Source organism: Pseudomonas sichuanensis (genome assembly GCF_003231305.1).
Lineage (GTDB): Bacteria > Pseudomonadota > Gammaproteobacteria > Pseudomonadales > Pseudomonadaceae > Aquipseudomonas > Aquipseudomonas sichuanensis.
Genome location: NZ_QKVM01000052.1, coordinates 1 through 46,011, shown reverse-complemented (window position 1 = coordinate 46,011; position 46,011 = coordinate 1). Strand labels below are relative to the sequence as shown.

The following is a 46,011-nucleotide window of genomic DNA, read 5'->3' as shown; positions in this document are numbered from 1 at the left end:
TTGGTGCCCGGCGCGCTGACCGCGATGCCTTCGGCCTGGGCCCACAGCGGCTGCCAGAACATGACGTTGGCCAGCAGCAAGGCCAGGGCACGCTTGGGCAGGCCGCAGAACTGCTCACGGGGCTGAATGGCGGCCGAGGGGCGGCCGCCCAGGAAGGCAAAGAGGCGAACGTCCATGTCAGGTCTCGTGAATCAGGGGTTCAGATGAACAAGTCGAGGCGGAAGAACACCGGGCGTTCTTTCTCGGTCAGCACGCCGGGGCGTTCCAGGGTGTGGGCAAAGGTCACGCTGGCGCCGAGGTGCTCGCCCCGGGCGAACAGTTCCAGCGCATGGCTGCTGGCGCGGCCGTGGAATTCGCCGTTGTAGCGGTCATTGCTGATCACCCCGACGTCGTAGCCCAGGCCCATCCCGTACTGGTTGAACGCTGCGCGCAGCGGCTGCCAGGCGACCGGCCGGGTCCAGCGCAGGTCGCTGCGCCAGTAGCCGCCGCTGTCGCCCGACAGCGACTGCTCGCGCAGGCCGCGGATCGAGCCCAGCCCCCCCAGGCTGATGCGCTGCGGGCTGAACAGCACGTCCTCGCTGTGCTGCCCGGTGGCCAGGCTGCTGAAACTCAACTGCTCGCCCCACAGTTCGAAGCCCTGGATGAAGCTGAGCGTGGCGCTGTACTTGCGGTAGCGCGCCACCGGCTCGCCCGGGCGCGGGTGGCCGTTGTCCTGGGCGTCGAAGGCGCCGGTGCCTTGCTGCAGGCCCAGGTCGAGGTTGACGAAAGCGTTACCCAGGCGCCGGCCATGGTTGATGCCGAACTGCGCTTCACTGAGGCGGTTGCTGCTGCCGCGCAGGCGGCTGTCTTCGATGTAGTTGTTGGTGCGCAGGTGGGACATGCCAGCGCTGAGCGAAGTCTTGCTGGTGGCGTCGCGGTGCACCACGCGCTCGGCGCGCAACTGGTGGCTCTGGCTGTCACCGCTCTGCTTGAAGGCAAAGCCCTGGGCGAAGATCGGCGAGCGGTATTCGCTCTCGCTGTAGCTGTAGCTGAAGTTCCACCAGCCCCAAGGCAGGTTGTACCAGAGCATGCCGTTCTTCGAACCCTGGGTGTGGTCGCTGACCACGTCATGGCCGCCACGCAGCACCAACTGGTCGGCCAGGCCCAGCGGGCTGTCCCACTCAAGGCCTAGGTTGAGCATCTGCTCGCCGGTGCTGGGCTGGCCTTCGTTGTTGCGCGACAACGAGGCGCGCCAGGGCTTTTGTGGCTGGTTGCGCACCAGCACCTCGGTGCCGCCGACCGCCTTGCCGGGGGCCAGCTCCATCTGCGCCTGGTTCGACGGCAGGCGGTTGAGCTGGTCGACCATCTGCTCGATCTCGCGCAGATTCAGCGACTCGCCGCGGCTGCCGGGGAAGGTCATGCCCAGCTCGCGGGTGGACAGGCCACTGCCCTCGGCCGGGCGCAGGCCTTCGAGCCGGCCTTCCACCACCAGTACCTGCAGGTGGCCGGCGGAAAGGTCCTGCTGCGGCAGGTAGGCACGGCTGGTGACCATGCCGCGCTCCAGGTACAGGTTGGTGATGGCCTTGAGCAGGTCGTTGAGCTGGCTGACGCCCAGGCACTGGCCGATGAAGGGCTTGAGTACCTGCGCACGGTCGGCCGCCGACAGGCTGTCGGCGCCCTTGAGGTCGATGCTGCGGATGTCGAAGCAGCGCTGCGCCGGCGCGCGCTCCTGGGGCGCAGGGCCTTCGGCCTTGCCGGGCAGGTTGCGCAACTCTTCGAGGCGCCGCTGCTGCTCTTCGAGCAGGCGGTTCTGCCGTTCGCGGATCAATTCCTGATCGCCGGGGGAAGCCCAGGCGTCAATGCTGAACAGGCTGCAGAACATGACGCACAGGGTAAACCTCTGTGCAAGGCGTTGATGGATCGCCATCTACCTTCCTTGGAAGCCGGTGGTAATTGAGAGGGGCGCGATATTATTTTGACATCATCCCTGCGTCAATTTAATACCGCGCATTCCCGATCAAATGCCACCCAGGCCCAACAGGCAGATCTCGCGCCTCAAAGTTTCCAGTCCAGGCTGACCATCATCGTCCGTGGCTCGCCGTGATACACCCCGTTGTAGAAGCCCAGGTTGTTGTAATAGTGCTCGTCGAACAGGTTCTTCACGTTCACCGAAGCCGACAGGTGTTCGTCGAACTGATACCGCGCCATCAGCCCCACCACCGAGAAGGCTTTCTGGCTGATCTCGTCGCGCACCGTAATGATCGAACCGTTCGCCGCCCGCCCCACTGGCCGGTTGGCCTGCTTGTGGGTATCGCTCTGCCAGTCCAGGGTGCCGCCCAGGGTCAACGCCGGTGTCAACTTGTAGGTGCTCGAGAAGCGCACCAGGTTCAGCGGCTGCTCGGGGTTCTTGCGCTGCTTGTCGGCGTTGGCCGCGTGGGTGTAGCTGTAGCCCAGGCTCATTTGCCAGTCGGGGCGCACCTCGCCGGCAATCTCGGCCTCGAAGCCTTCGACGACATTGCCCTTGCCGCCGGATTTGTAGAACACCTCGTTGCCGTTGGGCGGTACCGAATCGTCCTGCTCGGCGACGTTGTCCTGTTTGCTGCGGTACACCGCGCTGCTGAGGTTGAGTCGGTCGTCCATCAGGCTGCCTTTGACGCCCACTTCGTAGACCTTGCCGACGATGGGTTCGAGGTACTGGCGGTTTTTGTCGCGTACCGACTGCGGGTTGAAGATGTCGGTGTAGCTGGCATACACGGTGTACTGCTCGGTGAGGTCGTACAGCACCCCGGCATAAGGCGTCCACTGGTCGTTCTGGGTCTGCTTGCTGGGCGTCAGTTCGGTGCCATTCTGCGCCTCGTCGTACGCCCATTCGCGGCTCTCGGTCTGCCAGCTGCCATAGCGGCTGCCGAGCACGAAGTGCAGACGGTCGGTGGGGTTGAGCCGGGTGGCGATGTAGCCGGCCTTCTGTTTGGTGGAGTCACGCGATTCATCGAGCCCGGTATCGATGTCCTGGAACTTGGCGATGTTGCTCATGTACTTCCAGTCCGGGATCTTCTGGTAACCGTCGGGCAGTGGCCCTCTGATGAAGTAGGGCGACGTGTTGCGCCGCTCGGATTCACCATAGCCGACCATGAAGTCGTGGCTGCGCCCGAACAGCTGATAAGGGCCTGCCAGGTTGAAGTCGATGGCGTCCATCTGCTCTTCGCCGCTGAAATGCTGATACCAGGCATTCATGCCGCTGCGGTCGGCGGCGGGGAAACCGTTGCCGCCGTAGTACACCTTGCCATCGCTGTCGGACTCGCGATGGGTATAGGCGAGCTTGAGCAGCCAGTCGTTGGCCAGGCGTTGGTCGAGGGTGGCGAACAGGGTCTGGTCTTTCAGCGGCCAGGACGCCCAGGGCGCGGCCAGGTTGGTCGAGCGCGGCAGGTCGGCCTTGCCGCCAGTGGCGTTCCAGTACGGCACGGTGCCCCAGGAGGCCCCTTGTACGTGCTTGTTCTGGTAGTCGTAGCCCACTGCAAGCACGGTGCTGTCAGTCAGGTCGGCCTCGAGGATGCCGTAGGCCACCTCACGCTGGCTGGCGTATTTGTCCATGAACGACTGGCTGTCGCGGTAGGCCAGCACCGTGCGCCCGCGCAGGCGCCCTTCCAGGCCCAATGGGCCGCCAACGTCGAGGTAGCCGTGGTAGTTGTCGTAGCTGCCGGCACTGGCGCCAGTGCTGAGCGCAAGCTGCGAGGTCGGGCGCTTGCGCACCATGGCGATGGTCCCGGATGGGTCGCCCGCCCCGGTGGTCAAGCCGGTGGCGCCACGCACCACCTCGATACGGTCGTAGATGATGGTGTCCGAGTCGGACTTCAGGCTCGAGAAGGTATTGAGCATCCCATCGATCTGGAAGTTGTTGATCGAATAGCCCCGCGAATAATAAGTCGGCCGCTCGGAGTCGTTGCGCTGCACGGTCACGCCGGTGACATGGGCCATAGCCTCGGAAAGCGTGTCGAGCTGGAAGTCGTCGAGCTGCTGACGGGTCAGCACCGAGACCGATTGCGGGGTTTCCTTGATCGACAGGTTCAGGCGCGTCGCCGCGCTCATGCTGCCGGTGGTGTAGGAGCCGCTGTGCTCGGTGGTGCTGCCCAGGCCCTGGGCGAGAATCTCGGTGGTGCCGAGTTCCAGCACCTTGTCGTCGGACCGCGGTTCGGTCTCTTCTGCCTGCGCAAACGGGCTGACGGCGGTGGCACACAGGCCCAGGGTAAGGGCCATGGAACGGCTGATGGGCGCGAACATCGCTGCCTCTCTCCTTGTTCGTTTCGATGAAAGTCCTTGGCTGCCGACCGGGCGGCATTCACATGAAAACGAATCGCATATGCGAATCGTTATCGATACTTCATCGAAACGTAAAAAAGGGCGGTACATGACCGCCCTTCCCTGGCACTACCCGAGCCTTACGGCATCACGGGCGGCACGTACTGCAAGGTCGTACCCAGCGCCCACAGCAGCACCAGCACCAGCGGCACATGCACCAGCAGCTGGACGAACGAGAAGCCGATCAGGTCGCGGGCTTTCAGGCCCAGTACGCCCAGCAACGGCAGCATGTAGAACGGGTTGATCAGGTTCGGCAGCGCCTCGGCGGCGTTGTAGATCTGCACCGCCCAGCCCAGGTGGTACTGCAGGTCGTTGGCCACCAGCATCACGTAGGGCGCCTCGATGATCCACTTGCCACCACCGGACGGGATGAAGAAGCCCAGCACCGCCGAGTACACCCCCATCAACAGCGCGTAGGTGTCATGGGTGGCGATCTGGGTGAAGAACACCGAGATGTGGTGGGCCAGGGTCGCACCGTCGACACCCTTGACCTGGGTGAGGATGGCGGCGATCGAACCGTACAGCGGGAACTGGATCAGCACCCCGGTGGTGGTCGGCACCGCGCGGGCCACGGCATCGAGGAAGCTGCGCGGGCGCCAGTGCAGCAAGGCGCCGAGCATGATGAACAGCAGGTTGTAGGTGTTCAGCCCGGAGATCGCGGTGATCGCAGGCTTGGTGGCGAACTCCTGGTACAGCCAGCCGCCGGCCAGGGCCACCAGCAGCAGGATCAGGATCGGGCTGTACTCCAGCCACTCGCCCGGGCGCGTGCGCTGCGGCGCGGGCGGCGCGCTGAAGCTGGGGTCGACGCCGCAGTCTTGCGCACTGCGCGCACTGTTTGGCCCCGGTGCGGTGGCATAGGCGATCACCAGCGAGACGATCACCAGCGCCGCCAGCATCACCCCGGACTGCCAGAGGAAGATGGTTTCGGTGAACGGGATCACCCCGGTGATGGACAGGATCGACGGCGGCAGGCTGGCCGGGTTGGCCTGCAACTGCGCCGCCGACGACGACAAGCCCAGTGCCCAGACCGCGCCGAGCCCCAGGTAGGCAGCGGCACCGGCGGCGCGATAGTCCATCTTCAAGTCGGTGCGACGGGCCAGGGCACGCACCAGCAGGCCGCCGAACACCAGCGACAGGCCCCAGTTGAGCAACGAGGCGAGCATCGAAATCAGCGCCACCCAGCAAACGGCCGAACGGCCGTTTTTCGGCAGGCGCGCCAGGCGGTCGATCAGCCGCGCGGCGGGTGGCGAGCTGGCCACCACATAACCGCCGATGACCACGAAGGCCATCTGCATGGTGAACGGGATCAGGCTCCAGAAGCCATCGCCGAAGGCCTTGGCGGTGTCGGTGGGCTTGGCGCCCATCACCAGCGCGCCCAGGCACACCAGCATCACGGCCAGGGCGGCGAACACCCAGGAGTCGGGGAACCAGCGTTCGGCCCAGTTGGAGCAGCGCAGGGCAAAGCGGGCGGAGCGGCTGTCTTGGATATCAGCGGCCACGGGGTTTTCCTTTTATTTGTTTTTTTGATTTTCAACACTGAAGCAACGCAAAAGCCCTGTGGGAACGGAGTCGTGGGAGCGGGCTTGCCCCGCGATAGCGCCCCACCAGGCGATCGTGGCACCTGGTCTGACGCTATCGCGGGGCAAGCCCGCTCCCACGGGTCCGCACCCACAGGGCGGGTGATGCTTGATTAGAAAGTCATTTCCTTCACATCGTCCGGCACGATCAGCTTGCCGGCGGTTTTCTCGATGATCTCTTCGACGCTCACCCCCGGCGCAGTCTCGCGCAGGATGAAGGCACCGTTTTCGATTTCCAGGTAGGCCAGGTCGGTCAGCACCTTGCGGATGCAACCGGCGCCGGTCAGCGGCAGGCTGCACTTGGGCAGCAGCTTGGACTCGCCATCCTTGGAGGCGTGGGTCATGGTGACGATGATGTTGTCGGCACCGGCCACCAGGTCCATGGCGCCGCCCATGCCCTTGACCAGCTTGCCGGGGATCATCCACGAGGCGATGTTGCCCTCCACGTCCACTTCGAAGGCGCCGAGCACGGTAAGGTCGACGTGGCCGCCACGGATCATGGCGAAGGATTGCGCCGAGTCGAAGATCGACGCGCCACGGCGGGCGGTGACGGTCTGCTTGCCGGCGTTGATCATGTCGGCGTCGAGGGTGGCTTCGGTGGGGAATTCGCCCATGCCCAGCAGGCCGTTTTCCGACTGCAGCATCACGTCCATGTCGGCAGGCACGTAGTTGGCCACCAGGGTGGGGATGCCGATACCGAGGTTGACGTAGTAGCCGTCTTTGAGTTCACGGGCGACGCGTTGGGCCATTTGTTCGCGGGTCAGTGCCATGGTCAGGATCTCTTTGTTGTTCTTGAGGATGGCGCTCAGGCCTTGACGGTGCGCTTTTCGATGCGCTTCTCGAAGGTGCCGACGATGACCCGGTCGACGTAGATGCCCGGGGTGTGGATCTCGCTGGGCAGCAGCACGCCGGGCTCGACGATCTCTTCGACCTCGACCACGGTGATCTTGCCGGCGGTGGCGGCCAGCGGGTTGAAGTTCTGCGCGGTGTTGCGATACACCACGTTGCCGTAGTGGTCGGCTTTCCAGCCCTTGACGATGGCGAAGTCGCCGGTGATCGACTCTTCGAGGATGTACTTGCGGCCTTTGAACTCGCGGACTTCCTTGCCGTCGGCGACTGGGGTGCCGTAGCCGGTGGCCGTAAAGAAGGCTGGAATGCCGGCGCCGCCTGCGCGCATCTTCTCGGCCAGGGTGCCTTGCGGGGTGAGTTCCACTTCCAGTTCGCCGCTGAGCAGCTGGCGTTCGAATTCGGCGTTCTCGCCCACGTAGGAGGCGATCATCTTGCGGATCTGCCGGTCTTCCAGCAGTACACCCAGGCCGAAGCCATCGACGCCGCAGTTGTTGGAGACCACGGTCAGACCCTTGACGCCCAGGCGCTTGATCTGGGCAATCAGGTTTTCCGGGATGCCGCACAGGCCGAAGCCGCCGGCCAGTACCGTCATGTTGTCGGTCAGGCCTGCCAGGGCCTCTTCGTAGGTTGCTACACGCTTGTCCAGTCCGGCCATGCTCAGTCGCCTTTTGTAGTTGTTGGAACCGTATGGTCATCTTCACTGTAGCCGACTGATTTGTTAATTTTGTTTTCGTCATCGATTGATAACTTTTGCAAAACAAAGGGCAAGCCAGCCATGAACGTCAAGCAACTGCGCGCCTTCGTCACCGTGGCCAAGTACCAGAGCTTCGCCCAGGCCGGCGAGCACCTGCATGTGTCGCAACCGGCCTTGAGCCTGACCATCAAGGCGCTGGAGGACAACCTCGGCGGCGCCCTGCTCACCCGCACCACCCGCAGCGTCAGCCTTACCCCCGAGGGCGAGGTGCTGCTGCCCCTGGCCCGGCGCCTGCTGGCCGACTGGGACGACACCGAAGAGATGCTGCGCCAGCGCTTCACCCTGCAGCTGGGCAGGGTGTCGGTGGCGGCCATGCCCTCCTTCGCCGGCAACTTGCTGCCGCAGTCGCTGAAAGTGTTCCGCCAGCGCTACCCGAAAGTGAACGTCACGGTGCACGACGTGATCAACGAGCAGGTGCTGGAACTGGTGCGCCACCGCCGCGTCGAGCTGGGCATCGGTTTCGAGCCCGACGGCAGCGAGGCGCTACGCTTCCACCCGCTGTACATGGACCGTTTCGTCGCCGTGGTGCCCGCCGACTCGCCCCTCGCCCGCCAGCCCCAGGTGCGCTGGCACGAGCTGTTGGCAGAAGACTTCATCGCCCTGCAACGGCCGTCGGCAGTGCGCCTGTTACTCGAACAGCACCTGGTGGCCGGGCACGGCAAGCTGGCGGTGGCATTCGAGAGCCACCAGCTGTCGACCATCGGCCGCATGGTCGCCAGCGGCCTGGGCGTGAGCGCCGTGCCGGCCCTGTGCATCGGCCAGATGCAAGAGCTCGGCGCACGCTGCGTGCCGCTAGTCGAACCCACCGTGGAGCGGCGCATCGGCGTGATCGCCCTGGCCGACCACAAACTGTCGCGGGCCGCCGAAGCGCTGCTCGACGTGTTGCTGACCCATACCCATCCACAGGAGGTGACATGCGTTACGTGAATCTGGCAGGGACCCGCGTGCCGGCCATTGGCCAGGGCACCTGGTACATGGGCGAAAACCCAGGGAGCAAGGCGGCCGAAGTGGCAGCCCTGCAGCAAGGCATCGACCTGGGCCTGAGCCTGATCGATAGCGCCGAGATGTACGCCGAGGGCGGCGCCGAACAGGTGGTCGGCCAGGCCATCGCCGGGCGTCGCGACCAGGTGTTCCTGGTCAGCAAGGTCTACCCGCACAACGCCAGCCGGCGCGGCTTGCCGACGGCGTGCGAACGCAGCCTCAAGCGCCTGGGTACCGAGTGCATCGACCTGTACCTGCTGCATTGGCGCGGGCAGTATCCGCTCGAGGAAACCGTCGAGGCCTTCGAGCGCTTGATCGAGCAGGGCAAGATCCGCCGCTGGGGCGTATCCAACTTCGACCTGGATGACCTGCAGGAACTGGACAACCCGGCCTGCGCCACCAACCAGGTGCTGTACAACCCGGCCGAGCGTGGCATCGAGTTCGACCTGCTGCCCTGGAGCCGCCAGCAGCAGTTGCCGACCATGGCTTACTGCCCGTTGGCCCAGGCCGGGCGACTGCTGCATCACCCGGTGCTGGTTGACATTGCTGCGCGCCATGCTGCGACGCCGGCGCAGGTGAGCCTGGCATGGGTCACGCGTGGCGAAGGGGTGATTGCGATTCCCAAGGCCGTGAGCCCGGCGCATGTGCGCTTGAATGCAGCGGCGCAGGACCTGGTGCTGACCGAGGCGGACTTGCAGGCGATTGACCAGGCGTTTGTGCCACCGACGCGCAAACAGCGGTTGGCGATGGTGTAGGCCTTATCGCGGGGCAAGCCCGCTCCCACGAAGGACCATGCATCCCTCGTGGGGGCGGGCTTGCCCCGCGATTGCGGTCAATGAAAGTCGCGGCTACGCACATCCAGCCCCTGCAGCAGGGGGCTTATGTCTTCCAACCGCCGGGCGATCAGATGGCGCACACCCTTCTCCTGCTCCAGCCGCCCGCTCACCTTGAGCAACCGCGCCCCCACCAACGCCCTTCGCTGCCGTTCGGCCAGCTCTCGCCAGACCACCACATTGACCATGCCATGCTCGTCCTCGAGGGTGACGAAAGTCACCCCACTGGCCGTTTGCGGCCGCTGGCGGCCAACCACGATGCCGGCCACGGCAATGCTGTCGCCATGCTCGACTTCGGCCAGTTGCGCTGAACTGCGACAGCCCAAGGCGCGCAGGCGCGGGCGCAGCAAGGCCAGCGGATGCGGGCCGAGCGTGGTGCCGAGGGTGTCGTAATCGGCCACCAGGTCCTCGGCCACGCTGGGCACGGGCAGCTCGACCGGCGTTTCTGGTGCTGCCTCGACCTGGGCGAACAGCGGCAGTTGCGCCTGCACTGCCGCCACCTGCCAGCGCGCCTGGTGCCGGTCGCGGGCCAGCGCCCGCAGCGCACCGGCATCGGCGAGCCGGGCACAGGCGCGGCTGTCGAGCGCGGCGCGCAGGCACAGGTCCTCGACATCGCGCCAGGGCCGCTGTGCCCGCGCCTGCTCCAGGCGCCGGGCATCGCCTTCGGCAAAGCCGCGGATCTGCCGCAACCCCAGGCGAATGGCCAACGCGCCCTCGCCCACTGGCTCCAGGGTGCAGTCCCACTGGCTGTGCTCGACGTCCACCGGGCGTACCTCAATGCCCTGCCGACGCGCTTCCTGCAGCAGCTGGTCGGGGCTGTAGAAACCCATGGGCCAGCTATTGATCAAGGCACAGGTGAAGATCGCCGGCTCGTGGCATTTGAGCCAACTGCTGGCGTAGCACAGCAGGGCGAAACTGGCGGCGTGGGACTCGGGAAAACCATAGCTGCCAAAACCCTTGATCTGCTCGAAGATGCGCTCGGCAAAAGACAGCTCGTAGCCATTGCGCAGCATGCCCTCGATCAGCCTGACCCGGTGGGGTTCAAGGCCGCCGTGGCGCTTCCACGCTGCCATGCTGCGGCGCAACTGGTCGGCCTCGCCGGGGCTGTAGTCGGCAGCGACCATCGCCAGTTCCATCACCTGCTCCTGGAACAGGGGCACGCCCAAGGTACGGTGGAATACATCACGCAGTTTTTCCGAGGGGTAGCTGACCGGTTCCTGGCCCAGTCGGCGGCGCAGGTAGGGGTGGACCATATCGCCCTGGATCGGCCCCGGCCGCACGATCGCCACTTCGATCACCAGGTCGTAGAAGGTAGTGGGTTTGAGCCTGGGCAACATGGCCATCTGCGCCCGCGATTCGATCTGGAACACGCCCATGGTTTCGGCACGGCTGATCATGGCGTAGGTGGCCGGGTCCTCTCCGGGGATGCTGGCCAAGGTCAGCTCGCGCCCACGGTGCAGGGCAATCAGGTCGAAGCAGCGGCGCAGCGCGCTGAGCATGCCCAGCGCCAGCACATCGACCTTGAGCAGGCCGACCATGTCCAGGTCGTCCTTGTCCCACTGGATCACCGTGCGGTCTTCCATCGCTGCGTTTTCCACCGGCACCAGTTCGTGCAGGGGCTGCTGGGAAATGACGAAACCACCCGGATGCTGCGACAGGTGCCGGGGGAAACCGATCAGCTCGCCGGCCAGTACCAGGATGCGCCGCAGCGAGGGGCTCTGTGCATCGAAACCGGCCTCGGCCAGGCGTTCGGCATCGGGAATGCGGTCGCTCCAGCGCCCACAACACTTGGCCAGGGCGTCCACCTGATCGGCTGGCAACCCCAGCGCACGTGCCACATCGCGTACCGCCCCGGCGGCGTGGTAACTGCTGACCACTGCGGTGAGCGCGGCCCGGTGCCGGCCATAGCGGCGGAACACATACTGGATCACTTCTTCGCGGCGGTCGTGCTCGAAATCCACGTCGATGTCCGGTGGCTCGTTGCGCTCGCGTGACAGAAAGCGCTCGAACAACAGGCGGTGCACCGTGGGGTCGAGCTCGGTGATGCCCAGCACATAGCACACCACCGAGTTGGCCGCCGAACCGCGGCCCTGGCAGAGGATGTGCTGGCTGCGGGCGAAGGCGACGATGTCGTGCACGGTGAGGAAGTAACTCTCGTAGCCCAGTGCCTCGATCAGCGCGAGCTCCTTGTCCAGCAGGCCGCGCACCTTGTCGGTTACCCCGTTGGGCCAACGCCTGGGCAGGCCCTGCTCGCACAGATGGCGCAACCAGCTGGCGGGCGTATGAGCCTCAGGGACCAGTTCGCGCGGGTACTGATATTTCAGCGCCGAAAGATCGAAGCTGCAGTGCTCGGCGATGACCAGGGTTTCGGCCAGCAGGTGCGAGGGATAGAGTTCGTGCAATTGATCGAGCGGGCGCAGATGGCGCTCACCATTGGCGAACAGCAAACGCCTCGCCTCGGCCACCGGGCAATGGGCGCGGATCGCGGTGATGCAATCCTGCAGCGCGCGACGCCCCCGCACGTGCATGTGCACATCGCCGCAGGCCACCAGCGGCACGGCCAGCTGTGCGCTCAAGGCGTACAGCTGTGCCAGGCGTGCACCATCGTCGGCTGCGCGATGCAGATGCACGGCCAGCCACAGGCGCTCGCCGAACAGTGCATGCAGTTGCTGCCCGACACTGACAGGCGCATCGGCTTCAGGCACCCACAACGCCAGCAAGCCCTGATGATGGGCCGCAAGGTCCTGGGCCAGCAGCCGGTAGCTGCCCTTTGGCGCCCGGCGCCGAGCCCGGGTGATCAGCGCACACAGGTTCTGGTAACCGCCGAGGTCCTGCACCAGCAGCACCAGCTTCGGCCCCTGCTCCACCTGCACTTCACTGCCCACGATCAGCTTTAGGCCATGCTCACGGGCCGCCTGCCAGGCCCGGACGATGCCCGCCAAGCTGCACTCGTCAGTGATCGCCAGGGCTTGGTAGCCCAGTTCACGGGCACGGCGAAACAGTTCGTCGGCACTGGAGGCGCCGCGCTGGAAGCTGAAATTCGACAGGCAATGCAGCTCTGCGTAGCCCTGGCCGTTCACGCGAACCAGCCCTGCAACCAGAGCGGCCCGGGGGCCGCGAGGTCACGGAAGGCCCAGCCGCGCAGGCCATCGCGGGTTTCGATACGGTAGTAATCACGCCGCACATCACCGCCGTCCCACCAACCGGACTCGATGCGTTCAGCGTGCCCCAGCAGTTGTACGCCAGCCTCGGGCAACGCTTGGGGTTCAGGCAGCAGCCAGCCGGGGCGGCTGCCCGGCGCCATGACCAAAGGGCCTGGCGCGCCCTGCTCCGCACCCTGCCAGGCACATTCGGGACGATGATCGGCTTCGGCACGCAGGCCCTTGACGGCTTCATCGCCAAGGCGTGCACGCAGGCGTTCGCGCAGTTGCTCCCAGGGTTGTGCCTGCCGGGCGCGTGGGTCGAACAATGCCTGATGCTGGGGCACGAACGGCGGCAGATCGGCCGCCACCAGGCGCAGGTTGCGCACCGGCGCCGGAATGCGCAGCGGCTCCAGGCGCCCTCGCGCCAGTTCGAAGAGCATTGCGGCATCACGCTCGGCAGCCAGCAGGCCAACCTTGAGCACGGTATCCGGGCCCTCGACGTGCTCCAGGTACAGCTCGAACCGCTGCACGCCGCAATCACGCCCGGCAAGGAACGCCGCCAGGTCGTTGAGCAGCCGGCGCAAGGGAAACAACAGGGCCTGGTGCGACTCGACATCGAAGTTCAGCTCCAGCCGTGCTTCGAAGTACTCGGGCGGTTGGTAGAACGCCAGCCCCAGCGAGCGCTGGCCGAACAGTTGATCCAGGTGCAGTTGCACCTGGCTGCTGAAGCGCCGGGCCAGGGCATCACGGGGCAGCGCCAGGACCTGGCCCAGCCGGTGCAGGCCCATGCGTGCCAAGGCCACACTGGCCTCAGGTGGGAGGCCGGCCCGTTCGATGGGCAGGTCGAGCAGGGCTGCCCGGGTTTCGTCTGGGCTGGTCACGGCCAGCCCATCGTGGGCATTGGCGAGCATCCGCGCCGCCACCGGATTGCTGGCCAGCACAATGCGCTGGCGCAGGCCCAGCCCGGCCAGCTCTTCACGCAGGCGCGCCTCGAACAGCGGCCAGGGCCCGAACAGTTGCAGGCTCGAACCCACCTCCAGCAGCAGCGCACGCGGATAATGCAGGCTGACCTGGGCGCTGAACCGGTAGGCCCAGGCGGCCAGCAGCTGTTGCAACTGGTCGATGCACGCGGGCTCGACCTCAACGCAGGTGAAACCATCGGCCAGGGCGCGGGCAGCGGGCAGCGGCTGCCCGGCGCGCAACCCCAGCCTGGCGGCGGCCGGGCTGACCGCCTGCAGCACACGGCGCTGGCCAGGCCCTCCCAACAGCACCAGAGGGGTGTCAGGGTCGTCGCGTTGGCGCAGGACGCTGTCCAGCGCCAACTGCGGGAACAGGATGCAGGCCCAGAGCATGGTGCTTCAACCCCGGGCAATGGGGTTGGCGGGGGGCAGGCCACCCCGGCACTTGAGCACCCGCCACTGGGGCGGACGGGTGTCGATGGCGATCCGCAGCGCGGCGGGTGACGGGTTGAGCGCGGCCTGCTGCGAGCGGCAGGCGAACGCCAGTGCGTTGCCGGTTTCCGCCGCCACCTGCAGGCGACGCAAGGCCTTGTCATCGGCGCGTTCCGGCCAGCACAGCACCGCCGCGCAACTGCCCGAGCGCAGGCATTGCTCGGCGGCCCACAGGGCATCGTCGCGCTCGCTGTCGACCTGCACCAGCCAGCGCAGGTCGACACCCGCTGCCTGCCAGGCCGGGGCATAGGGAATAAAGGGTGGAGCCACCAGCACGACCCGCTCACTGGCGGCGGTCAGCCGTGCCAGCGTCGGCCAGAGCAACTGCAGCTCACCCACGCCTGGGCTGGCCAGTAACAACTCGCTCAATGCCGCCGCCGGCCAGCCGCCCTCTGGCAGCCGTGCATCGAGCGCAGCATGCCCGCTGGGCTGCAAGCCTGTCGGCCGGGCCTGGGCCTGCCGGCCGCGCCATACCTGGCGCTGGTCGAGCAGCCGGTCGAGGTCGACCACCGCGCCCATCAGTCACGCCTCAGCAAGCCGCAGAACACGCCTTCGATGAAGAACTCGTGCTCGGGGCCTACGTCGATGGGTTGGTAGTGCGGGTTGCGTGGCAACAGGCGGTAGCCGTCGCGGGTGTGCTGCAGACGCTTGATGGTGACCTCGCCGTCGAGCCGGGCGACCACGATCTGGCCGTCGCGCGCCTCGCCCTGCTGGCGGATGCCGACCAGGTCGCCATCGAAGATGCCGTCGTCGACCATCGAGTCGCCACGCACCTTGAGCAGGTAGTCGGGGGTACGGCGGAACAGGCTGGGGTCGAGCAGCAGTTGCTCGTGAATGTCGAGATCGGGGCCGATGGGCGCGCCTGCGGCGACCTGGCCGAGCACCGGCAGTTCGAGAATCTCCGGCCGGCGCAGCGGCTCGGCCAGGCGGATACCGCGCGCCTGGTTGGGGGTGACGTCGATGAAGCCGCCCTGGCACAGGGCGGTGATGTGTTTGCGCGCCACGCTGCGCGAGGCAAAACCGAAGCGCTCGGCGATATCGGCCAGCGAGGGCGGCTGGCCATGTTCGGTGATGCGCTCACGAATGAAATCGAGAATGGCGCGGCGTTTGGGAGTCAGATTGTCCATGGAGCACATTTGTACTCTTTTTGTGAAACACTGAACAGCCCCCTTCGTCGTCGGCTTTGGCTATGATGCTGCTGAATTGATTCTTCAACGCCAGGATGCCCGATGCTTACCGCCTTGCTGTTCGACCTCGATGGGACCCTCACCGACACCGATACCCTGCACCTGCAGGCCTTCCGCCAGCTCCTGCACGATTACGATGGCCGCGAACTGACCCAGGAGCAGTTCGACCTGCAGGTCAGCGGCCGCTCCAACGGTTTGCTGTTCGCCGATCTGTTCCCGCAGGCCGATGCGGCCCAGCGCCAGGCCCTGGCCGAGCGCAAGGAGGCGCTGTTCCGCGAACTGTCTCCGAGCCTCGAACCCCTGCCCGGCCTGCTGCGCCTGCTCGACCATGCCCGGCAGCATGCGGTGGGCGTGTGCGTAGTGACCAATGCGCCGCGCCTGAACGCCGAGCACATGCTCGCGGCCATGGGGCTGAGTGGGCGTTTCGAGCATGTGCTGGTGGCCGATGAGCTGGCCAGGCCCAAGCCGGACCCGCTGCCCTACCTGACCGGGCTGCAGCGTTTGCAGGCGCAAGCCAGGCAGGCGCTGGCTTTTGAGGATTCGTTGCCGGGGGTCAAGGCGGCCAGCGATGCCGGGATTTATACGGTGGGCTTGGCTACCACGCAGACGGCTGAGCGCTTGCATGAGGCTGGGGCGCGGCTGGTGATCGACGATTTCAATGACCCGCGGTTGTGGGCTTTGATTGAGCGGATGCAGGGAGAAGGTTGAGATTGGATGTGGGCTGACAGGTGTCCGGCTGGATATCTCCAGCGCCTATCAGATCGAGCGCCGCCCGCGCGGCGCATCGCGGGACAAGCCCGCTCCCACATTTGTTTCGGGCCAATTATGCCTGTGAGGGTACCGCTGCCCGCTTTGGTGCATGCCTCAAGTTGGGCGAGGCGCCAGCAGTGCCCACCTTGATACCGCGTCGTACCAACAAGGCGGACCAGGTGATGGCACAGGACAGACTGGCCCGAAACAGATGTGGGAGCGGCGGTGCGCCGATGCGACTTGTCCCGCGATGCGCCGCGCGGGCGGCGCTCGATCTCAAGGGCGCTGGAGATGTCCAGGCAGGCACCTGTCAGCCCACACACTTTCTCAAGCCATAAACAACCAACCCCACCCCACCACTCGTCGCCCCCGCCCGCTCCCCGTCGATTCCTCGAACGCCCATTCGACCACTCAATGAATCCCCCAGCGCGGAGCGCGCCTCATGAACACGCCCGACAACAATCACCCCGTGGTCACCCGCAGCCAATGGCTCGCCGCCCGCCGGCAACTCTGGCTGCATGAAAAAGCCCTCACCCACCAGCGTGACGAACTCGCCGCCGCCCGCCGTGCCCTGCCCTGGGTACAGGTTGAAGAAAACTACCGTTTCCACGGCCCCGACGGCGAGCTGGCCCTGGCCGACCTGTTCGCCGGGCGCAGCCAACTGCTGGTCTACCACTTCATGTTCGCGGATGGCTGGCACGAAGGCTGCCCGGGCTGCTCCTTCCTCGCCGACCATTTCGACGGCGCCAACCTGCACCTGGCTCACCACGACGTGTCGCTGGTGGCGGTATCACGGGCACCCTATGGCGAATTCCAGGCGTTCCGCCAGCGCATGGGCTGGCGCTTTCCCTGGTACTCCTCCCACGGCAGCCGTTTCAACCAGGACTTTGGCGTGAGCGTGGCCACCGATGGCAGCGCCGAGTACAACTACGCGCCCTACTCAGGCGACGAGGCGGAGCTTCCGGGCCTGAGCGCGTTCATTCGCGACCGCGACGGCAGCGTCTATCACACCTACTCCACCTACGCCCGCGGGCTGGACATCCTGGTCAATACCTACAACTTCCTCGACCTGGCCCCACTGGGGCGCAATGAGGGCGGGACGATGGACTGGGTGCGCCACCACGACCGCTATGAAGGCGCCCCTGGCAAACCGCACTGCTGCGGGGAATGACGGGCTCGGTTCATTCGCCCTGGTCGATCACCAGGGGTTCGCCGATGGCATAGAAGTGCCCGCCCGCCACGTAATGCAGGCTGCGCCAGTCGGGGTCGGCATGCTCGTAGGCCCAGTGCCCGTCGCGGAACACCCGGTCATCGGCCCAGGCCGCGACCACTTCGCCGATGAACAGGTCGTAGGTTTGCTGGTTGTGCGGCTCGTCGATCACCCGGCACCTCAGCCAGGCCGAGCAACCGTTGACCAGCGGCGCCTCGAACCCCTCGACGCGGGCCAGTTCGACACCGATACGCGCCAACTTGTCGGGCTGGTCGAACAGGCTCTGGTTGCCCACCTGGTGGGTGAGCCGTGCCTGGGCGGCATTGGGCACCTGCAGCACGAACCAGCCACTGCCCTCCACCAACTGGCGGGTACGGGCGCTCTTGTCGAGGACCACGGTCACCTTGGGCGGGTCGAAGTCCAGGGCACAGGCCCAGGCGGCCGCCATCACATTGTCGACCCCGGCATGGCTGGCCGAAACCAGCACGGTGGGGCCGTGGTTGAGCAGGCGATAGGCCTTGGTCAGGTCGACGGGCTGGAAGTGACTGTGCATGGCAAACCTCGGCGCTACGCAGGGGAACAGGTCGGCCATTGTGCCGCAGCGGGCATACCGGCGACAGCGATGATCCGGATCAAGGCAAGGCGCGGGGCACTCGCATAATTTATGACTCTTCCTACAGCTCAGTCGGAAGCAGCCCGCTTTCCGTCTTACGCCTGCAAAAACATGATCGGACCTGGATGTCGTCATGCCCGCCCTGCGCGGCCAGCCCACCCGACGAGGCCCCACCATGCCCAGCCACGCCCGCCACACCGAAGCCCTGCAACACACCCTGCGCCAGCTGCTGGCCCATGAGGTCAGCAACCCCGATGACAACCCGCACCTGTCCGGCGTGCGCTTTTTCTGCGCCACCGACGAGCACACCCGCCAACTGATCGAGCGCGTCGAACTGCTGGCCAGCGAAGCCTTCTTCGACCAACAGGGTCGCGCCATCCCGACGCACATGCAGGCCGCGGCCGTCGATGGCATCAGCATCCGGCAGAAACGCAAGGCACCGCAGGACGAGACGGTGATCCGCATCGCCCTGCCCGTCAAGGGCTATATCACCATCAGCACCGCCCGCCTTTGACGCGTTGAGCAAGGGCCGCCTGTTCGGCCCTCTTGCAGCTTGCCGCGCGAACCCCGAAGCTTTGACACCCCTGCGCTTCGGACACAGCCCCCGATGGAACTGCACATCCGCCTCGAAGGCCGCAAAGGCCTTGCCGACCAGCTCTACCAGCAATTGCGCGCCGGCATCGACAGCGGCCACCTGGCTGCCGGCACCCAGCTGCCGCCAACGCGCCTGTTGGCCGAGCAGCTGGGCGTATCACGCAAGACCGTGGCCGAAGCCTACTCGCGCCTGACCTACGACAACCTGCTCAGTGGCGTGGTCGGCCGCGGCACCTTCATCACCCCTCGCCAGCCCATACAAACCGACGCCGCCGAGGCCATCCCGCTGGCCGCTGCCGACGCTTTGGAGCGCTGGCGCCTGCGCGCTACGGTGCTGGGGCGCCGCGCGCTGGATGCCCCCTCGCGCTATGACTTCATCGGCGGCGCCTCGAGCAAGGCGCAGTTCCCTTACGACCAGTGGCGCAGCTGCCTGCAATACGCCCTGCGGCGCAGTCAGCGGCACACCGAGCGGCAGTTCTCGCCACAGGGGTTGCCTGAGTTGCGCGAAGCCATCGCCCACCACATCGCGTTCGCCCGGGGCGTGCACTGCAGCGCCGCCGATGTGCTGGTGTGCAATGGTGCCCAGCAGGCCCTGGACCTGATCGCCCGGGTGCTGGTCGAGCCGGGCTGCAAGGTGGCCATGGAGGACCCCGGCTACCCACCGGCCCGGCAACTGTTCCTGGCCCTCGGCGCACAGGTGCAGTCGGTGCCAGTGGACGATGAGGGGCTGTGCGTAGAACAGATCGAGGCCGGTACCCGGCTGATCTACGTCACCCCCTCGCACCAGTTCCCGCTGGGCATGCCCATGGGCGCACGGCGACGCCAGGCGTTGCTGGCACGGGCCGCCGCGCTGGGTGCGCTGATCATCGAGGACGACTACGACTGCGAGTTCCGCTACCAGGGGCCGGCCGCCGAGGCCTTGCAGCGCCTGGACCGCCACGGGCTGGTGGCCTATGTCGGCACGTTCTCCAAGACCTTGCTGCCCGAGTTGCGCCTGGGCTATGCGGTACTGCCGCCGGCGGTGCTGCAGGCCGCCTGCGTGGCCAAGCACCTGACCGACTGGCACAGCCCGAGCCTGCAGCAATGGGCCCTGGCGCGCTTCATTGGCGAAGGCCACCTGAGCAAGCACATCCGTCGCTGCCATGAGGTATACAGCGCCCGCCGCGAACGAATCCTGGCGCGCCTTGGCGGCGACCTGGCGCCCTGGTTCGAGGCCGTGCCGGCCAGTGCGGGGTTCCACCTGAGCGCCTTGGCCAAGCCGGGGGTCGATGTGGAGTTGCTGATCAACCTGGCGCGCAAGGTCGAGGTGGGGCTCTATTCGTTGGCGCCGTTCTTCAGCGAGGCCCCGGTACGCCCGGGGTTGCTGCTGGGCTTCGGCGCCATCGAACTGCTGGATATCGACCCGGCGCTGGATCGGGTCCGCGATACCCTGCAGCGCCTCAGTTGAGCGCTGCAGCGCCTGCCTGCCCAGGCCGAGCGATGGCCCGGGCATAGCCACCGGGGGCGAAGCGCGCGGTGACCAGCAGCATGGCCAGCACGGTGCAGGTCAGCAGGGCCCAGGACGCCTGGAAGTCGCCGCTGACATCGCGCAGCCAGCCGGTGATGTACGGCACGATGCCGGTGACGATGAACCCCACGCCCTGGACGAAGGCCGCCAGGCTGCCGGCTTCGGCCGGCGTGCGCAGGTGTTCGAGGGTCAGCGTCAGGCTGAGGCTGAAGCACGCGCCCAGGCCCAGGCCGATCATCGCCACCCACAGGCCCATGGCGCTGGCCGGCGCCAGCAGCAGGCCGAGGAAGCCGCCCAGCTGGATCAGCAGCGCCAACCACAAACCAGGCCGACGATCCGCCAGGCGGCGCAGCAAAAGCGGCAAGCCGAGGGCGCCGGTCACCTGGAAGATGGTCATCAACCCCACCAGCTCACCACCGCCCTGGGCCGTGCCGCCATGCTCCAGGTGATAGGCCGGCAGCCAGGCCACCATGCTGGTGTAGCCGCCATTGATCAGGCCGAAGTACAGCGCCAGCAGCCAGGCGCGGCGATTGCCAAACCAGTGCCCGCCACCCGTGCCGGCCAACCTGGGGGTGGCCTGGCGTGGCCGCAGGGCGATCCAGGCGGCCACCGCCAGCAACGCAGGCAAGGCCCAGACGCCCAGCCCCGCCTGCCAATGGCCAAAGTGCGCAGTGATGGAGGGGCCCAGCACCGCCGCCAGGCCGCCACCGGTCATCAGGGCTGCCGAATACAAGCCCATGGTCGCCGCCAGCCGCGTGGGGAACCAGCGGTTGACCAGCCCCGGCATCATGCCCTGCACCAGCGCCACACCCAGCCCGGCGACCACCGCACTGGCGATCAATGCCCAGGCGCTGTCCAGTTGCAGTCGCCACAGGCAGGCCAGGGCAATCGCCGACAACCCGGCGAGCATGCCGCCATGCTCGCTCAGCCAGCGCCGCAGCCACGGCTGCAACAACGGCACCAGCCCCATGCACAGCACCGGCAGCGCCGTCAGCAATGCCGCCTGCTGGTAACCCAGGCCCGTGCTCTGGCGCATGGGCTCGAGCAGTGGCCCGATGCTGGTGAGGATCGGCCGCAGGTTGAGTGCCAGCAACACCACCAGCAACAGGTTCAACGCCCCCCTCATGCCTGGCTGGCCTGCTGCCATTGGGCATACAGGCCCGCTTCGCCAGCGGGTTTGAGCGGGCGCAACGGCAAGCTTTGCTGCTGCGGCGGGCGGGCCATCTGCGCGTACACCGCGGCGGTGGACAGCCCGTAGGGCTCGCCCTCGTCGTTGCCATAGGCAAACCAGGCGCGCTCGACACCGCACAGGTGCATGGCCGCCAGGCACATCGGGCATGGGTGGCCACTGGCGTAGATCTCGGCACCGTCCAGGCGCGCCCGGCCCAAAGCCTGGGCGGCCTGGCGGATGGCCTGCATCTCGGCGTGGCTGGTCGGGTCCAGGGTGCTGTGGATCTCGTTGACCGCGCGGGCGATCACCTGGCCCTGGTACACCAGCACGGCACCGAACGGGCGGCCACCGGCCTGGATATTGGCGCGGGCCAGGTCGAGGGCCTCGCGCATGAAGTGTTCTTGGGACATGAATCGGTACTCCGCAATTGACCCGGCCATTATCCCGGCTTGGCCGCAGCGGTAGAAATGAAGAGATTGGATGCACCTCAGTGGCCAGGCGAATGCCGGATTGGCCTCCTGGCAAAGCGCGGGATTGGCTATTCGGCGCGCTGCCGGGCGGCGTTAAGGTGGCACCACGCCTCATCACCTTCCCGGAGAACCACCATGCACGCACGTATCGAATGGGCCAAAGCTGCCCCAGAAGCCTACAAAGCTATGGTCGGCCTCGAGCAGGCCCTGATCCAATCGGGGCTGGAGCACTCGCTGCTCGAGCTGATCCGCCTGCGCGCCTCGCAGATCAACGGCTGCGCCTACTGCGTCAACCTGCACGCCAACGATGCGCGCAAGGCCGGCGAGACCGAAGCCCGCCTGCAGACCTTGAGCGTATGGCGTGAAACCCGCTATTTCACCCCACGCGAGCGAGCCGCCCTGGCCTGGGTCGAGAGCCTGACCCGCCTGCCCGAGCATGGCGCGCCGCAGGATGAATACGAAGCGCTGCAGGAGCACTTCGAGCCCAAGGAAGTCGCCAACCTGACCCTGGCCATCGCCACCATCAATGCCTGGAATCGCTTTGGCGTGGGCTTTGCGATGGTGCCGGCCTGAGCCCTAACCGTAATTGGGGCCGCTGCGCGGCCCCAGCGGGCTCGAATCAAACACAAGTTCATGGCATCTGAGCAGAGATGGCTCTAGACCACTCTAAGCCTGGCCCGGTAACTACCCGGGCTCTGCCCGGTCCACTTCTTGAACGCCCGGTGAAACGCGCTGGGCTCCTGGAAGCCGGTCTGCTCGGCAATCTCGGCAATGCTCAGGCAACCCTCGCGCAACAGCTCGAAGGCCATCGCCCGGCGCACTTCGTCCTTGATCTGCTGGTATGAACGCCCTTCGCGCTCCAACTGGCGGCGGAAGCTGCTGGCACTGAGCCGCTGCCGCTCGGCCATGGTGTTCAGGGTTGGCCACTGCCCATAGTGGCGGGCGCGCAAGTGGCGGTACACCTCCGCCACCAGCCCGTTCTGGTTGCGAAAGCGGATCACCAGCCCTTGGGGCGCACTGCGCAGGAACGTCTTCAGGGCAGGCAGATCCTGCATCACCGGCAAGCGCAGCCAGGCGCTGTCGAACTCCACCTCGGTGCGGCCACTGCCCAGGCGCAGGTCCGGCCCCCACAACAAGGCGTCGTCCTCCTGGGCCGGGCGCGTCAACGCAAGCTCGGTACGGTCGATGGCGATGCGCCGCCCGGCCAGCCAGCACAGCAGGCCGACCACCAGCACCAGGTAGGTTTCCTCGGCGTACACCCGGGTCAGCGGGTCTTCGATGCTCGACTGCACGCTGATCACCGCACGCGCACCGCGTACCGTGACGGTGCCGTGCAGGTCACGCAAAAACAGCGCGAAACTGCTCAGGCACTGGCGCAAGGCCTTGTCCAGGTTGGGCTCCTGGATCAACCCACGGCAGATCAGGGCGAAGCTGCCCAGCGGCATACCGTGGCTGTCGAGGTGAAAGAACTCATCGTTGAGCTCGTCGATCAACGCCAGCCACAACTGGGCGAAGGCCTTGGCCGGTACCCGCGCCTGGGGCTGCGCCAACAACGCAGGCTCGATGCCTACCGCGCGCAGGTGGGCATCGCGCGCCTGCGGGCGCTCTCGCAAGGCGTGGAGCATGGCGTTGAGAAAGTACACCGCGACCGTATCGCTATCGCGCATGGCTGAAGTTCGCTGTCTATGCTGAGTGGCAAAAAATGCCAGGTTGACTGAACAGATCCGGCATAGGCCGCCTTGAGGCCTTTGCCTAGACTCGATCCACCCTGAGGCGGCGCCATTCTCGCAGAGCCGGCCCCCGCCCCGCCATGTCTTTGCAAACGGAGCCTTTATGAGCAGCACAGAAATCTACGTTGTCAGCGCAGTGCGTTCGGCCATCGGCAGTTTTGGCGGTTCGCTCAAGGACCTGCCGCTGGCCGACCTGGCCACCCAGGTGACCCGCGCCGCCATCGAGCGCTCGGGTGTGAGCGCCGAGCAGATCGGCCACGTGGTGATGGGCACCGTGATCCCCACCGAACCCCGCGACGCCTACCTGAGCCGCCTGGCCTCGATGAATGCCGGCGTGCCCAAGGAAACCCCCGCTTTCAACGTCAACCGCCTGTGCGGTTCGGGCCTGCAGGCCATCGTCTCGGCCGCCCAGGGCCTGTTGCTGGGTGAAAGCGACATCGCCCTGGCTGCCGGCGCCGAATCCATGAGCCGCGGCCCGTACCTGCTGCCACAGGCCCGCTGGGGCGCGCGCATGGGTGACTTGCAGGGTATCGACTACATGGTCGGCATCCTGCAGGACCCGTTCGAACACTTCCACATGGGCATCACCGCCGAGAACGTCGCGGCGGCCCATGGCATCACCCGCGAAATGCAGGACGAAGTGGCCCTGACCAGCCAGCGCCGCGCCGCCCGCGCCATTGCCGAAGGCCGTTTCGACAGCCAGATCGTGCCGATCGAGATCAAGACCCGCAAAGGCAGCGTGCAGTTCAGCGTCGATGAAAACGTGCGTGGCGAAGCCAGCGCCGAGCAACTGGCCGGCATGAAGCCTGCGTTCAAGAAAGACGGCAGCGTCACAGCCGGCAACGCCAGCAGCATCAACGACGGCGCCGCCGCCCTGGTGCTGGCCACCGGTGACGCCGTGCAACGCCTGGGCCTCAAGCCGCTGGCACGCCTGGTGGCCTACGCGCATGCCGGCGTCGAACCTGAGTTGATGGGCCTGGGCCCGATCCCGGCGACCAAAAAAGTGCTGGAAAAGGCCGGCCTGAACGTCGCCGACCTGGATGTGATCGAGTCCAACGAAGCCTTCGCCTCCCAGGCCTGCGCCGTATCCCGCGCCCTGGGCTTCGACCCGGAGAAGGTCAACCCCAACGGTTCGGGCATTTCCCTGGGCCACCCGGTGGGCGCCACCGGCGCAATCATCGCCACCAAGGCGATCCATGAACTGCAGCGTGTGCAGGGCCGCTACGCCCTGGCCACCATGTGCATCGGCGGCGGCCAGGGCATCGCCGTCGTCTTCGAACGCGTGTAAGGAGCCGGCAACATGACCATCGAACAGATCGCCGTTATCGGCGCCGGCACCATGGGCAACGGCATCGCGCAGGTGTGCGCGGTGGCCGGCTACCAGGTGCTGCTGGTGGACGTGTCCGACGCTGCGCTGGAGCGTGGCGTGGCCACCCTGGGCAAGAACCTCGATCGCCAGGTCAACAAGGGCACCCTGGATGCAGGCACCGCAGCGGCGGCGAAAACCCGCATCCGCACCAGCACCGACTACGCACAGCTGGCCAGCGCGCAGCTGGTGATCGAGGCGGCCACCGAGAACCTGCAGCTCAAGCAACGCATCCTGCAGCAGGTGGCGGTCAACGTCGGCAGCGAATGCCTGATCGCCACCAACACCTCGTCGCTGTCGGTCACCCAACTGGCCGCCAGCATCGAGCACCCCGAGCGCTTCATCGGCGTGCACTTCTTCAACCCGGTGCCGATGATGGCCCTGGTCGAGATCATCCGTGGCCTGCAGACCAGCGACAGCACCTACGCCCAGGCGCTGCTGGTCACCGAAAAGCTCGGCAAGACCCCGATCACCGCCGGCAACCGCCCGGGCTTCGTGGTCAACCGCATCCTGGTGCCGATGATCAACGAGGCCATCTTCGTGCGCCAGGAAGGCCTGGCCAGTGCCGAGGACATCGACACCGGCATGCGCCTGGGCTGCAACCAGCCGATCGGCCCGCTGGCCTTGGCCGACCTGGTGGGCCTGGACACCCTGCTGGCGATCATGGAGGCCTTCCATGAAGGCTTCAACGACAGCAAGTATCGCCCTGCCCCGCTGCTCAAGGAGATGGTTGCCGCCGGCTATCTGGGCCGCAAGAGCGGTCGCGGCTTCTTCACCTACTAAGGAGCACGCCATGCCCCCGGTCAACGCGGCGATGCGCTGTGCCAACTTCGAAGAGCGGCGTGACAGGGCCATGGCGCTGTTCGCCGAAAAGGGCTTCGGCCAGGTCAGCATGCGTGAGCTGGCGGCGCACGTGGGGCTGACTGCGGGCTCGTTGTACCACCACTTCCCCAGCAAGCAGGACCTGCTCTACGACCTGATCGAGGAGCTCTACGAAGAGCTCCAGGCCACCCTCGACCAGGGCCGCAGGGCCTTGGCCAAGGGCAAGCCGGTGCTGGCCTGCCTGATTGCCGCGCACTGGCAGCTGCATGGCGAACGGCCGTTGCAGTTCCGCCTGGCCGAGCGCGACTTCTGTTGCCTCAGCGAGGCACAGCAGGCGCGCCTGCTGCTGTTGCGCGAGCGCTATGAGGCCGGCCTGCTGCGCCTGATCGCCCCGCAAGCACGGCTCGAAGGCGCCGCCCTGGCCGCCACCGGGCATGTGCTGGCGACCCTGCTCAACCAGCTGCCAGGCTGGTTGCGCGAGCGCGACCTGGGCGAAGCCCAGGGCCTGGCGCTGATGGAGAGCCTGGTACTGGGCGGCATCGAGCGCACGCTCGGCTAGCCTGCGGTCGCCGCCTCACCCGCAGAGTCCCGCGCGGCATAACGCTGCGCCAGGACCGCGCAGACCATCAGCTGGATCTGGTGGAACAGCATCAAGGGCAGGATCATCGCCCCGATACCACTGCCCACGAACAGCACCTGGGCCATCGGCACGCCAGTGGCCAGGCTTTTCTTGGAGCCCGCGAACAGGATGGTGATGCGGTCCTCCACACTGAACCCCAGCACGCGCCCGAGCACACGGGTGCCCAACAGCACCACCGCCAGCAGGATCCCGCACACGGCGAACAGCCCGGCCAGGTGTTGCGGCGATACGGTGTGCCACAGGCCGGTGACCACCGCTTCGCTGAACGCGGTGTAGACCACCAGCAGGATCGAGCCCTGGTCGACCAGCTTCAGCCAGTGCGCATTACGCTTGACCCAATCACCGATCCAGCGCCGGGCGATCTGGCCGGCCACGAACGGCACCAGCAGTTGCAAGGTGATCTTCAGCACGGCGTCCAGCCCAGAACCGGTATCGCCGGACGCACCGAGCAGCATCATTACCAGCAGCGGCGTCAGGAAGATGCCCAGCAAGCTCGATGCCGCGGCGCTGCAGATCGCCGCCGGCACGTTGCCACGGGCCAGCGAAGTGAAGGCGATGGCCGACTGCACCGTGGCCGGCAGGGCGCACAGGTACAGCACACCCAGGTACAGCTCATTGCCCACCAGCGGCACGAACAGCGGCTTGAACGCCATGCCCAGCAGTGGGAACAGCACGAAGGTGCAGGAGAACACCAGCAGGTGCAGGCGCCAGTGACCGGCACCGGCGATGATCGCCTCCCGCGACAGCTTGGCGCCATGCAGGAAGAACAAGAGGCCGATGGCCAGGTTGGTCAACCAGCCGAACATCACCGCGCCCTCGCCGGAACAGGGCAGCACGGTGGCAATCAGCACCACCCCGAGCAAGGCCAGGGTGAAATTGTCGAACAGCATGCGCAAATACTTCATCACAGGTTCCGTCTTGTCATTGTGCAAGGCCAGACGATAAGGTTTCGTGCCTTGCGCCGCTAACGCTGGAACCCCTGCCAGTGTCGCGCAACGGACACCACCACCCCGCCCCTGACAAGGACAGCCCCTTTCGATGATCCGCACCCACCGCGCACTGCTTACCGCCGCCCTGGTTTTCGTAGCACCACCACTGCTGGCCGATGACCTGCAAAGCCAGGTCGACGGCATCATCCAGCCGCTGATGCGCGAACAAGGCATCGCCGGCATGGCCGTGGCGGTCTACGCCAATGGCCAGTCGCATTACTTCAGCTACGGCTGGGCCGACAAGCGCGACAAACAGGCCGTGACCCGCGACACGCTGTTCGAGATCGGCTCGCTGAGCAAGACCTTCACCGCCACCCTCGCCGCCCTGGCCAGCGCCGAAGGCAAGCTCGACCTCAACGCCCCCGCCAGCCGCTACCAGCCGGCCCTGGCCAAAGCGCCAATCGGCAGCGCCAGCGTGCTGGAGCTGGGCGCTTACAGCGGCGATTGCCTGCCGCTGCAGTTCCCGGACGAGGTGCAAACGCCCGAGCAGACCCTGGCCTGGTTGCAAAACTGGAAGCGCGTTGCCGAGCACGGCACCCAGCGCTGCTATTCGAACCCGAGCCTGGGCCTGTTCGGTGACCTCGCCGCCCGTTCGCAGCAGCGCCCTTTCGCCGAACTGATGACCCAGGACCTGCTGCCACGCCTGGGCCTCAGGCACACCTATCTTGAGGTTCCGGCCAAGGAACGCGGGCTCTACGCCCAGGGTTACGATGCTGCCGACAAACCCGTGCGGGTGAACCCGGGCCCTTATGCCGACCAGGCCTACGGCATCAAGACCAGCGCCAGCGACCTGCTGCGCTACGTGCAGTTGCAGGTGCAGCCCGCCGAGCTGGACCCGGCCCTGCGCAAGGCCATCGCCATCACCCAGGGCGGCTACTTCCAGGTCGGCGCGATGACCCAGGGCCTGGGCTGGGAGCGCTACCCCTATCCGGTCACGCTCGACACCCTGCTGGCCGGCAACGGCGCGAAGATGATCCGCGAGCCCCAGGCCACCCGTGCCTTGAGCCCATCAGCGCCTGCCGAACCTGCCGCCTGGTACAACAAGACCGGCGCCACCGGCGGCTTCGGGGCCTACGTTGCCTTCGTGCCTGCCAAACAAATGGGCATCGTCCTGCTCGCCAACCGCAACTACCCCAACGAGGAGCGCGTGCGCGCCGCGCAACGCATCCTGTCCAGCCTGGAGCAATGAGCATGTTGAAGATCCTCGGCAAGGCTTCGTCGATCAACGTACGCAAGGTGCTGTGGACCTGCGCCGAACTCGGCCTGCCGTACCAGCGCGAAGACTGGGGCAGCGGTTTCCAGGCCACCGACACCCCCGCGTTCCTGGCCCTGAACCCCAACGCCATGGTGCCCGTGATCGTCGATGGCGATTTCGTGCTGTGGGAGTCCAACAGCATCCTGCGCTACCTGGTCAACCAGTACGACGGCGGCCACCTCTACCCCTCGGCGCCACGCGCCCGGGCCGCCGTGGACCAGTGGCTGGACTGGCAGGCCACCGACCTCAACGACGCCTGGCGCTACCCGTTCATGTCGCTGGTGCGCCAGTCGCCAGCCCACCAGGACCCGGCACAGCTGGCCGCCAGCAGCGCGTTGTGGACCGCCAGGATGGGCCTGCTCGAGCAACGCCTGCAGGCCACCGGCGCCTACATCGCCGGAAGCGATTTCAGCCTGGCCGACGTGGTCATCGGCCTGTCGCTCAACCGCTGGCTCCGCACCCCGGTGGAGCATCCGCCGCTGCCGGCGCTGGAGGCCTACCATGCCCGACTGCGGGAACGCCCAGGCTTCCTTGAACACGGCGATAACGGCTTGGTCTGACAGCAAATGCAGGATTGTCGGACAACATGTAGTGACTAAAAATATTCACTACAAACCTATTGACGCCCTTCCCGGGCCTTGGGCATGATGAGGCCGTCTCCCTGATCGGGAGCGGTGGCAAGGGTGTTCCAGACGGCTTGCGCGGTAACGCAGGCCGTCCGTGGAGAGGGAAACTGCCCAGAAGGCAGCGTGAGAAAGCCCCTGTTGCGATGCTGCTGTAGCAGCTTTGGTTAGTGCGCTACATGTTGTGGCGCCGAATGTGAACTTCACAACGAACTTCACCCAACGAATAGGGTAATGGGGGCTTTATGATGAACTTGAACAACAATCCAACCATCGACCAATTGGCCCAGCTGTTCGCCGCGCGCAAGGACAGCCTCGACGACCATCTGCTGTGGGTCAGCCAGTCCGGCGAAGTACGCCTGGACCGCCTGCCGCCGAACACGGTCGAAAACGAATTCGAATCGCACATGCCCAGCATGCGCGCCCGCTTCAAGGTCTACCGCCGTGGCCAGGGCTACGTCGGCAAGAAAGCCGCCGCCGACACCGGTTTCGTCGGCCGCGTGCTGCAGACCCTGCAACAAGAATGGCCCGGTGCCCGCGAGCACCAGGCAGTCAAGGTGATCGACACGCTGAACTGACACACCTCGTCGTCCACCACAGCTTGAGCCCGGCCCCACAAGGCCGGGCTTTTTCATGCCTGCTAGAATGGCCGCTTCTGTGCAGCGGAGCATTTGATGAACACCCCCACCTACGGCACCGACGATGCCTCCTACCAGGCCGCCGGCGGCATCGATGGCCTGCGCCGGCTGGTCGACGATTTCTACCGGTTGATGGATGAGCGGCCGGATGCCGTGCCCCTACGGCGCATGCACCCCCAGGACCTGTCTGCTTCGCGCGATAAGCTGGCGTGCTTTCTCAGTGGCTGGCTGGGCGGGCCGCGCCTGTACAGCGAGCGCTATGGTTCGATCGCCATTCCGTCGTTCCACGCGCAATGGCCGATCGACGAAAGCCACAGCGCGCAGTGGCTGGACTGCATGGCCCGGGCCATTGCCCTGCAACCCTGGCCCATCGACTTTGCCGAATACCTGTTGCGCCAGCTACGGGTGCCCGCCGAACGTATCGTCCAGGCCAGCCGCAACCGCCACCCTCAGGCCTGAAGCCGGCGCGGCGCCTGCTCGGGCAGCGGCAAGGCACCCGTGGCCAGGGCACGGGCCCGGTCCACGCCCCACACCAGCGCGCGGGTCATGGTTTCGCCGGGGCGCGCCGGGTAGTACTCCTCCACCAGCGCCCTGCCGCCCTGGGCGTACACCCCAAGGAACATCTGCGTGGCCCCCAGGCGCGACAGGCGCACCTGCACCTCGATGCAGGTGCCGTCGCTCAGCGCCTCGTCGTGGCTGCGGCTGTGCAACTGTGGGTCGGCCCACTGCCAGTAGGTTTCTTCCCTGATACGCATTGAATCGGTACTCCGCGAGTGAATCGCGCAAGCAAACCACAGCGGCGGGCCTGCGACGAGCACGACCCTGCGTTGCCATGCGCAGGATCAAGGAATGCAAAAAAAACCCCGCCGTTGGGCGGGGTGTTCGCTGTGCAGGTTTACTTTTTCGGCGGTAGCCGCGGGGTGAAGCGCCCCTTCTTGGCACGCTGCAGGTGCACCGGTTGCAGCTGCTCCGACTCATCCAGGGTCATGTTGGCGAAACCCAGCCGGAACGCCGACTGGCCGCACCACACCTGATTGTTGATCGGAAATGAATCGTTCAAGTCTTCGAAGTAGGATTCGTTCATGCCCGTGACTCCCTCCAATGCTGACCGCGCCGGCAAACAGCGTGTTTGCCCAAGTGAAGCGGCGGCCTGATGAAGTGAGACTAGCCGGTCATTTGCAGACCAGTCGGACAAAATCCCCTTGCCCGACCAATGGCACATTGCTATTTCAGGCGCACCGCCGTGCCGGTGGCGAACACCACGACCATGCCGCCCTGCACCGATGGCATGCTGATTTCGAAGTCCACGCCCAGCACCGCATCGGCTTGCAACTGGCGTGCCCGCGCCTGCAACTCCTCGGTGGCCTGCTCGCGGGCCAGCTTAAGCGCGCCTTCCAGGGTCTGCGAACGGCCGCCGAAGACGTCGCGAAAGCGTGCGAAAAAATCACGCACGAAGTTGATCCCCTGCACCGATTCGGCGCTGACCACGCCGAGGTACTCGGCAACCGGTCGGCCTTCGAGTTGGCTGGTGGTAGAGATGATCATGGGCTGCTCCGTTGACATGGCAAAAGAGGCCAAGTCTAACAGAGGGTGTGCGGCTTGCCGGCGATGCGGCCAGAACAAGCATTACAAGACAGTTGCTAGCGCACCAACCCCGTAATACCGACCTATGCCCCCTGGAGCCCTACGCGCTGGCCGCCTTCAAGCGCTGCCCCAGCCGTGGCCCGAACACATTGATCAGCAGCCCCAGCATCACCAGCAGGCCACCCCAGACCTGCATCTGGCTCAAGCGCTCGCCCAGCAGCAACGCCGAGGAACTCAGGCCGATCACCGGCACCAGCAGCGAGAACGGCGCCACCTTGCCCGCCGGGTGGCGCGACAGCAGCGTGCTCCACAGGCTGTAGCCGATCATGGTGGCGACGAACGCCAGGTAGGCCAGAGCCAGCACCGAGCTCCAGCTGATGTTGAGCAGTGCGTGGGCAATCAGCTCCGGCCCTTCCAGCCACCACGACAGCGCCAGGAACGGCAGCGGCGGGATCAGCCCGCCCCAGATCACCAGCGCCACCAGATCGACCTTGCCGAAGCGCCGGGTGATGATGTTGCCCATGCCCCACATGGCGCCGCCGCACAGGGTCAGCAGCAAGGCGATCAGCGGCACGTGGCTGCTGTGCTCGCTGCCGATCACCGCCAGCCCCCCGGCCGCCACCAGCAGCCCGAGCACACTGGCCAGGCGCAGCCGCTCACCGAGGAACAGCGCGGCGAAACCGAGGGTAAAGAACGCTTGCGATTGCAGCACCAGCGATGCAAGCCCTGGCGGCATGCCGCTGTACATGGCCTGGAACAGGAAGGCGAACTGCCCCAGGGAGATGGTCGCGCCGTAGGCAATCAGCCAGCGCCACGGCAAATTCGGGCGCCGCACCAGCAGCACCGCCGGGAACGCCACCAGCAGAAAGCGCAAGGCACCCAGCAGCATCGGCGGCAGGCCGTCGAGGCCGACCTTGATGACCACGAAATTGACGCCCCAGGCGATGATCACCACCAGGGCGATCAGCAGGTCCTTGAGTGGCATGGCACGCTTTCCTTCTGCAGGCTTGTTCTAGACATATTTCGTTACAGCATAAGGCGATTACAGGCCCAGGGACCAGCACAGTTGTGTATCGACCTTACGTAACAGTGCGCTGTATCGGCTCGATGACAACAGGAAAAACTGGCCGCAAGCTTCACTTGACCGGACTTGTATAGACATGCTCATATCAAGCCTCGGCCATCCGCCCTGCGTCCCGCCGATAGCCGCCGCCCCTCACAAAAACAACGAAGCGGAGCCCTCCCCGATGTCCAGCAAACCTGTGATCGAGCGGCGCTCGATCGACTACATCCCCGAAGCCGAACGCCATGGACGCGTCTACAGCCAGTTCACCCTGTGGCTGGGTGCCAACCTGCAGATTACCGCTATCGTCACCGGCGCCCTGGCCGTGGTGCTCGGCGGCGATGTGTTCTGGTCGCTGATCGGCCTGTTCATCGGCCAACTGATCGGCGGCGCGGTGATGGCCCTGCATGCCGCCCAGGGCCCGCGCCTGGGGCTGCCGCAGATGATCTCCAGCCGCGTACAGTTCGGGGTCTACGGCGCCGCCATCCCCATGGTGCTGGTGTGCCTGATGTACATGGGCTTCACCGCCACCGGCACGGTGCTGTCCGGCCAGGCCATCGGCCAATTGCTCAGCGTCAGCGACAGCACCGGCATCCTGCTGTTCGCCGGGGTGATCGTGCTGGCGACCCTGGCTGGCTACCGGGTGATTCACTGGATCGGCCGAGTGGCCAGCGTGCTGGGCATCATCGCCTTCGTCTATCTGTTCAGCCGCATCCTGATGCTGGCCGACATCAGCGAGCTCCTCGCCAACCGCCATTTCAGCTGGGCCACCTTCCTGCTCGCGGTCTCTCTGGCGGCGTCCTGGCAGATCGCCTTCGGCCCCTATGTGGCCGACTATTCGCGCTACCTGCCCAGCAACACCTCGCCCCTCAAGACGTTCCTCGCCGCAGGCCTGGGTTCGGTGATCGGCGCCCAGGCGTCGATGGTCCTGGGGGTGTTCGCCGTCGCCATCGCCGGCGGGCAGTTCTCCGGGCGTGAAGTGGCCTACATCGTCGGCCTGGGCGGCGCCGGCACCACGGCGGCGCTGCTGTACTTCTGCATCGCGTTCGGCAAGGTGACCATCTCTACGCTCAACAGCTACGGCAGCTTCATGTGCATCGCCACGATCATCAGCGGTTTTCGTGGCCACCTGTCGATCAGCCGCGCCCAACGCCTGGTGTTCGTGCTGGCTATCGTCGGCGCCGCCACGCTGGTCGCCCTGCTCGGCCAGCACTCGTTCCTCACGGCGTTCAAGTCGTTCATCCTGTTCCTGCTGACCTTCTTCGTGCCCTGGAGCGCGGTGAACCTGGTGGATTACTACTTCATCACCAAGGAACGCTACGACATCCCGGCACTGGCCGACCCCAACGGCCGCTATGGCCGCTGGAACTGGCCGGGGATCGGCGTGTACACCTTCGGCGTGCTGGTGCAGATGCCGTTCATCGACACCAAGCTGTACACCGGGCCCATGGTCGCGCACCTGGGCGGCGTGGATGTGTCCTGGCTGATCGGGCTGGTGGTGCCGAGCGTGCTGTATTACTGCGTCGCCCGGCGCCGGGCCAGCGAAGCGCCGAGCCACATCATCGTGCCTGAGGCGCGTTGATTTGGCGGGAAGTTCGGTGAGGGCCACCAAGGGCTCGCCGAAGTTTTTGCAGCGCCCATGAGATCGAGCGCCGCCCGCGCGGCGCTTCGCGGGTAAACCCGCTCCCACAGTCTGTTTCGGGCCAATTATTCCTGGGAAAGTACCGGCGCCTGCCTTGGTGCATGCCTTGAGTCATGTGGGGCGGCGGCAACGCCCATGATGAAACCGCGTCGTACCAACAAGGCGGACCAGGTGATGGCACAGGAGAGACTGGCCCGAAACAAACTGTGGGAGCGGCGGTTCGCCGCTGCGATTTACCCGCGAAGCGCCGCGCGGGCGGCGCTCGATCTCATAGGCGCTGCAAACCTGTCGCCATACACTCGAAGGCATAAAAAGTCAGCTGCCGCCCCTGTCATCCAACAGTCACGCCACTGTCGTAATCTGCGGCGCAACTCTGTGCCAAAGGTCCCCGGCATGCACCGCCTGCTCCCCCTTCTGCTCTGCCTGATCCCCGCGCTGACCATGGCCGAGCCCGTGCAACTGCGCATCCAGGGCTCCAACACCATCGGCGCCGCACTGGCCCCGGCGCTGGTGCGCGGGCTGCTGCAGGCGCAAGGCGCCAGTGCGATCGACAGCCAGCCCGGCGCGGCAGCCAACGAGACCCTGATCCGCGCCCAGAGCCGCAACGGACAGCCGCTGCGCATCGACATCGCCGCCCACGGTTCGAGCACCGGCTTCGCCGCCCTGGCCCGGGGCGACGCCGACCTGGCCGCCGCCTCGCGGCCGATCAGCGACCGCGAAGCGCAGCAACTGCAAGCCTTGGGCGACCTGCGCGTGGCCGGTTCGGAACAAGTGATCGGCCTCGATGGTGTGGCGGTTATCGTCCACCCCGACAATCCGTTGGCGCAGTTGACCACCGTGCAACTGGCGCAGATCTTCTCTGGCCAGCTCTCACGCTGGGAGCAGTTGGGGGTGCCCGGCGGCGCTATCCACCTGTACGCCCGCGACGACCGCTCGGGCACCTTCGAAACCTTCAAGGCGCTGGTGCTCGACCCACGCCACGGCGAACTGTCGGCCCAGGCCCGGCGCTTCGAATCTGCCGAGGCCTTGGCCGAACAGGTCAAGGCCGACCGCCAGGCCATCGGTTTCAGCGGTCTGGCCACGGTGCACGGGGCCAAGGTACTGGCGGTGGCCGACGGCGATGCCGCCGCCCTGCCACCCAGCCGCGCGCTGGTAGCCAGCGAGGACTACCCGCTGTCGCGGCGCCTGTTCTTCTACCTGCCGGCCAACGCGATCCCCCAGGCCCGGGCCCTGGCCGAGTTCGCCCAGAGCCCCGCCGGCCAGGCCATCGTCGCCGAGCAGGGCTTCGTCTCGCAGCAGATCAAAGCACTGCCGGTGCCGGCGCAAGCGGACATGCCAGTGCGCTACTTAAGCCTTGCGCGCGAAGCCAACCGCCTGACGGTCAACTTTCGTTTCCAGGAGGGCAGCGCCGGCCTCGACAACAAGGCCCTGCGCGATGTGCAGCGGGTCGGCGACTACCTGCGCCAGGCCGGTAAGTTGCAGCGCAAGGCGGTCTTGGTGGGCTTTGGCGACCCCAAGGAAACCCCGGGGCGCGCCGCCCTGCTCTCGCGCCTGCGGGCCATGGCGGTACGCCGCGAACTGGCGCGCCAGGGCGTGGAGGTCAAGGAAGTGACCGGCATGGGCGACGAACTGCCGGTCGCGGGCAACGACCTGGAACAGGGGCGCTTGCGCAACCGCCGGGTCGAGGTCTGGGTGTACTGAGCTTCAGCGGTAGTCCGGCAATTCGATCCGGGCCACCAGCCCCGCACCCCGGCGGTTATGCAAGGTCAGTTCGCCACCCTGCTCGCGTACCATCGCCCGCGCCGCCGACAAGCCGAGCCCGACGCCGCCGGTATGCCGGTTGCGTGAGCCTTCCAGGCGGAAGAACGGCTCGAACACCTGCTGCAGTGCCGCTTCGGGGATGCCCGGTCCCTCATCGCTGATCTCGATCAGCACCCGATGGGCCTCACGGCTCAGGGCGATGCGCGGGGTGCGCGCATACTTGATCGCGTTCTCCAGCAGGTTGACCACCACCCGCTTGAGCGCCAACGGCCGGCCCCAATGCACCAGGTGTGCGGGGCCGCTGAAGTCGACATCGATGTGCTGGTCGCAGTAATCGTCGAGGATGGTCTGCAACAGCTCGGACAGATCGAACACTGTCGCCTGCTCCAGCTGCGTGCCTTCGCGGAAGAACGCCAGGGCAGCGTTGATCATCGATTGCATCTCGTCGACATCGCGCACCAGCTTGCGCTGGTGCTCCAGGTCCTCCATGAACTCGCTGCGCAGGCGCAGGCGCGTCAGGGGGGCCCGCAGGTCATGGGAGATGGCCGCGAGCATCTGGGTGCGCTCGCGCACAAAGTGCTGGATCTGCGCCTGCATGGTGTTGAACGCGACGATGGCCTGGCGGATCTCCTGCGGCCCCTCGATGTCGATCGGCGGGGCCTGCAGGTCGCCGCCGAAACGGCGCGCGGCGCTGGCGAAGCGCTGCAGCGGGTTGGCCAGTTGCCGCGTGGCCAGCCAGGCCACCAGCAGCGTGGCGATCAGCCCCAGGCCGAGGATCACCGCAATCCGCGCCGGCGCGCTGAGCCCCCAGCTGCGCTCAGGCGGGACGAACGACAGCCAGCTGCCATCGGCCAGGCGCACCAGTGCGCCGTAATGCGCCTCGGCGCTGCCCGCTGGCCAATCCGAAGGGTTGAACGCCTCGATCGTCCGGCCCTGCCCCAGTAATGGCCGCAGCGCCGGGATCCGCTCGGCCTCCACCGGCATGCCCGCAGCAGGCAGCTCGAGTGCTTCACGCTGGCCGCTCCAGGTCACCTGCAAGGTCGGGTTGCTCGCCGCCTGCGCCAGTTGCCCGCGCAAGGGTACCGGCGCCGCTTCCAGCAGGCGCGTGGTCACGGCAATCTGTTCGAGCAGGCCGGTGCGCTCGATCGGCGGGCGCGCCCAGATGCCTGCCACCTGGACGAACAGCGCATTGAGCGCCAGCGACGCCAGCATGGCGGCGAAGATGGTCAGGGCGATCCGCCAGCGCAGGGTATCGCGTCGCAACAACCGGCCGATCATGACCGGGTGACCTTGGCAGTGAACAGGTAGCCGCCATTGCGCACGGTGCGGATCAAGTCCGGCCGCTTGCTGTCCGGCTCGATCTTGCGCCGCAGCCGGCTGACCTGCACATCGATGCTGCGGTCGAAGGCCTCATGCCCCTGGCCACGGGTCAGGTCGATCAGTTGCTCGCGGGTGAGGATGCGCTGCGGGTGCTCGAGGAACACCACCAGCAGGTCGAACTCGGCGCCAGACAACGGGATCATCACCTGCTCGGGCGAGCGCAGCTCGCGGCAGGTGACATCCAGCTGCCAGCCGGCGAAGCCGATCAGCGGCCGCACGGCCTCGGCACGGGGCAACTGGCCGCCGGCCCGGCGCTGTACGGCGCGCAGGCGGGCGAGCAGCTCACGCGGGTCGAAGGGTTTGGTCAGGTAGTCGTCGGCGCCCAGTTCCAGGCCGACGATACGGTCGCTCAGCTCGGCCATGGCGGTGAGCATGACGATCGGGATGCCGGTCTGGGCACGGACCTTCTGGCACAGGCTCAGGCCGCCCTCGCCCGGCAGCATCAGGTCGAGGATGATGATGTCCGGGGTTTGCCGGGCAATGGCCGCCCACATGGCCTGGCCGTCGGCGGCCAACTCGACCTCGTAGGCATGCTGCATGAAGAACTGCTTCAGCAGGGCCAGGATTTCCACGTCGTCGTCGACGATCAGCAGTCTGCTCACGGTCACAGGGTCCAGAAAAAGGGCGTATCTAAAACCATTGCGCGGCTGCGGTCATTTATTTCAACCGCGTAACATTTCTACAGTGTGGACATCACGCCGACATTCGCCGGCAAACAACCTGGGGCACCCTGCTGGCCTTCGACCACCAGGGGGCACCGATGAACCTCTCGCACCACAGCACCAGCACCGAGGGCCCTGCCCTGATCCTCAACCAGCGCACCAGCACCCGTGGCGACGGCGCAGCCCTGACCATCCAGCAGGCGAGCCTTGAACTGGGCGAGCACAATGGCCAGATCGTCCTGCGGCGCTACTTCGAACATTACAGCCCGGCGCACGGCGAATGGGTGGAATACAGCCATACGGTGACGGCGAACGAACTCATCCACTGGATGATGGCCAAGGGGCAACTGCACATCGAGCATTCGCCACAGGGCCCGGCGAACGACGCAGCCGGAGGCCAGCCATGAAGCACATGCCTGCCCGTGCCGTACTGCTGACCTGCGTATTGGGCCTGTCTGCGTGCAGCAGCAAGACACCGCCGCCTGCCGGCTTCCTGCCGGACTACAGCGTGCTGAGCCCGCACCCGACGCCTTCGGGCGGCACCGCCCTGACCTGGGTCGACCCGAAACTGCCGCGCGGCCGCTATATCCAGGTGTACCTCGCACCGAGCCGGCTCTACCCCGCGCCCGCGCCGACCGCACGCATCCCACAGAGTACGCTGGCCAACATCACCGGCTACTACGACGCGGCACTGCGCAACGAGCTGGGCAAGGTCATGACCGTGGTCGAGCGCCCAGGCCCGAACACCCTGGTGATCAGGCCGGTCATCAGCCGGATCGACGCCCATACCCAAGGTTTGCACTTCTATGAATGGCTGCCGATCACCCTGGTGGCGGCCGGGGTAAGCAGCGTTGCGGGCTGGCGAGACCTGGACAGTGAAATTGCCAGCGAGCTGCGTTTCGAGGCGGGCACCAGCGGCAGGCTGATCGGTGCAGCGGTGCTCACCGGGACTGGCGTGCCGCTGGAAAACGACCGCCAGCAGATGACCGCCGACAACGTAAAGGCCGTGCTCGATGGCTGGGCCAGCGATGTGCGCCAGGCGTATGCCGTCAAACATCGGTGATCGAATTGGCTGGAAAAGAAATGTAACAGCCTTGCCATCGGCATCCACGGCATTCAGGGCTAGCCTCAAGAGCATGTGATGCCGGGCCCCTCTGACGGTTTGCGCCGCCATGTCGGAATCACTGTTGCCTGGCAACGTCGACAAGCAAGGAGGGGCTCATGACAGCTCTGCATGCATTTCTCGTTAACCCATTCCTCGGTACCAGCACCTGGTTGTGGCTGGTGTTCATCGCGATCGTCATCGCCTTGCTCGTGCTTGACCTGGGTGTGCTGCACCGCCAGGAACGCGAGATCGAAATGCGCGAAAGCCTACTGCTGTATTCCGGCTATTTCAGTGTCGGCGTGCTGTTCGGCGTGTGGGTATGGCACGAGCTGGGCGCGCAGTCGGCGCTGGAGTTCTACACCGGCTTCCTGGTGGAACAATCGCTGTCGATGGACAACGTGTTCGTCATGGCGATGATCTTCAGCTTCTTCGCCATCCCCCGCCGCTACCAGCACCGCGTGCTGTTCTGGGGCATCCTCGGAGTGGTGGTGTTGCGGGCGATCATGATCGGCGTGGGCGCGGCACTGGTGCAGCACTTTGCCTGGGTGCTGTACATCTTCGGCGCCTTCCTGCTGTTTACCGGGGTGAAGATGGCGCTATCGAAGGACGACAGCCACCCGGACCTGGCCAACAACCCGGTGCTGCGTTTCGTGCGTCGGCACATGCGGGTTACCGAACAGATCCACGGCCCGCGCTTCTTCGTGCGGCTTACCCCACCCGGGGAGCAACAGGCCCTGCGCTACGCCACACCGCTGTTCCTCGCCCTGGTGCTGATCGAACTGGCCGACCTGGTGTTTGCCGTCGACAGCGTGCCGGCGATCTTCGCCATCACCCAGGACCCTTTCATCGTCTACACCTCGAACATCTTCGCCATCCTCGGCCTGCGCTCGCTGTATTTCGCCCTGGCGGCGCTGATGCACCGCTTCGTCTACCTCAAGTACGCACTGGCGATGGTGCTGATCTTCATCGGCTGCAAGATCTTCTGGCACGGGCTGGTCGGCAAGGTGCCGGCGGGGGTGTCGCTGGGGGTGACGTTCGGGCTGTTGCTGGGCGGGGTGCTGTTGTCGCTGCTGCGCACTCGCGGGCAGGCGAAAGAAGACGCGTGAATGGGGCCGCCTTGCGGCCCTTCGCGGGTAAACCCGCTCCCACGTTATCCCTGTGGGAGCGGCGGTGCGCCGATGCGATTTACCCGCGAAGGGCTGCGAAGCAGCCCCAGTACCCCAGCTCAAGCATCAGGGCTCAACCCCCTCGACAATGATCACCTCCGCCTTCGCCACCCCCTGGCGGTGGCGGCAAGCCTCCTGGTACAGGTCCGAGCGATAACACGCCAGCGCCTGCTCATACGAATCGAACTCGATCACCACGCTACGCTGAGGAGTGGGCCGCCCCTCCATCGCCTCGCTGCGCCCGCCACGGGCAAGAAAGCGCCCACCGAAAGCAACGAACGCCGCCGGGGCGCGCTGGGTGTACTGCTGGTACTGCTGCGGGTCGCTGACGTCCACATGGGCGATCCAGTAGGCCTTCATCCGTCGTACTCCTGCTTCAGTGATATTTATGTATGATGGTATACCATAATAATCACCCCATCACCGTGAGCGTGCAACATGGCATTCAACAGCATCGAAGAACTCCTCGAGGACTACCGCCAGGGCAAGATGGTCCTGCTGGTGGATGACGAAGACCGCGAAAACGAGGGCGACCTGCTGATCGCCGCCGAGCGTTGCGACGCCCAGGCCATCAACTTCATGGCCCGTGAGGCGCGTGGCCTGATCTGCCTGACCCTCACCGACGAACACTGCCAACGCCTGGGCCTCGAGCAGATGGTGCCGGCCAACGGCAGCGTGTTCAGCACCGCCTTCACCGTGTCGATCGAGGCCGCCAGCGGCGTCACCACCGGCATCTCCGCCGCCGACCGGGCCCGTACCGTGGCCGCCGCCATGGCCCCCGATGCCCGCCCGGAAGACCTGGTGCAGCCCGGCCACATCTTCCCCCTGCGTGCCCGTGAAGGCGGCGTGCTGACCCGCGCCGGCCATACCGAGGCCGGCTGCGACCTGGCACGCCTTGCCGGTTTCTCCCCGGCCTCGGTGATCGTCGAAGTGCTCAACGACGACGGCACCATGGCCCGGCGCCCGGACCTGGAAGTGTTCGCCGCCCGTCACGGGATCAAGATCGGTACCATCGCCGACCTGATCCACTACCGCCTCAGCACCGAGCAGACCATCAAGCGCATCGGTGAGCGCGAACTGCCCACCGTGCACGGCACTTTCCGCCTGGTCACCTATGAGGACCGCATCGAAGGCGGTGTGCACATGGCCATGGTCATGGGCGACATTCGCCGCGAGCAGCCGACGCTGGTGCGCGTGCATGTGATCGACCCGCTGCGTGACCTGGTCGGTGCCGAGTATGCAGGGCCCGCCAACTGGACCCTGTGGGCGGCGCTGCAGAGGGTGGCCGCGGAAGGCGCCGGGGTGGTGGTGATCCTCGCCAACCATGAGTCTTCCCAGGCGCTGCTGGAGCGAGTACCGCAGCTGACGCAGCCGCTGCGCCCCTACCAGCGCGGCCAGTCGAAGGTGTATTCGGAAGTCGGCACCGGCGCGCAGATCCTGCAGGACCTCGGCGTGGGCAAGCTGCGCCACCTGGGACCGCCGCTGAAGTATGCGGGTTTGGCGGGCTATGAGCTGGAGGTGGTGCAGAGCATTGCGTTCGAGCCTGGGATGGTTGGCTGATTCAACCCTTGTGTAACAGCGCGGACCCTGTGGGAGCTGGCTTGCCAGCGATTGCGTCAAGCCTTTGAATTGCGAGCAAGACAGTTGCTCCCACTTGATTCAGGCTTGTGCGGTTGCTGGAAGCCGACAAGGGATCAACAACCGGATAAAGGTGATCAAGCGCATGGCCTATGGTTACTGGGACAGCGAATTCCATTCCTGAAGATCAGGAATGACGTTCCCGGTAATCCGTGAGGAACCTTTTTCATATCAAGTTCAGAGGGTCATTCGGATCGCTGTCGGCATCGAGCATGGCTAAGATCTCGTCGAAGGACACTTTGATTACCGGTGGCTCGCTTGGGGGAAGTTCGGCGGGGGCCATGGCAAGCTGCTCTTCGCGGTTGTTCACGTCATGGGCGTGCCAACGGGCCAAGAGGGTTTCGAGTTCGGGGTGGTTGGCGAGCGAGCCGTAGACCTGGGCTGCGGTGACGGTGGTGGTAGCGAGCGCAGAGAGTCGCGTCAGGGTGGCTTCGAGTCGGCGGCGTTCCTCATGCATGATTTGCAGACGATTTTCATGTTGGCGACGGTGTGGGTCCGCTTGCTTGATCGACGCCTGCATGCGCTGGATCTGTTCATCGAATGAAACCAGCATTGCGCGGATCAGCGACAACTCACGACGGGTGACAGGGGGCGTGTTGGCCTTCAGCACCTCCTGATGGCGGCGCAACGCGGCCCAGCAGGCGGGAATGTAGGCCACCATGAAATGGTCGCCGACCCGAAACAACTGATCCATGAAGGCCATGCGTTCGGGCAGGCCGGACTCGTGCCGCAGCATGCGGTTGCACAGCGCTTGCTCGGTGATGGTGCTGCAGCCGGGCGTCCACAACACGGCGGATTGACGACCAGGCGCGAAGGGAATGCTCATGAAATGGCGCAATTCGCCGTGGTGCTCGTAGGACTCGGCCAGTTCGAAACCGAGGCTGGTGAGGACCGTCTTCACGCCCAGGGGCGCTTGCATATGGGCCTGCGCGATATCCTGCCGGACCCGCTCGAAGGGCCGGTGCATCCAGCTGGCGGGCACACTGGGGACTGGGTCGTTGTCGTTGACTATGCGGTGATGAATCAGGTCGGCGGCGCCTTGCATGAAGGTGGCGTCGCCGGCGCGAGGGGCGCCGTAGGTGTAGAGCTGGATGTCGATGCCTTCCCTTGCGCGGCGAAGCATTTCTGCCAGCAGAAGCGCAACAGCGCCGCCCAAGCTATGACCGCAGATGACTATCTGCTGGTCGGTGTAGAACCTCGCCAGGTAGTCCTCTACAAATGAGTAGGCTTGTAACGCGGACTCGTAGAACCCTCGGTGAACTCGTCCCTTACCCTCATTGAACTCAACCTGTAGCACATCCATATCTCGAAGCAAATCGGCCATGAATTCGCTGGTACCGCGAACCGCTATCAAGATCTGATCAGGTGTATGGACGGCAAATGCCTGAGTGTCCGTTGCGTTGAACCTATTCCGGTCATCGAGCCAATGAATATTGGCTGGATGCTCCTGACGGGCGCCACGTTCAGGATCGTTGTCGGCATACAACTCGGGATCGAAGGGAGCGATCTCCCATCGCTGCGAATAAGGTACCTCTTCGTAGATTGGGTAAAACGCTTGGGCAAGCTTCGTATCGACCCGCCAGATTTCTCTGAATGTACTCAAAGATTCGCCAAACCAGTTTCCAATACTGGGCTCATGGGGAAAGCTGACCGCTGATGCCCTGACAGGATGTTCATCCGGCTCTTGCCCAAACGGCGAATAGCTCAACGTGGCCATGAGTGCCAGTTGATACATGTTCAACACGCAAAAACCTGGATCCTTGGATAGCACCAGCCGCAAAGCGCGCAAGGGACGAACCTCAAGCACCGTATGTCGGTTGGGCCTTAGGCACACACCGTGGGCACCATGCCCACGCATGAGTTTCTTGGCATGTTCTTCAGGAGGGAAATTAGATTTCGTGGCTGGAGGTAGATGGCAGTTGTATCGAACCAAATCGCGGACCTCTACCTGGTGAAAGTGGTCGCACACAGCTTGAGCGGGGTTATCCTCGGTTCGGGAACCATCCTCATGTTTAAATCGCGTATTTTCTGCGCGAATCTGTAATTCCGTGAGCCTCAGAGGGTAGGCTTTTCGATTAGTCAGCCGCGTATATATGTCATCAAAACCGACATACGCTGCAAGCAACGTCACAACCAATCCTCCACTGTAGTGTTCCGAAACGACAGCACTCCCATCAACATCTAGCACACCTTGATAGATCATCCCCTCTCGATCGACTGCTTCAAAGCTCAGTCCCGCATAAGACTTTCCATGCCCAAATTCATCGACCAGCTGAAAGCTGGTACGACAGTTTTGTACAGGGCAGGAGAACATTTTTGAATTAATAGGAGAAGAAATCTCATCATAAAGCTCTTTCATAATGCTTTACTCCTTGCAGCCTGGGTAGATTGTGCAAGTCTCGCCATTCGGCCCGGTAAAGTGACTAAAGTCTGTGACGTTTCCCCGACAGAAGCCGTAGGGGTCGTCAAACCCTTTCCCCATACACCGCTTCCATCCATTGGGAAACTCAACCCACGTGTCCCCATCACCTGGTGTGTCCTTATCAAGTACACGAACATTCATCCTTATCGTCTTGCCCGGCAATTGATCCAGCGTATAAATCGCGAAAGGCTTTCCCTTGCCGCGCTCGCCTCGATCAACGTCCTTATTGCAGAGAAGCTTCTTGTTGATATCTCGATTCTTACCGTTAGTCCTAAACATCCACTGGCACTGCCCGTAAAACGTGTCGCCCTCTTTCGCCTTAAACTTTCGCGTATATTTATCCTCAAGCTCGGCATAAAACTTCAATCCTGCAAAATCGTAACTCTGAGCCCGCCTCGCCTCTGCCCATCGCGCAAAGATCTTTATATCGATCTCATCAACAACCATCCGGCAACCCTTGATGAGGGTTCTTATATCAACTTTTATTTCCGGTTTATATTCACCCAGCCAAGGCCGGTTGTACTCCGGCATGGTCCGCCGCCAGTCTGTGACCGTACAGTTCGTGCCCGGCTCCGGCTTGTAAAGCACACCGGCCCAATAAGAAAAGTTCGGCGGCAATTCCCCCACCAACGTGAACGTATTCGATTGCCAATTGAAACAGCTGGTCTGCAACAATGCAGCCGTTACAACAACTGCTCGCTTTCTCCAATAGTTCACTTCATCTCCTCCCTTGCTCTAATGGCGCAATCCGTCGCATCCGCTGAAAATGTGCCTCGGGCGTTTCCTCCGGCCACCGCGCCCACTCCTCCCCGACCCTGAACCCCGGTGAACGCAGACTGCTGAGCAACAGGAACTCCAACTGCGCAGACGTCTCCCATCCCCAGGCCTTGGCCTGTTCCAGCTGCCGTCCAAGCCAGGCCTCGTGGTCCTGTTCGCTCGCCAGTTGCAGATAGCGTTCGTAGTCATGCCGGACCAAGTAGCGGTCAGCATTCACCAACAGCGTCACCTCGGCGGCAGGTGCCGGCACTCGCAGCCAGGCCGGCTCGGAGGGCACGGGGTAACTACCGGGAGCCGGGTTGTCCGCGACCCGCCAGGCATCCGTTTGCCAGTAACAGAGGCTGATGGTCGGCCCGAGGTAAGCGGGCAGTTCAGCCGGAGCCAGCACATCCAAGGCACGCGCCAGTACGCGGTTGTCGTGAAAGCGGTACAGCCCAGGGCCGACCATCAGCCGCGCCCGCCAGTGGCTGAGCCAGGCCTCCCAATCGCCTGGGGCTATGCTCGCCAGCCAACCCCAGTGGGTCTGTGGCGCCGAGAGGTCCGCGCCCGCCAACCGCAGCTCGCCATCGCCCACCCGGAACGCGGTGGGGCCCGCGCTGGCCAGTTGGGCTGCCGGTGTCTGGCTGTAAAGGGCGCTCCAGCGGTCGCTGCCCAAGGCAGCCATCAGCTCGTGACGGGTCTCTGCCTCGCCACCCAGCAGCAGCACGACCTCGCGCCCCAGGGCACGCTGTGCGGCCGTCCATTGCCAAAGGTCATGGCCGCTCATCGGGCACCTCCTGCCGGCAGACACTGGCCATTGGCGCAGGCCTCGCAAAGCGGGCAAAAGTCCTGGTTGGACTGCTTGCTAGCGCCCACCAACGCCAGCATCACCGGCGCCACCACCTTGGGTAACGCGGCCAATGCCTGGCTGCCAACCAGCTCAGGCGGGAGTGGTGCTATCGACTGGTTGACCGCCGGCGTGCCCCCCACCTGGATCGGGCTGCTGGCAAAAATGCCGGCGCTGTTGATCACCAGGTGCTGCCCGCCGACCTTGAGGCTGATGCTGGCCCCGCCTTCCACCACCACCTCGCCGTCCGCCGACACCTGCACCTGGCGCCCGGCGTGCTGCACCAGCACCGTACCTACGCGGGTCTGGCTGCCCTGCTCGACCACCAGGTGGTCACTGGCCCGCACCAGCACCTTGCGCTCGCCGCTCACACTGCGTTGCTCGTCGGCCTCCACCGTGACCAGGCTGTCGCCCCTGACCAGTAGCTGGCGGTGGCCGCCGATCTGCACGTGGCTGTCGTTGACCACCAGCTGCTTGAAGTCGCGCTGGGCGCGCAG

Annotated in this window: 45 protein-coding genes and 1 pseudogene; 21 read left to right on the top strand and 25 right to left on the bottom strand. The window is 65.4% G+C overall.

What is annotated here, in order from left to right; genetic code table 11:
- Positions 1-199: 199 nt before the first annotated feature.
- The 5 genes from DM373_RS23095 to DM373_RS23075 form a co-directional block, all read right to left on the bottom strand.
- A complete protein-coding gene (locus DM373_RS23095; RefSeq protein ID WP_279630491.1) occupies positions 200-1,861 on the bottom strand; it encodes a ShlB/FhaC/HecB family hemolysin secretion/activation protein in 1,662 nt (553 codons plus the stop codon).
- A 173-nt stretch (positions 1,862-2,034) separates the two neighbouring features.
- Positions 2,035-4,257: a TonB-dependent siderophore receptor gene (locus tag DM373_RS23090; protein WP_110995786.1), complete on the bottom strand. Its 2,223-nt coding sequence runs from the start codon at positions 4,255-4,257 to the stop codon at positions 2,035-2,037.
- Positions 4,258-4,415: 158 nt separating this feature from the next.
- A complete protein-coding gene (locus tag DM373_RS23085) occupies positions 4,416-5,834 on the bottom strand; it encodes a short-chain fatty acid transporter (RefSeq protein WP_110995785.1) in 1,419 nt (472 codons plus the stop codon).
- Positions 5,835-6,025: 191 nt separating this feature from the next.
- Positions 6,026-6,682, bottom strand: coding sequence for a CoA transferase subunit B (locus DM373_RS23080; RefSeq protein WP_110995784.1), 657 nt, complete (start codon positions 6,680-6,682; stop codon positions 6,026-6,028).
- A gap of 35 nt (positions 6,683-6,717) precedes the next feature.
- A complete protein-coding gene (locus DM373_RS23075; protein ID WP_110995783.1) occupies positions 6,718-7,416 on the bottom strand; it encodes a CoA transferase subunit A in 699 nt (232 codons plus the stop codon).
- Between the two features lie 120 nt (positions 7,417-7,536).
- On the opposite strand from DM373_RS23075, the gene DM373_RS23070 reads away from it, so the two are divergent.
- A complete protein-coding gene (locus DM373_RS23070) occupies positions 7,537-8,442 on the top strand; it encodes a LysR family transcriptional regulator (RefSeq protein WP_110995782.1) in 906 nt (301 codons plus the stop codon).
- On the top strand, positions 8,430-9,251 hold the full coding sequence (locus tag DM373_RS23065) for an aldo/keto reductase (RefSeq protein WP_110995781.1): 822 nt from the start codon (positions 8,430-8,432) through the stop codon (positions 9,249-9,251). Before DM373_RS23070 ends, DM373_RS23065 begins: the two co-directional genes overlap by 13 nt.
- Before the next feature lie 77 nt (positions 9,252-9,328).
- Here the strand turns inward: DM373_RS23065 and DM373_RS23060 are convergent, their stop codons facing one another.
- From DM373_RS23060 to lexA, 4 genes are read right to left on the bottom strand one after another with little or no spacing between them, the layout of a single operon-like run.
- Positions 9,329-12,430, bottom strand: coding sequence for an error-prone DNA polymerase (locus DM373_RS23060; protein ID WP_208642827.1), 3,102 nt, complete (start codon positions 12,428-12,430; stop codon positions 9,329-9,331).
- On the bottom strand, positions 12,406-13,824 hold the full coding sequence (locus DM373_RS23055; RefSeq protein ID WP_110995779.1) for a Y-family DNA polymerase: 1,419 nt from the start codon (positions 13,822-13,824) through the stop codon (positions 12,406-12,408). The genes DM373_RS23060 and DM373_RS23055 overlap by 25 nt, the downstream gene beginning before the upstream one ends.
- 6 nt (positions 13,825-13,830) lie before the next feature.
- Positions 13,831-14,442, bottom strand: a complete 612-nt coding sequence (gene imuA, locus DM373_RS23050; protein ID WP_110995778.1) for a translesion DNA synthesis-associated protein ImuA — start codon at positions 14,440-14,442, stop codon at positions 13,831-13,833.
- Positions 14,442-15,050, bottom strand: a complete 609-nt coding sequence (gene lexA, locus DM373_RS23045; RefSeq protein WP_110995789.1) for a transcriptional repressor LexA — start codon at positions 15,048-15,050, stop codon at positions 14,442-14,444. The genes imuA and lexA overlap by 1 nt, the downstream gene beginning before the upstream one ends.
- Positions 15,051-15,152: 102 nt before the next feature.
- Between lexA and DM373_RS23040 the strand changes: the two genes are divergently transcribed.
- Positions 15,153-15,818, top strand: coding sequence for an HAD family hydrolase (locus DM373_RS23040; RefSeq protein WP_110995777.1), 666 nt, complete (start codon positions 15,153-15,155; stop codon positions 15,816-15,818).
- Between the two features lie 484 nt (positions 15,819-16,302).
- Positions 16,303-17,031 (top strand): DUF899 domain-containing protein, encoded by a 729-nt coding sequence (locus tag DM373_RS23035; protein WP_110995776.1) that lies wholly within the window; start codon positions 16,303-16,305, stop codon positions 17,029-17,031.
- Between the two features lie 10 nt (positions 17,032-17,041).
- Here DM373_RS23035 and DM373_RS23030 read toward each other — a convergent pair whose 3' ends face one another.
- Positions 17,042-17,623, bottom strand: a complete 582-nt coding sequence (locus DM373_RS23030) for a flavin reductase family protein (protein WP_110995775.1) — start codon at positions 17,621-17,623, stop codon at positions 17,042-17,044.
- A 235-nt stretch (positions 17,624-17,858) separates the two neighbouring features.
- Between DM373_RS23030 and DM373_RS23025 the strand changes: the two genes are divergently transcribed.
- Together DM373_RS23025 and pdxR are read left to right on the top strand one after the other, a co-directional pair.
- The gene (locus DM373_RS23025) at positions 17,859-18,197 is read left to right on the top strand and encodes a hypothetical protein (RefSeq protein WP_110995788.1); all 339 of its coding nucleotides are present in this window, start codon (positions 17,859-17,861) and stop codon (positions 18,195-18,197) included.
- 93 nt (positions 18,198-18,290) lie between these two features.
- The gene (pdxR, locus tag DM373_RS23020; protein ID WP_110995774.1) at positions 18,291-19,724 is read left to right on the top strand and encodes a MocR-like pyridoxine biosynthesis transcription factor PdxR; all 1,434 of its coding nucleotides are present in this window, start codon (positions 18,291-18,293) and stop codon (positions 19,722-19,724) included.
- Here pdxR and DM373_RS23015 read toward each other — a convergent pair.
- Both DM373_RS23015 and DM373_RS23010 read right to left on the bottom strand, forming a co-directional pair.
- Complete coding sequence (locus tag DM373_RS23015) at positions 19,717-20,910, bottom strand: cyanate transporter (protein ID WP_110995773.1); 1,194 nt, start codon at positions 20,908-20,910, stop codon at positions 19,717-19,719. The two genes, pdxR and DM373_RS23015, sit on opposite strands and share 8 nt — an antisense overlap.
- On the bottom strand, positions 20,907-21,365 hold the full coding sequence (locus tag DM373_RS23010) for a nucleoside deaminase (protein WP_110995772.1): 459 nt from the start codon (positions 21,363-21,365) through the stop codon (positions 20,907-20,909). The genes DM373_RS23015 and DM373_RS23010 overlap by 4 nt, the downstream gene beginning before the upstream one ends.
- 195 nt (positions 21,366-21,560) lie before the next feature.
- Here DM373_RS23010 and DM373_RS23005 point away from each other — a divergent pair, with 195 nt between their 5' ends.
- Positions 21,561-21,998, top strand: a complete 438-nt coding sequence (locus tag DM373_RS23005) for a carboxymuconolactone decarboxylase family protein (RefSeq protein ID WP_110995771.1) — start codon at positions 21,561-21,563, stop codon at positions 21,996-21,998.
- Positions 21,999-22,081: 83 nt separating this feature from the next.
- Here the strand turns inward: DM373_RS23005 and DM373_RS23000 are convergent, their stop codons facing one another.
- Positions 22,082-23,092: an AraC family transcriptional regulator gene (locus tag DM373_RS23000; protein WP_110995770.1), complete on the bottom strand. Its 1,011-nt coding sequence runs from the start codon at positions 23,090-23,092 to the stop codon at positions 22,082-22,084.
- Positions 23,093-23,258: 166 nt separating this feature from the next.
- On the opposite strand from DM373_RS23000, the gene DM373_RS22995 reads away from it, so the two are divergent.
- The 3 genes from DM373_RS22995 to DM373_RS22985 are packed head-to-tail and all read left to right on the top strand — an operon-like array spanning position 23,259 to position 25,902.
- Positions 23,259-24,443 carry an acetyl-CoA C-acyltransferase family protein gene (locus tag DM373_RS22995; protein ID WP_110995769.1) on the top strand — a complete coding sequence of 395 codons (1,185 nt, stop codon included), beginning with the start codon at positions 23,259-23,261 and terminating at the stop codon, positions 24,441-24,443.
- A 12-nt stretch (positions 24,444-24,455) separates the two neighbouring features.
- Positions 24,456-25,304: a 3-hydroxybutyryl-CoA dehydrogenase gene (locus DM373_RS22990; protein WP_110995768.1), complete on the top strand. Its 849-nt coding sequence runs from the start codon at positions 24,456-24,458 to the stop codon at positions 25,302-25,304.
- A gap of 10 nt (positions 25,305-25,314) precedes the next feature.
- On the top strand, positions 25,315-25,902 hold the full coding sequence (locus DM373_RS22985) for a TetR/AcrR family transcriptional regulator (protein WP_110995767.1): 588 nt from the start codon (positions 25,315-25,317) through the stop codon (positions 25,900-25,902).
- Here the strand turns inward: DM373_RS22985 and DM373_RS22980 are convergent.
- Positions 25,899-26,888 carry a bile acid:sodium symporter family protein gene (locus DM373_RS22980; RefSeq protein ID WP_110995766.1) on the bottom strand — a complete coding sequence of 330 codons (990 nt, stop codon included), beginning with the start codon at positions 26,886-26,888 and terminating at the stop codon, positions 25,899-25,901. The genes DM373_RS22985 and DM373_RS22980 overlap by 4 nt on opposite strands.
- A gap of 133 nt (positions 26,889-27,021) precedes the next feature.
- Here DM373_RS22980 and ampC point away from each other — a divergent pair, with 133 nt between their 5' ends.
- The 4 genes from ampC to DM373_RS22960 all read left to right on the top strand — a co-directional run bounded on the left by ampC (position 27,022) and on the right by DM373_RS22960 (position 29,947).
- A complete protein-coding gene (ampC, locus tag DM373_RS22975; protein ID WP_110995765.1) occupies positions 27,022-28,161 on the top strand; it encodes a class C beta-lactamase in 1,140 nt (379 codons plus the stop codon).
- A 2-nt stretch (positions 28,162-28,163) separates the two neighbouring features.
- A complete protein-coding gene (locus tag DM373_RS22970; RefSeq protein WP_110995764.1) occupies positions 28,164-28,787 on the top strand; it encodes a glutathione S-transferase family protein in 624 nt (207 codons plus the stop codon).
- Between the two features lie 308 nt (positions 28,788-29,095).
- On the top strand, positions 29,096-29,428 hold the full coding sequence (locus tag DM373_RS22965; RefSeq protein ID WP_110995763.1) for a hypothetical protein: 333 nt from the start codon (positions 29,096-29,098) through the stop codon (positions 29,426-29,428).
- Positions 29,429-29,524: 96 nt separating this feature from the next.
- Positions 29,525-29,947, top strand: coding sequence for a group II truncated hemoglobin (locus DM373_RS22960; RefSeq protein WP_110995762.1), 423 nt, complete (start codon positions 29,525-29,527; stop codon positions 29,945-29,947).
- On the opposite strand, the gene DM373_RS22955 is transcribed toward DM373_RS22960, so the two are convergent.
- The 4 genes from DM373_RS22955 to DM373_RS22940 form a co-directional block, all read right to left on the bottom strand.
- The gene (locus tag DM373_RS22955) at positions 29,938-30,243 is read right to left on the bottom strand and encodes a hypothetical protein (RefSeq protein WP_110995761.1); all 306 of its coding nucleotides are present in this window, start codon (positions 30,241-30,243) and stop codon (positions 29,938-29,940) included. The genes DM373_RS22960 and DM373_RS22955 overlap by 10 nt on opposite strands.
- A 140-nt stretch (positions 30,244-30,383) precedes the next feature.
- Entirely contained in the window at positions 30,384-30,572 is a 189-nt protein-coding gene (locus DM373_RS22950) for a hypothetical protein (RefSeq protein ID WP_110995760.1), read from the bottom strand.
- Positions 30,573-30,712: 140 nt separating this feature from the next.
- Entirely contained in the window at positions 30,713-31,033 is a 321-nt protein-coding gene (locus DM373_RS22945; RefSeq protein WP_110995759.1) for a YbjQ family protein, read from the bottom strand.
- Positions 31,034-31,172: 139 nt separating this feature from the next.
- Entirely contained in the window at positions 31,173-32,057 is an 885-nt protein-coding gene (locus tag DM373_RS22940; protein WP_110995758.1) for an EamA family transporter, read from the bottom strand.
- A gap of 262 nt (positions 32,058-32,319) precedes the next feature.
- On the opposite strand from DM373_RS22940, the gene DM373_RS22935 reads away from it, so the two are divergent.
- A complete protein-coding gene (locus DM373_RS22935; RefSeq protein WP_110995757.1) occupies positions 32,320-33,717 on the top strand; it encodes a purine-cytosine permease family protein in 1,398 nt (465 codons plus the stop codon).
- 453 nt (positions 33,718-34,170) lie between these two features.
- Positions 34,171-35,478 (top strand): phosphate ABC transporter substrate-binding/OmpA family protein, encoded by a 1,308-nt coding sequence (locus DM373_RS22930; RefSeq protein WP_110995756.1) that lies wholly within the window; start codon positions 34,171-34,173, stop codon positions 35,476-35,478.
- Between the two features lie 3 nt (positions 35,479-35,481).
- Here the strand turns inward: DM373_RS22930 and DM373_RS22925 are convergent, their stop codons facing one another.
- Entirely contained in the window at positions 35,482-36,816 is a 1,335-nt protein-coding gene (locus DM373_RS22925; RefSeq protein WP_110995755.1) for an ATP-binding protein, read from the bottom strand.
- Positions 36,813-37,520, bottom strand: coding sequence for a response regulator (locus DM373_RS22920; RefSeq protein ID WP_208642826.1), 708 nt, complete (start codon positions 37,518-37,520; stop codon positions 36,813-36,815). The genes DM373_RS22925 and DM373_RS22920 overlap by 4 nt, the downstream gene beginning before the upstream one ends.
- Before the next feature lie 158 nt (positions 37,521-37,678).
- Between DM373_RS22920 and DM373_RS22915 the strand changes: the two genes are divergently transcribed.
- The 3 genes from DM373_RS22915 (at position 37,679) to DM373_RS22905 (ending at position 39,791) form a co-directional block, all read left to right on the top strand.
- The gene (locus tag DM373_RS22915) at positions 37,679-37,987 is read left to right on the top strand and encodes a hypothetical protein (RefSeq protein ID WP_110995753.1); all 309 of its coding nucleotides are present in this window, start codon (positions 37,679-37,681) and stop codon (positions 37,985-37,987) included.
- Positions 37,984-38,643: a DUF3313 domain-containing protein gene (locus tag DM373_RS22910; RefSeq protein WP_110995752.1), complete on the top strand. Its 660-nt coding sequence runs from the start codon at positions 37,984-37,986 to the stop codon at positions 38,641-38,643. Before DM373_RS22915 ends, DM373_RS22910 begins: the two co-directional genes overlap by 4 nt.
- Positions 38,644-38,801: 158 nt before the next feature.
- Positions 38,802-39,791 (top strand): TerC family protein, encoded by a 990-nt coding sequence (locus DM373_RS22905; protein ID WP_110995751.1) that lies wholly within the window; start codon positions 38,802-38,804, stop codon positions 39,789-39,791.
- A gap of 126 nt (positions 39,792-39,917) precedes the next feature.
- Here the strand turns inward: DM373_RS22905 and DM373_RS22900 are convergent, their stop codons facing one another.
- The gene (locus DM373_RS22900; RefSeq protein ID WP_110995750.1) at positions 39,918-40,211 is read right to left on the bottom strand and encodes a DUF1330 domain-containing protein; all 294 of its coding nucleotides are present in this window, start codon (positions 40,209-40,211) and stop codon (positions 39,918-39,920) included.
- A gap of 78 nt (positions 40,212-40,289) precedes the next feature.
- Between DM373_RS22900 and ribBA the strand changes: the two genes are divergently transcribed.
- Both ribBA and DM373_RS28995 read left to right on the top strand, forming a co-directional pair.
- The gene (gene ribBA, locus DM373_RS22895) at positions 40,290-41,411 is read left to right on the top strand and encodes a bifunctional 3,4-dihydroxy-2-butanone-4-phosphate synthase/GTP cyclohydrolase II (protein WP_110995749.1); all 1,122 of its coding nucleotides are present in this window, start codon (positions 40,290-40,292) and stop codon (positions 41,409-41,411) included.
- Between the two features lie 127 nt (positions 41,412-41,538).
- A pseudogene (locus DM373_RS28995) lies at positions 41,539-41,645 on the top strand (transposase); the annotation flags it as partial.
- Positions 41,646-41,655: 10 nt separating this feature from the next.
- Here the strand turns inward: DM373_RS28995 and DM373_RS22890 are convergent.
- From DM373_RS22890 to DM373_RS22875, 4 genes are all read right to left on the bottom strand, one after another.
- Positions 41,656-43,848, bottom strand: coding sequence for a lipase family protein (locus DM373_RS22890; RefSeq protein WP_110995748.1), 2,193 nt, complete (start codon positions 43,846-43,848; stop codon positions 41,656-41,658).
- 6 nt (positions 43,849-43,854) lie between these two features.
- Positions 43,855-44,628, bottom strand: a complete 774-nt coding sequence (locus tag DM373_RS22885; protein WP_110995747.1) for a hypothetical protein — start codon at positions 44,626-44,628, stop codon at positions 43,855-43,857.
- A gap of 1 nt (position 44,629) precedes the next feature.
- A complete protein-coding gene (locus DM373_RS22880) occupies positions 44,630-45,454 on the bottom strand; it encodes a DUF4123 domain-containing protein (protein WP_110995746.1) in 825 nt (274 codons plus the stop codon).
- Positions 45,451-46,011: bacteriophage T4 gp5 trimerisation domain-containing protein (locus tag DM373_RS22875; protein WP_425272608.1), on the bottom strand; the 561-nt coding region annotated here is incomplete at its 5' end. The genes DM373_RS22875 and DM373_RS22880, both read right to left, overlap by 4 nt.

Coding starts and splice junctions, on each gene's coding strand:
- DM373_RS23005 (WP_110995771.1), top strand. CDS start 21,561: ATGCACGCACGTATCGAATGGGCCAAAGCTGCCCCAGAAGCCTACAAA.
- DM373_RS23025 (WP_110995788.1), top strand. CDS start 17,859: ATGCCCAGCCACGCCCGCCACACCGAAGCCCTGCAACACACCCTGCGC.
- imuA (WP_110995778.1), bottom strand. CDS start 14,442: ATGGGCGCGGTGGTCGACCTCGACCGGCTGCTCGACCAGCGCCAGGTA.
- DM373_RS22955 (WP_110995761.1), bottom strand. CDS start 30,243: ATGCGTATCAGGGAAGAAACCTACTGGCAGTGGGCCGACCCACAGTTG.
- DM373_RS22935 (WP_110995757.1), top strand. CDS start 32,320: ATGTCCAGCAAACCTGTGATCGAGCGGCGCTCGATCGACTACATCCCC.
- DM373_RS22960 (WP_110995762.1), top strand. CDS start 29,525: ATGAACACCCCCACCTACGGCACCGACGATGCCTCCTACCAGGCCGCC.
- DM373_RS23010 (WP_110995772.1), bottom strand. CDS start 21,365: ATGTCCCAAGAACACTTCATGCGCGAGGCCCTCGACCTGGCCCGCGCC.
- DM373_RS22900 (WP_110995750.1), bottom strand. CDS start 40,211: ATGAAGGCCTACTGGATCGCCCATGTGGACGTCAGCGACCCGCAGCAG.
- DM373_RS22910 (WP_110995752.1), top strand. CDS start 37,984: ATGAAGCACATGCCTGCCCGTGCCGTACTGCTGACCTGCGTATTGGGC.
- DM373_RS23015 (WP_110995773.1), bottom strand. CDS start 20,910: ATGAGGGGGGCGTTGAACCTGTTGCTGGTGGTGTTGCTGGCACTCAAC.
- DM373_RS23075 (WP_110995783.1), bottom strand. CDS start 7,416: ATGGCCGGACTGGACAAGCGTGTAGCAACCTACGAAGAGGCCCTGGCA.
- DM373_RS23030 (WP_110995775.1), bottom strand. CDS start 17,623: ATGCACAGTCACTTCCAGCCCGTCGACCTGACCAAGGCCTATCGCCTG.
- DM373_RS22940 (WP_110995758.1), bottom strand. CDS start 32,057: ATGCCACTCAAGGACCTGCTGATCGCCCTGGTGGTGATCATCGCCTGG.
- DM373_RS23000 (WP_110995770.1), bottom strand. CDS start 23,092: ATGCGCGATAGCGATACGGTCGCGGTGTACTTTCTCAACGCCATGCTC.
- DM373_RS22985 (WP_110995767.1), top strand. CDS start 25,315: ATGCCCCCGGTCAACGCGGCGATGCGCTGTGCCAACTTCGAAGAGCGG.
- DM373_RS23055 (WP_110995779.1), bottom strand. CDS start 13,824: ATGCTCTGGGCCTGCATCCTGTTCCCGCAGTTGGCGCTGGACAGCGTC.
- DM373_RS22950 (WP_110995760.1), bottom strand. CDS start 30,572: ATGAACGAATCCTACTTCGAAGACTTGAACGATTCATTTCCGATCAAC.
- ampC (WP_110995765.1), top strand. CDS start 27,022: ATGATCCGCACCCACCGCGCACTGCTTACCGCCGCCCTGGTTTTCGTA.
- DM373_RS22965 (WP_110995763.1), top strand. CDS start 29,096: ATGATGAACTTGAACAACAATCCAACCATCGACCAATTGGCCCAGCTG.
- DM373_RS22930 (WP_110995756.1), top strand. CDS start 34,171: ATGCACCGCCTGCTCCCCCTTCTGCTCTGCCTGATCCCCGCGCTGACC.
- DM373_RS23070 (WP_110995782.1), top strand. CDS start 7,537: ATGAACGTCAAGCAACTGCGCGCCTTCGTCACCGTGGCCAAGTACCAG.
- DM373_RS22880 (WP_110995746.1), bottom strand. CDS start 45,454: ATGAGCGGCCATGACCTTTGGCAATGGACGGCCGCACAGCGTGCCCTG.
- ribBA (WP_110995749.1), top strand. CDS start 40,290: ATGGCATTCAACAGCATCGAAGAACTCCTCGAGGACTACCGCCAGGGC.
- DM373_RS22980 (WP_110995766.1), bottom strand. CDS start 26,888: ATGAAGTATTTGCGCATGCTGTTCGACAATTTCACCCTGGCCTTGCTC.
- DM373_RS22915 (WP_110995753.1), top strand. CDS start 37,679: ATGAACCTCTCGCACCACAGCACCAGCACCGAGGGCCCTGCCCTGATC.
- DM373_RS22925 (WP_110995755.1), bottom strand. CDS start 36,816: ATGATCGGCCGGTTGTTGCGACGCGATACCCTGCGCTGGCGGATCGCC.
- DM373_RS22995 (WP_110995769.1), top strand. CDS start 23,259: ATGAGCAGCACAGAAATCTACGTTGTCAGCGCAGTGCGTTCGGCCATC.
- DM373_RS22990 (WP_110995768.1), top strand. CDS start 24,456: ATGACCATCGAACAGATCGCCGTTATCGGCGCCGGCACCATGGGCAAC.
- DM373_RS22945 (WP_110995759.1), bottom strand. CDS start 31,033: ATGATCATCTCTACCACCAGCCAACTCGAAGGCCGACCGGTTGCCGAG.
- lexA (WP_110995789.1), bottom strand. CDS start 15,050: ATGGACAATCTGACTCCCAAACGCCGCGCCATTCTCGATTTCATTCGT.
- DM373_RS23035 (WP_110995776.1), top strand. CDS start 16,303: ATGAACACGCCCGACAACAATCACCCCGTGGTCACCCGCAGCCAATGG.
- DM373_RS23090 (WP_110995786.1), bottom strand. CDS start 4,257: ATGTTCGCGCCCATCAGCCGTTCCATGGCCCTTACCCTGGGCCTGTGT.
- DM373_RS22905 (WP_110995751.1), top strand. CDS start 38,802: ATGACAGCTCTGCATGCATTTCTCGTTAACCCATTCCTCGGTACCAGC.
- DM373_RS22890 (WP_110995748.1), bottom strand. CDS start 43,848: ATGAAAGAGCTTTATGATGAGATTTCTTCTCCTATTAATTCAAAAATG.
- DM373_RS22970 (WP_110995764.1), top strand. CDS start 28,164: ATGTTGAAGATCCTCGGCAAGGCTTCGTCGATCAACGTACGCAAGGTG.
- DM373_RS23095 (WP_279630491.1), bottom strand. CDS start 1,861: ATGTTCTGCAGCCTGTTCAGCATTGACGCCTGGGCTTCCCCCGGCGAT.
- pdxR (WP_110995774.1), top strand. CDS start 18,291: ATGGAACTGCACATCCGCCTCGAAGGCCGCAAAGGCCTTGCCGACCAG.
- DM373_RS23080 (WP_110995784.1), bottom strand. CDS start 6,682: ATGGCACTGACCCGCGAACAAATGGCCCAACGCGTCGCCCGTGAACTC.
- DM373_RS23040 (WP_110995777.1), top strand. CDS start 15,153: ATGCTTACCGCCTTGCTGTTCGACCTCGATGGGACCCTCACCGACACC.
- DM373_RS23065 (WP_110995781.1), top strand. CDS start 8,430: ATGCGTTACGTGAATCTGGCAGGGACCCGCGTGCCGGCCATTGGCCAG.